This window comes from Pseudomonas sp. CF161, from assembly GCF_000416215.1.
In the GTDB taxonomy this organism is placed as follows: domain Bacteria; phylum Pseudomonadota; class Gammaproteobacteria; order Pseudomonadales; family Pseudomonadaceae; genus Aquipseudomonas.
Genome location: NZ_ATLP01000099.1, coordinates 1 through 42,585 on the forward strand (window position 1 = coordinate 1; position 42,585 = coordinate 42,585).

Sequence of the window (42,585 nt, forward strand, 5' to 3'; positions counted from 1 at the left end):
CGTCAAAAGACTCGTTACCAATGCTGAAGGTAAAACGCAGATCGGCTTGGCTTGGCATGCTGTATTCCCGGCAACCTGAGTGCATGCCCTAAAAAATGGGCGTGCCTGGGTGTAGCCGGCAGAAGCCTGCACCTGTTTCATAGCCCGCAGATATCGGAACTTGCTGAAAAGACACATAGAAAAATCGCTTAAACCACGCGATCTAGAGCCTGGCGCCTTTTGTTGAGTCGAACCTCCCCTACGCCACACCTCCGAGTTCAAGCGCAAGACACCGAGTGCAACCCACCCCGGCGTCCCCTACCATGCTCCGGCAAAGAGCCCTTGGACCCACGATTTTTCAGGTATCACCATGCCCACCGCCGATGACCCTTATGCCGACGCCAGCGCATTTCTGGCGGCGCTGGACCCACAGTGGGCCGCCCATATCCAGCGGGTGGGCCGCTGCCTGCATCAACCCAAACCGACCCGCGACCCGTTCCAGGCGCTGGTGCGGGCGATTGCCTATCAGCAATTGCATGCCCGGGCCGGCGACGCGATCCTCGGGCGGCTGCTGGCGCTGTACCCCGGCCAGGCATTCCCCAGCCCGGCACAGATCATCGCCACCGATCCACACACCCTGCGTGGCTGCGGCTTTTCCGCGAGCAAGCTGGCAACTATCCAGGGCCTGGCCGAAGCGGCGCAAAACGGGATGATCCCCAGCTATGAACAGGCGCTGCAAATGACCGATTCGGCCTTGATCGAGCGCCTGGTCACCTTGCGCGGAGTGGGCCAGTGGACCGTGGAGATGTTGTTGATCTACACCCTGGAACGCCTGGATATCCTGCCCGTCGACGATTTCGGCGTGCGTGAGGGCTACCGGCGCCTGCAAGGCCTGGACGCACCGTTGACCCGCAAGCAGATGGCCGATACCGCCCAGGCCTGGAGCCCCTACCGCACCGTGGCAGCCTGGTATTTATGGCGGGTTCCGGCACGCCCGGCCCAGGGCGCGGACACCCCGGACTGACCGACAATTCAAGCGCAAGACTCGGAGTTTTCCGCGCCGGAAATCGGCCTATGCTGCTTGCAACCTGAGCCACCCCAGAGAGCCGATATGAAGCAACCCACCCTGCCCCACAGCCCTGGTGCCGAGTCTGAAGACGACCGGCGCTGGCGGGCGATTGAGGCCCGCGACCCAGGCGCCGACGGGCAGTTTGTCTACGGGGTGAAAACCACCGGGGTCTACTGCCGCCCCAGCAGCTCAGCGCGCCTGCCACGGCGACACAACGTCGAGTTTTTCGATACTGCCGAGCAGGCCGAGGCCGCCGGTTATCGGCCCAGCAGGCGCGCAGCGGCGGATCAGACCAGTACCGCGCAGCAGCATGCCGCCCTGGTGACCCGCGCCTGCCAGCTCATCGAACAGGCCGAGGCCGCGCCCAGCCTGAATGCCCTGGCGCAGCAGCTGGGCATGAGCGCGTATCACTTCCACCGGGTGTTCAAGGCCATCACCGGCTTGACGCCCAAGGCCTACGCCAGCGCGCACCGGGCCAGGAAGATGCGCCAACACTTGACCCGTGGCGGCTCGGTGACCGAGGCGCTGTATGACGCCGGCTTCAACTCCAACAGCCGCTTCTACGAGTCCTCCAACGACGTACTGGGCATGAAGCCTGGCGAGTACCGCGCCGGTGGCGCCAACACCGAGATTCGCTTCGCCGTCGGCCAATGCTCGCTGGGGGCAATCCTGGTGGCGCAAAGCAACCGCGGGGTCTGCGCCATTTTGCTGGGCGATGACCCCCATGCCCTGGTCACGGAACTGCAAGACACCTTTGCCCAGGCGCGCCTGATCGGTGGCGACCGGCAGTTCGAGCAATTGGTGGCCAAGGTCGTGGGTTTTATCGAGGCCCCGGCCCTCGGCCTCGACCTGCCCCTGGACCTGCGCGGCACCGCGTTTCAGCAACGGGTATGGCAGGCCCTGCGCAGCATCCCGCCGGGCAGCACTGCCAGCTATGCCGAGATCGCCGCGCTGATCGGCGCGCCGAAAGCCTTCCGCGCCGTGGCCCAGGCCTGCGGCGCCAACAGCCTGGCGGTGGCCATTCCCTGCCATCGGGTGGTGCGCAGCGATGGCCAACTGTCGGGTTACCGCTGGGGCGTGGAGCGCAAACGCCAGCTGCTGGAGCGTGAGGCGCAGTGAGCCGGCGGGCGCTCCTGGTCCCCGACAAACACTGGCACGATGGCCGCCGCAACCGTTAAGGTGACCGACCTCGATCGCGCCCCGCCCGGGTCGCCCTGCCGCGTTGCCGCCACCCGGAGCGCACTGACAGACTGCTCAAGGAGCCGCCATGAGCCTGGAAACCGTTAAACATTTTCTCGCCGCAAACGCTTCCGACCTCTCGGTCATCGAACTCGAAGAAAGCACCGCCACCGTCGCCCTCGCCGCCAGCGCGCACAATGTCGAACCGGGGCAGATCGCCAAGACCCTGTCGCTGCGGGTCAACGACCAGGTGATCCTGATCGTGACCCGTGGCGACGCGCGCCTGGATAACAAGAAATTCAAGAGCCACTTCGGGGTCAAGGCCAAGATGCTCGACGCCAGCGAAGTGCAGGCCCATACCAGCCACCCGGTGGGTGGCGTCTGCCCGTTCGGCGTGCCGGACAGCGTCGCGGTGTACTGCGATGTCTCGCTCAAGCAATTCGACGAAGTGCTGCCCGCCGGCGGTGCGACCAACGCGGCGGTACGCATCTGCCCGCTGCGCATGGCGCAACTGGTCAGCGCGCAATGGGTCGACGTGGCCCAGGCCTGATTCCCGCCAACGTCAAGGACCGACAACGGCATGGACAACCTTTAGCTCTGCGGGCTGAACACGCCTTCGATCAAGCCTGGGGCTGCACCACCCCGCGTTCCTCCAGCAAGCGCACGAACATGGTCAGGCTCTGCGAGACCGTGCCCCGGCGCCACACCAGCCAGGTGCGCAAGTAGCGAAAGGCTTCCGACAGCGGCCAGATGCTCACGGTGCTGCACCCGGGCATGCTTTCGAGCATGCTGCGCGGCATCAGCGCCAGGCCGGCCCCGGCGCTGACGCAGGCGAGCATGCCGTGGTAGGACTCCATTTCGAAAATCTTCCCCGGCACCGCCGCGTCCTGGGTGAACCAGCGTTCAAAGTGATGGCGATACGAGCAGTTGGCGCGAAAGGCGTAGATGTTTTCGCCGTTCACCTCACTGGCACGCTGGATCGGCCGGTGGTGCAGCGGCGCGATCAGCACCATTTCCTCTTCGAACGCCGGCACGCCTTCCAGGGCCGGGTGCAGCACCGGGCCGTCGACAAAGGCAGCCGCCAGGCGCCCCGCCAGTACGCCGTCGATCATGGTCCCGGAGGGCCCGGTGGACAGGTCCAGTTCGACTTTGGCGTAACGCTGGTTGTAGGCCGCCAGCAACCCGGGGATCCGCACCGCCGCGGTGCTTTCCAGGGAGCCCAGGGAAAACGAGCCCTGGGGCTCTTCGCCGGCCACCGTGGCCCGGGCCTCTTGCACCAGGTCGAGGATGCGCCGGGCATAGTCGAGAAAACTCCAGCCGGCCGGCGACAGGCGCAGGCGGCTTTTCTCGCGGATAAACAGGTCGACCCCCAGGTCCTGCTCCAGTTGCTTGATGCGCGTGGTCAGGTTCGACGGCACCCGGTGGATCTGCGCCGCAGCGGCGCTGATGCTGCCGTGCTCGGCCACGGCCTTGAAGATTTCCAGCTGTACCAGATCCACGGCATTCTCCGATCGTGAACGAAAGACTCAGTATTATTCAGTTTCCAGAAAACAAACGCCACCGTAACCTGCGCCCATCCCCACCCAGCAGGACGGTGCCATGACTCAGGTTTCCAGCGTCACCCACGCCATCTCGATCAACCCCGCCACCGGCGAACAGATCGGCCACTACCCCTTTGAATCGGCCCAGGCCCAGGAAGCGACACTGGCGCGCGCCGCCTCCGGGTTCAGCCTGTGGCGCAACACCCCGGTGGCACAACGGGCCGCCGCGCTGCTGGCCCTGGCCGCTGAACTGCGCAACGACGCGCAACAGATGGCGAGCATGATCACCCGGGAAATGGGCAAGCCGATCACCCAGGCCCGTGGCGAAATTGAAAAATGCGCCCAGCTCTGCGAGTGGTACGCGGCCCAGGGCCCGGGCATGCTCAGCGCCGAACCGACCCTGGTCGAAGGCGGCAAGGCGCGGATCGAATATCGCCCGCTGGGGCCGATCCTGGCGGTGATGCCGTGGAACTTCCCGATCTGGCAAGTGCTGCGTGGCGCGGTGCCGGCCCTGATCGCCGGCAACACTTACGTGCTCAAGCACGCACCGAATGTCATGGGCAGCGCCTATTTGCTGCGCGATGCCTTCCAGCGCGCGGGCTTCGCCGAGGGTGTGTTTGAAGTGCTCAACGTCACCCCGGACGGCGTCTCCAGCGCCATCACCGACCGCCGCATCGCCGCCGTGACCCTGACCGGCAGCGTCCGCGCCGGCATCGCCATCGGCGCCCAGGCAGGTGCCGCGCTGAAAAAATGCGTGCTGGAACTGGGTGGCTCCGATCCGTTTATCGTGCTCAACGACGCCGACCTCGATGCCGCCGTCAAAGCCGCGGTGATCGGCCGCTACCAGAACACCGGGCAAGTCTGCGCTGCGGCCAAGCGGCTGATCATTGAACAAGGGGTGGTCGAGGCATTCACTCGCAAGTTCGTCGACGCCACTCGCCTGCTGACCGTGGGCGATCCCCTGGCGGCCGACACCTACATCGGCCCCATGGCGCGCTTTGACCTGCGTGACGAACTGGACCAGCAAGTGCGCGCCACCCTCGAAGAAGGCGCGACCCTGTTGCTGGGCGGCGCCAAAGCCGAAGGTGCCGGCAACTTCTACCCCGCCACGGTGCTGGCCGATGTCACCGACCAGATGACCTCGTTCAAGCAGGAGCTGTTCGGCCCGGTGGCCTCGATCATCACCGCCCGGGATGCCGAGCACGCCCTGGCTCTGGCCAACGACAGCGAGTTCGGTCTGGCCTCCACCGTCTACACCGCCAACCTGGAGGTGGCCGAGTACTTTGCCCAGCACCTGGAAACTGGCGGCGTGTTTATCAATGGCTACTGCGCCAGCGATCCACGGGTGACCTTTGGCGGGGTGAAAAGAAGCGGTTTCGGTCGCGAACTGTCGCACTTCGGCGTACGCGAATTTTGCAACGCGCAGACGGTGTGGCTGGACCGCAACTAAGCGCAGCACCCCGCCCACGAGCCTTGGCGGGCGGGCGCTGGCGAAGCAATCCCGGCCGGCGCTCAGCCCCAGGCTTGAGCCGCACCGTTGCTGGGGTCGCCCTCGGCCAGCATCTGCTTGAGACGTTCACGCTCCGCAGGTCCCGGCAGTACCCCACGGGTGGTGGCCTCCAGCACGCTCACGCCCTCGGCGTTGACGATCCGCACCTCGGCCCTGGCGTGCCGCCGCGTGTCGATCGCGGAAATCAGCCAGTGGCAGGTCAACTGCTCGCCCGGATACACCGGGCGCTTGAATTCGAAACTCATCGCCGTCGCCAGCCAGCCGATCTGCCCACCGATTTCGGTGAGCAGGCTGGCGGTCAGCAGGCCATGGGCAATCGGCGCCTTGAACCGACGCAGCTCGGCGTAGGCGGCATCGCAATGCACCGGGTTGTAATCCCGGGACAACCTGGCGAACTGCCGGACGTCCTCCTCGGTAAAACATCGAACCACGGTGAATGCCTGGCCAACCTGCAAGCCATCGGCGGCCAACGCTCTTGGGCTCTTCATAACGCCTCCTGTGGGCTCAAAAACCATGCTCGGGACCGGGAAAGGCGCCTGCCTGCACCTCCTCGGCAAACGCCATGGCCGCGCCACGCAACACCGCACGCAGGTCGGCGTATTGCTTGACGAAACGCGGCAACTGCCCGTCGCGCAACCCGGCCATATCCTGCCAGACCAGCACCTGGGCATCGCAGTGCGGCCCCGCGCCAATGCCCACGGTCGGGATCGCGATCGCCTCGGTGATCGCCCGGCCAACCTCGGCTGGGACCATCTCGATCAGGATGGCGAAGGCCCCGGCAGCCTCCAGGGCTTGGGCACTGTCGATCAGGCGTTGCGCGTCCTCGCCCCGGCCCTGGACCCGGTAGCCCCCCAACTGATGCTCCATCTGCGGCGTAAAACCTATATGGGCCATGACCGGTATGCCCGAGGTGGCGAGTTTCTGCACCTGGGGCACCATCTCGATCCCGCCCTCCAGCTTCACCGCGTGGGCCCCGGCCTCTTTCATGAAACGCACGGCGGTGTGCAGGCACTGTTCGGCGGAGGCCTGGTAGGAGCCAAACGGCAAGTCCGCGATCACCAGCGCGCGCCGCGTCGATCGGCTGACCGCGCGCACCAGCGGCAACAACTCGTCCACCGTCACCGCCAGGGTCGAGGTATTGCCAAAGACATTGTTCGAGGCCGAGTCGCCCACCAGCAGCACCGGGATGCCGGCCTCTTCGAAGATCGCTGCGCTGTACATGTCATAGGCGGTGAGCATGGTCCATTTGTGCCCGGCCGCCTTCATCTGTTGCAGGTGGGGAATCCGGACCCGCACGGGCGCCTGGGCGCTGGCATAGGGTGAAGGGTGTTCGCTCATGATCAGGCTCTCGAATAAGGAATCAGCCCAGACACTGCTCAATCAGCAGCACCAGGGCAATGATGATCATCGCCGCTCCGGAGAGTCGACTGACCCGCCGTGCAGCTGCTGGTCGGGCGCCCAGGACCGCCTGCGAGCCGAACCCCACCAACAGGTAGATCACGCCACAACTGAGGGTATGCACCAACCCCAGGGCCAGCATCTGTAACGGCACCGGCCAGGGCGCCGTGGCATCGGTGAACTGCGGCAGCAACGCCAGGAATAACAGGAATACCTTGGGGTTCAGGCCGCTCACACACAGTCCCTTGAGCGCCCAGCGCCTGGGCGAGCCTGGCGCTTCGGACTGATCGGCATGGGGTGTGGCAGGGTCGCGCAACATGCCAATGCCCAGCCACAGCAAGTACCCCGCGCCGGCCACCGTCAACACTGACAAGGCCAGGGGATGGTTGGCCACCAGGGTCCCGACTCCCGCCGCCACAATCAGCGTCGCCAGCACATGGCCCGACAGCAGTCCGGCCACCGCCGGGGGCACCACCCGACCCTTGAGGCCCGCCGAAATCGCATAGGCCCAATCCGCGCCCGGGGTGATCACAAACAAGACCGACACCGCCCAGAACGCCACAAAAACACTCAAGCTCATGGCGCTGCCCACCGCCACTGCCCCATCACCCTTTGCATTGCATTGCCCCGCTATTGAAGGCCGCCCTTGCCTGCTGCATGGCCCAGTACGGCGATTAATGATGCGAGGAAGAATAAGCAAATCTTGCTAGAATTTACTTTCAAAGATGCTCACTAAAACGCCGTATATGGGGAGATTCTTCTACGTGGATAGAATTGACCGGAAGATTCTTTCTGAACTGCAAAAAGACGGGCGGTTGTCGGTCACCGAACTCGCCGAACGGGTGGGGCTGAGCCTTTCCCCGTGCCATCGCCGGGTACGGGCCCTGGAAGAATCGGGGGTCCTGCTGGGTTATCGGGCACAGTTGGACCCCGGCGCCCTGGGCCTGAACTTTTCCGCCATGGTTTTTGCCACCCTGCGCGAGGGCGACAGGCAGGCCGTGGAGGCCTTTGAAAACGCGCTGATCGAAATCCCCCAGGTGGTGGATGCCCAGCGCCTGTTTGGCGAGCCGGACTACCTGCTGCACGTCGTGACCCAGGACTTGCCGGCCTTCCAGCGGCTGTACGACGAAAGCCTGTCGACCCTGCCCAACGTGCAGCGCCTGACCTCGACCCTGGTGATGAAGCGCGTGATCCAGGACCGACCACTGCCGTTGTAGAGAGGCCCGAGCACGATGCTCAGGCCCCAAAACCCATCAGCTTTGGCAGAAGCGGATGCGGTTACCGAACGGGTCGTAGACTTCCAGCACCTGGCCCCAGCCCTGCTGGACAATTTGCGGACGCCCGTAGCCGTAGCGCTTGGCCAGCAGTTCGTCACGCAGCAGCTCGATATTGTGCATCGGCACAAAGACCGTCGAACCCGGGCTGGCATCGCCGTGGTGCTCGGACAGGTGCAGTTGCAGACCGTCGCGGCTCAGCCCCAGGTACAGCGGCAGATCGGCTTCGAAGCGGTGCTCGAACTCGACGCCGAAACCCAGGAAATCAAGGTAGAACTCCCGGGCCTTGGCTTCATCGAACATGCGCAGGATGGGGATGGGTTTGTCGAAGGTTATGGCAGGTGCTGTGGCGGGCTGGGCGTCGGCGGTTTGCTCGGGCAGCAGCGCGGCCGCGGTGTTCCAGTCCTTGTAGCCCAGTTGCTGCGCCACCAGTTCCAGCGCGGCGCAGTGAGACACCGCCTGATCGCGGGTCTGCAGCGAGGCACGCAGCCGCTTGGCCATCTGTTTGGCTTGATCGATCGAAAACATCGTTGCTCCTGTGATCGAGGCATTTCGGTGCTCGCATTGCCAAACCTCGACTCTCAAGAGTGGCGACAGGATTGGGAACGACAACACATGCTTTCACCTTTCCCGGGGACGGGAGCGAGCGGCAGGCAGCAGCGGCCGGCGACGATCATACCCAAGCCTGCACCCAGTGGCGAGGGCGCAGCAGGAGCCCGTCTGGCCCAGGCAGCCACGCAGAACCGAATGCCCGGCCCAGGGTCATAGAACGAGCCCTTTTCCAGACGGACCCTGCCCCGTGCCTATTCGCCTGCCCCTGGTTGTCGCCGCCACCGCTTTGCTCAGCCTGTCCGGCTGCACCGAATACCGCTATGTCCAGCCCGACACCGCCGAAGGTCGGCAATGCGTCGCCAAGCTCGATGCCGATGTCGCCCAGTGCGAGCAGCGCGCCAGCAAGCAGTTGGAGGCCAATACAGGCATCTACGACGCGATGATGGCCAGCTATCAGAGCTGCCTGCACAACAGCTCAAGAGACGCACCCCAAGGCCAAGTGTGCGGCCCCGCCCCGGTCGACCCGCGCACCGAACAGGCACGAAGCTGCCGCCAGGGTTACAAGCTGTCCTTTACCGGCTGCGGCGGGCGTATCGAAGAAGTTCCCCGTGACTGACCCCTGCCTTTGGCGCCACGGGGCACCACGCCATCAATAGCGAATCGCCATTTTTTTGCACGGCGCCCGGAATTTTTTTTTACTCTTGCGACTCAGATTGTCAGGTGGAACACCAACGTATCCACTTGGCAGGACCGTTGTGCGGCTGGCGCTATTGTCCATTCAGCCCGCTTCCACCCCGCCCCATGGCCATGATGAGGCCCGACCGCTAGAGCTGACTTACATGCAATCAAACGTCCGTAGCGTTGATGTTCCGTTGTTGCTGCAAAACCTGCGCTCAGGAACAGCTCCGTTACACATCGCCCTGGAAAAACGCCTGCCGTTTTTCTCCCCCCTGCTGAGCCACTCTCACTATTTACGCCTGATCAAGGCCTACTACGGCTTCTATCAGCCCCTGGAGCAACGCCTGCTGGACAGCAACGCGGTGCCGGCCGACTTCGGCCTGGAGCAGCGCCTCAAGGCCACGACCCTGCGCAGCGACCTGCTGGCCCTGGGCCTGGATGACGCCGCCATCGACGCCCTGCCCCTGTGCTCGTCGCTGCCTGGCACGCCTTCGACCCAGGCCTGCCTGGGGGTGCTCTATGTGCTGGAGGGCGCCACCCTGGGCGGGCAGATCCTGCGGCGCGAGATTGCCGCGCGCTTGCAACTGGACGCCGACAACGGCGCGGCGTTTCTCGACATCTATGGCGCCGCCACCGGCCGCCGCTGGCGCGAATTCACCGACTACCTGGGGGCCTGGCCCCTGGAGGCCGACGCACGGCAAGAGGCGGTGAACGCCGCCCAGGATACGTTTTCCTCTTTTGAACACTGGCTTGACCGCTCGCAGGTGCTGCTATGAACCCATTGGACAAAAAAGCCTTCGAAAAGCTGCTGGCCAACTGTGATGACGAACCCATCCGCACCCCCGGTGCAATTCAGCCCCACGGCGTGCTCTTGACCCTGGCCGAGCCCGAGCTGCGCATTCTGCAGATCAGCGCCAACGTCGAGCGCCTGCTGGGCCGCACACCGGACGAAAGCGTGGGCGCGCCGTTGCAGCATTTGATCGGCGCCGAGTACGCGCAGCAGGTCGAACTGGCCGCGCAGCACGCCAACCCACTGGACGCCCCCGAACTCTACTTTTCACTGAATGGCGGTGTGTTCGAAGGTTTCGTGCACCGGCATCAGGGCGTGCTGGTGCTGGAGCTGGAGGTTCAGGCCGAGCCGGCCCAGGTCGCCGGCCAGGCCACCAACCTGGGGCGGATGCTGCAACGCCTGCAGGCAGCCAAAAGCCTGCAGGCGCTGTATGAAATCAGCGTGCAGGAAATCCAGGCCATCACCGGTTATGACCGGGTGCTGATCTATCGCTTTGAGGAAGAAGGTCACGGCCAGGTCATCGCCGAAGCCTCGTCGCCGTCCATGGAAGTGTTCCAGGGCCTGTTTTTCCCGGCCTCCGACATCCCCGAACAGGCGCGCGAGCTGTACCGCACCAACTGGCTGCGGATCATCCCCGATGCCGACTACCAGCCGGTGCCGCTGGTGCCCAAGCTGCGCCCGGATACCGCACAGCCGCTGGACCTGAGCTTCGCCAACCTGCGCAGCGTGTCGCCGATTCACTGCCAGTACATGAAGAACATGGGGGTGTTGTCCTCCATGAGCATCTCGCTGCTCAAGGGCGACAAACTATGGGGCCTGATCAGCTGCGGCAATCGCCAGCCACTGCATGTGCCCCACGAATTGCGCAGCGCCTGCCAGACCATCGGCCAGGTGCTGTCGTTGCAGATCAGCGCGATGGAAGCGCTGGAAGTCAGCCGCCAGCGTGAGGCCAAGGTCGAAACCCTGGCCCTGCTCAACCAGGCGATGATCGACTCCACGGAAAACGTGTTCGACGGCCTGGCCCAACAACCGGAGCTGCTGCTGGCCCTGGCGGATGCCGGCGGCGTGGCGATCATCGAAGACAAACAGTTGCACCGCTACGGCAACTGCCCCGAGCCCGATGACATCCGCGCCCTGCACAAATGGCTGCAAGCGTCGTCGCAGAAGGTGTTTTCCAGCCACCAGCTGTCGTTGCTGTACCCGCCTGCCGCCGCCTTTACCCAGGTCGCCAGCGGCGTGCTTGCGATGAGCCTGCCCAAGCCGGTGGACAACGGCGTGCTGTGGTTTCGCCCCGAGGTGAAGGAAAACATCAACTGGAGCGGCGACCCGAACAAGCCGCTCAATCTGGAAGACTCCGAATCGGGCCTGCGCTTGCGTCCACGGACCTCGTTCGAGATCTGGAAAGTGGAAATGGCCGGCATCGCCACCAAATGGAGCCATGGCGACCTGTTCGCCGCCAATGACCTGCGGCGCTCGGCGCTGGAAAGCGACCTGGCGCGCCAGGTGCTGCGCGAGCAGCGCGCGGTACAAGCCCGGGACGATCTGGTGGCGGTGGTTTCCCACGACCTGCGCAACCCCATGACCGTGATTTCGATGCTGTGCGGCATGATGCAAAAGGCCTTCAGCTCCGACGGCCCGCACACCTCGCGGCGCATCTCGACGGCCATCGACACCATGCAACAGGCTGCCGGGCGCATGAACACCCTGCTCGAAGACCTGCTCGACACCTCGAAAATCGATGCCGGGCGCTACACCATCAAGCCGCAAGCGCTGGAAGTCGGGGACATCTTCGAAGAAGCCCAGGCCCTGCTCACGCCGTTGGCGCTGGATAAAGACATCGAAATCTCCTTCCAGGCCGAACCGCAGCTGTCGATCCACGCCGACCCGGAGCGGCTGTTCCAGGTGCTGTCGAACCTGGTGGGCAACGCCATCAAGTTCACCCCACGGCGCGGCAAGATCGGCGTGGTGGCGATGTCCTCCGGGGATGACATCGTGTTCAGCGTGCGCGATACCGGTGAAGGCATTCCCCAGGATCAACTGCCCCATGTCTTCGACCGCTACTGGACCATCAAGGACGGCAACCCGACCGGCACCGGGCTGGGGCTGTACATCACCCAGGGCATAGTCGAGGCCCATGGCGGGCGGATCGAGGCCGAAAGTGAAGTCGGGGCCGGGACCGAGTTTCGCTTTACCGTGCCCAGGAGTGCGCTCACCCGCAGCTGATCAACATCGGTCACGGCGTGTGCAGTAGCCCCCGGTATTTGCCGTGACCGACCAGGCGCAACCGCCTATTGAGCAATGGCCATGCGCCGCTTGGCCTTGTAGCAATCGTTGATGTCCAGCGCCTTCTGATAAAACACCTGGCGTTGCGCGCGGTTGCTGTCCCCCAGCAGGCGGTAGATTTCTGCCTGATAGTCGCGGCTGCTGCCCCACTGCATCGCCAGGCCCTGGGGTTGCTCGCGGCGGCATTCGAGCCTGACCACCGGCTGCGGAAAGTACTGCGCGTAACCCGGCATGGCGTCTTCCACGGCATGCAACGCTGCCTGGTACTGCGGGGTGTCGGTGAATGGCAGGCACCAGGATGAAATTTCCAGCGCCGCCGGCGCAAAACCCTGGGTCAGGCTGTGCTCAAACAAGGGGCAGGCTTTGGCCTTCAGCTCCTCGCCTGGATCAAACACCACGTAGATCAGCGCCAGGCGATATTCAGCCACCGGGTGTTGCAGCGCAGCGGCCTGTTCCAGCAGGCCGATGGCCGGCCGCAGCAAGGCGCCGGCCTCGTCGATCAGCAGCATGCCCCGCTGCTTGTCCTCGGCACTCGCGGTGGGCATGTTGACAGGCACCGCTTCCAGCTTGCTGTTGGCCTGTTGCAGATAAGGCACGGCTTGTTGATAGAGGCTTTCTGCCCGGGGATCGATCGATGCCGCGCCGGCCAGGCACACCTGGGGCACGAGGCACGCCAGCAGCACGTAACGGCTGAGAAAAACAGACATGGAGGCTTCCTTGCAGGACGGGGACGAAGGTCGGGCAGGATACAGAGCGCACGCCGTCGCAGCCACTCCAGCCAGCCCCCGGACTAGGGCTGCACCTGCCCCTTGCGCCGCCATAGCCACGCGAACAGCGCATTGAGCGCGGTGCACAGGCCACCCGCCACCAGGCCCAGGGCCAGGAATAGCAACGCCCCCTGGCCAAATCGCGACGGCCAGGGATAGTCGGCATGCACGGAGGCCCGGGCATAGTCGAGAAAATGGGGCAGCGCGGACATCAGCCAGATCAGGCCACTGCTGATGACCCCGCCGACCAGGTACCGCCAGGACGTATTCAGGCGACGTTCCACCAGCCACAGGACCGGCCAGCACACCAGCATGCCGAGCAGCCCGCCAATCAGGAAGAACAGGCAGAAAGCGCCCAGGCTGTGCTCGATGAATACGCTCGCCGCCAGGCCCAGTGTCAGCCCGCCCGACAGCGGCACGGCGATGACTGAAGCGGGGCTGCGCCTGTGCGCCGGGGTGCGGCCGGGCAAGCGTTCGATGCCCAGCAGCACCAGGCTGGACAACAGCCCCAGGGCCAGACCGCCCGCCAGCGTCGACCACAACAACGTAACCAGGGGCAGGCCCAGCAGCAGGTTGGCCGCCAGGCTCTGGAGCAGCGCGCTGAGCAGGTGCTGCAGCCTGGACCCAGGGCAGCGCCGATCCCCCCACAGCAGCAAGGGGATCCCCAGGACAATGGCAATCACGCTGCCAAACAAAAAACCCGAGAACAGTGCCGCAGCGCTCGGCCCCAGGACCAACGCCTTGGCGCCGGCATACACCAGCCCGCCGCACATCGGCACGGCAAACAGCCGCAATTCGCCGTCAGGCGCCATAGCCTCTCCCCCCGGTTCGACAATTGGGCGCCAATGTACCGGGGCCGTGAGGCCGGAGCCAGGCCTATTGAAACAGGCTGTGCAATCAGTCCGCCTGCACCGTGAGCTGGCGCTGCTCGCCCAGGCCGCTGATGCCCAGGCGCATGATCTGGCCCGGGCGCAGGTACACCGGTTGCGGCTTGATGCCCAGGCCGACCCCGGGCGGGGTGCCGGTGGAAATCACATCCCCGGGTTGCAGGCTCATGCAGCGGCTGAGGTAGGCGATCAGCTGCGGCACGCTGAAGATCAGGGTCCGGGTATTGCCGGTCTGGTAGCGCTGGCCATCGACCTCCAACCACAGGTCCAGGACGTGCGGGTCGGGGATTTCATCGCGGGTCACCAGCCACGGGCCGAGGGGGCCGAAGGTGTCGAAGCCCTTGCCCTTGTCCCAGGTGCCGCCGCGCTCGAGCTGCCATTCGCGCTCGGACACATCGTTGATCACGCAGTAGCCGGCCACGTGCTGCATGGCGTTGGCTTCGTCGATGTTGCGCCCACCGGTGCCGATGATCACGCCCATTTCCACTTCCCAGTCGGTCTTGCGCGAGCCCCGGGGGATCTGCACATCGTCGTTGGGGCCGCAGATGGCGCTGGTCCACTTGTTGAAGATCACCGGCTCCTTGGGCACCTCCATGTTCGACTCGGCAGCATGGTCGGCGTAGTTCAGGCCGATGCAGACAAACTTGCCGACCTGGCCGACGCATGCGCCGATCCGTGGCTGCCCGGTCACCAGCGGCAGGCTGTTGGGGTCAAGCGCGGCCAGGGCTGCCAGGCGCTGCGGGCTCAGGGCCTCGCCTGCGATATCGGGAACATGGGCCGAGAGGTCGCGGATCTGGTGGTTGGCATCCAGCAGGCCCGGTTTCTCCGAGCCCTTTTCGCCATAACGCAATAATTTCATGTGCTGCTCCTGCTTTTTTCTAAAAGGGCTAAGCCCAGGCTCAGATGCTCATGCCGCCATCGATCACGTGCACGCCACCGGTGGTGTAGGCCGATGCGTCGCTGCCCAGGTACAGCGCCAACTGGGCGATTTCGCCGGCAGAGCCGATCCGGCCCATGGGCTGGCGATCCAGAAACTGCTGGTACACCTGGGCCTCGCTGACGCCCTGCTGCGCGGCCTGTTCGGCAATCCGCTGGCGCAGCGATGGCGACTCCACGGTGCCCGGGCAGATGGCGTTGCAGCGGATACCCTGGCCGATAAAATCGGCGGCCACGGCCTTGGTCAGGCCGATCACCGCGGCCTTGCTCGCGGTGTAGGCAAAGCGGTTGGGCACGCCTTTGACGCTGGACACCACCGACGCCATGTTGATGATCGAGCCGCCGCCGCGTTGCAGCATGCCCGGCAAGAAGGCGCGGATCACCCGGTACATGGCGCTGGCATTGATCTCCATCGAGCGCGCCCAGGCCGCTTCGTCGCATTCAAGGATGCTGCCGCTGTGCACATAACCTGCGCAATTGAACAGCACGTCCAGGCCACCGATACGCTGGCAGGCGTCGGCGATGGCGCTGCCTGAGGTCACATCCAGCAGCAGCGGGGTCACACCGTCGATGCCCTGCAGGTTGCCGATATCAATGTCGCTGGCAAACACCTCGGCGCCGGCCTCGGCAAAGGCCAGGGCACTGGCCCGGCCTATGCCCTGCCCGGCCGCCGTGACCAGGACCCGTTTGTCACGCATGTTCATCGGCTTTCCACCTGCGCAGTGGCATCAACAGCCTTGGCCTTGCGCCCCAGCATCGCCGCGGGGATCGCCAGGATCAGCCCGCCGCTGACAAACAGGCACAGGGCCAGGACGTAGGTGCCGTTGTTGATATTGCCGGTGAGGTTTTCCGCCACGGCCGTGATCATCGAGCCGGTAAACCCCGAGAGGTTGCCGATGGCGTTGATCATGCCGATCCCGGCAGCCGCCGCGACCCCGGACAACACAGTGCCCGGCAGGGTCCAGAAAATCGGCATCAGGCTCAGGATCCCGGAGGCGGCGACACTCAGGAACAGCACCGAGAGCAGCAGGTTGTCGGCAAAAAACGCACTGAGGATCAGCCCCACACCGCCGATAAAGGCCGGGATCGCCGCATGCAGCCTGCGCTCGCCGGTACGGTTGGAGTGCCGGGCATTGAGCAGCATCGCCACCGTGGCCACCGCATAGGGAATCGCCGTGAGCAAGCCGATGTGCAGGCTGTTGGTGATGCCGGTGCTTTTGATGATCGACGGCATCCAGAACGCCAGGCCGTAGAAGCCGGTGTTGAAGGTCAACAGGATCAGCACCAGCAACCACACCCGCGGGTTGAAAAACACCTCGCTCAAGCGCGTGGCCTTGCCCTGGTTGTCGCTTTGCAGATTGGCCTTGAGCAAGGCTTTCTCGGCTGCCGACAGCCACTTGGCCTTATCGATGTTATCGGCCAGGCAAACGATGACCACGAACGCCATGATGATCGACGGAATGCCCTCGATGATCAGCATCCACTGCCAGCCGGACAGGCCCTGCACCCCTTGCATGCTGTTCATCAGCCAGCCGGAAAGAATCCCGCCCAGGGTCAGGCTGATGGGCATCGCCATCAGGAACCCGGACATCACCCGGCTTTGGCGATGGGTCGGAAACCAGTAGTTGAGGTACAGGATCACCCCGGGAAAGAAGCCGGCTTCGCAGATCCCCAGCAAAAAGCGCAGCACGTAGAACATGGTGTGGGATTCGATGCCGAACAGCCCCGCCAGCGGCACGGTGTAGGCCACCGCCATGGAGATCACCGCCCAGCTGAGCATGATCCGGGCGATCCAGAAGCGCGCGCCGAAGCGATGCAGCAACAGGTTGCTCGGCACCTCGAACAGGAAGTAGCCCCAGAAGAACATGCTCGCGCCCAGGGCGTAGATGGTGTTGCTGAACTGCAGCTCGTTGAGCATGTCGAGCTTGGCAAAGCCGATATTGACCCGGTCCAGGTAGGCGGCCATGTAGCACAACAACAGCACCGGCAGGATGCGCCAGATGACTTTGCGGTAGGTGCGGTCTTCAAAATCCAGTTCGCGGGCTTGCGCCTGCGCCGGCAGGTGCTCGGAGATGGTTTGCATGGAGATAACCCCTGGGCATGTGGACATGCCTGATTGTTTTTATCGAATGGGTCGCGCCGGCTGAGTCGTTCAGCCGGCGGTGCAGCGGATTACACGGCCTGGGTGGTGTTTTCCCCATTGACCAGGCGCGTCAGGTGCAGCGGGTTGCTGTTCTGCAAGGCTTGGGGGAGCAAGGCGTCCGGGAAGTTCTGGTAGCACACCGGGCGCAGGAAACGCTCGATGGCCAGGGTCCCGACCGAGGTGCCCCGGGCATCGGAGGTGGCCGGCCAGGGACCGCCGTGGACCATGGCGTCACACACTTCGACCCCGGTCGGGTAGCCGTTGACCAGCACCCGGCCGACCTTTCTTTCCAGCAACGTGACCAGTTCGCCCGCTTGCGCAAGCTCGGCCGGCGCGCCGATCAGGGTCGCGGTCAGTTGCCCGTGCAGGCCGTGCAAGGCCGCCAGCAATTCGCCGCGGTCGGCCACTTCCACCAGCACCGTGGCCGGGCCGAAGACTTCTTCCTGCAGCAGTTCGGCGCCGCTCCAGCAGCAGGCTGACATCGGCCTGGAACAACTGCGCCCGGGCGTGCTGGCCCCTGTTGCGCCGCGCCTGCCAGATGGCGGATCTGCGGGTGCGCGCGCAAGGCGTCGCAGCCCTGCACGTAGCTGCGCAGGCCCCCGGCATTGAGCATGGTTTGCCCGGGCTGCTCGCCAATCAGCGTACTCAGGCGCTGGATAAAGGCGCTGAACTGCGGCGAACGGATACCGATCACCAACCCCGGGTTGGTGCAGAACTGCCCGGCCCCCATCACCACCGAAGCGGCGAGTTCGGCGGCGATCTGCTCGCCCCGGGCCGCCAGTGCCTCGGGTAGCAGCAGCACCGGGTTGATGCTGCTCATCTCGGCAAACACCGGGATCGGCTGCGGCCGGGCGGCGGCCATGTCGCACAGCGCGCGGCCGCCCTTGAGTGAACCGGTAAAACCCACGGCCTGGATCAGCGGGTGCTTGACCAGCGCTTCGCCGACCCCGGAACCGAAAATCATATTGAACACCCCGGCCGGCATGCCGGTTTTCTCGGCGGCGCGCACGATCGCTGCAGCCACCCGCTCGGCGGTCGCCATGTGCCCGCTGTGGGCCTTGAACACCACCGGGCAGCCGGCGGCCAGGGCAGCAGCGGTGTCGCCGCCAGCAGTGGAGAACGCCAGGGGAAAGTTGCTGGCGCCGAACACCGCCACCGGGCCCACACCCAGGCGGCATTGCCGCAGGTCGACCCGGGGCAGCGGCTGGCGAGGTCGATGCGCGCGGCGTAAAAGTCACCCCGGCGCAGGGCCTGGGCAAACAGGCGCATCTGGCCGCTGGTGCGTGCCCTTTCGCCCTGGATACGGCCTGCCGGCAGCGCGGTTTCACGGTTCACCAGGGCCACGAAGTCGTCCCCCAGGGCCTCCAGCTCGACGGCGATCGCCTCAAGAAATTCAGCACGGCGCGCGGCCGGCAAGTGGCGGTAGAGCTGATCGGCCTGGGCAGCGGCATTCGCTGCGGCGCCAACTTCGGCCAGGGTGGCCTGGACGAAAGCACCCGGCAGCGCTTCGCCGGTGCTGGCGTCGACGCTGTGCAGCAGCACCGAGCCGGCGGCGCTGCGGCCACCAGCGATAAAGTTGTGACCGGACAATTGGGGCATGACAGTCTCCTGACCCGGATTGAAATCTGGTCCGTACTCTACTGCCCGGTCGCGATTCTTTCCCAATGGCATTTTTGGATTAACCGATAACGATCCGTTATCGGAAGTGCCGGTTTATCGCGGCCATTTCAACCGCCCTGTTCCCGGGTCAGCCGGGCGTTTTCCAGGAGTATTTCGGCAAACTCCAGGGCCGCGCCCACCAGCGGCTCGCCCTTGCGCGTCAGGATCCCGTAGTCCTGGGGCACCAGGTGCAGCGGCGTGTCCAGGGTTCTGAGCTGGCCGCTGTCGAGCAGCGGCTTGACCATGGCATCGGGCAGCATGCCGATCATCGGCCCCCGTTGCAGGACCTGAAGAAAGGTCTGCATGGAAATGGTGTCCACGGTATTGCGCGGCATCTCCACCCCGGCGTCGGCGAACGCCAGCTCCATGCGCCCGCGAATCGGGGTGCCGACCGGGTACAGGATCCACGGCAGGTTCACCAGTTGCTGCAGCGAGATCGGCCCGGCCTCGGCCAGCGGATGACGGCTGTTGACCACGATGCAGAACGGCTCCGGGGCCAGGGGCTGGAAGTCATAGCGCCGACGCTGGCTTTGTTCGGTGAAGCGCGCCACCGCCAGGTCGAGCCTTTTCTCTTCGAGCATCTCCATCAAGTGGTTGCTGGTCTGCTCCACCACTTCGATCGACAGCAACGGCCAGCGCTGCTTGATCTGCAAAATGGCCTCGGGCAGCGCAATTGCGGTCGCGGCAAAAATCCCGCCGACCTTGAGATGGCCGTGGCCGCCTTCGCGCAGGCTGCTGATCTGCCCGACAAAGGCCCGAGCATCATTGAGGGCAATCTGCGCGTACCGCACCACATGCTCGCCCAGGGCGGTGGGTGGCATGCTGCGCGACTGGCGTTCGAACAGGGCGAAGCCCAGCAGGCTCTCGATTTCCTTGAGCATCTTGCTGATGGCCGGCTGGCTGAGGTTCATCTGCTGCGCCGCGAGGTGCATGTTGCGCGTGCGGCCCAGGGTGTCGATCAGCAGCAGATGCCTGAATTTGAGCCAACCGCAGAAGCTTGAAAATGACAGGTCCGACATGACACTCCCCCGCAAAACAATAACCGTACGTTATCGATAATTGAAAATATGTCATTGGAGTTTATCGACCCCCAGCCCTAGCGTGAAGGCTTTACGGACCTGGAATAGTCGTCATGTCGATATCGCTTACCCCACACAACACCCTGCCCGCCGATGGCGTGAGCGGCACCCTGATCGGCCGCGCCTGGGTTCCGGGGGCCATCGCCGGCCCATCGGCCATTGCCCTGCGGGCCGACGGCGTGTTCGATCTGTCGGCACGCTTTGCCACCTTGAGCGAGCTGCTGGAGTCGGACTCGCCGCTGGAGGCGCTGCGCCAGACCCCGGGCAGGTTTATCTGCAGCCTCGACGAACTGCTGGCCAACAGCGGTGCCGGCAGCGACCCGGGCAAGCCGTACCTGTTGCCGCCCCTGGACCTGCAAGTGATCAAGGCCGCCGGCGTGACCTTCGCCGCCAGCATGATCGAGCGCGTCATCGAGGAGCAGGCTGGCGGCGATGCGGCCAAAGCTGAAGCGGTGCGGGCCATCGTCCACGGGGTCATCGGCGACAACCTGCGCTCGATCGTCCCTGGCTCCGAGCAGGCTCAGCGCCTCAAGGCGCTGCTGATCGAGCAAGGCATGTGGTCGCAATACCTGGAAGTCGGGATCGGCCCCGATGCGGAAATTTTCACCAAGGCCCCGGTGCTCGCCGCGGTCGGCAGCGGCAGCCAGATTGGCATCCACCCCGGCTCGCAATGGAACAACCCCGAGCCGGAGGTGGTGCTGGCGGTCAACAGCCGCGGGCAGATCCACGGCGCGACCCTGGGCAACGACGTCAACCTGCGGGACTTCGAAGGGCGCAGTGCGCTGCTGTTGAGCAAGGCCAAGGACAACAACGCGTCCTGCGCGATCGGGCCGTTCATTCGCCTGTTCGATGAAGGCTTCAGCCTGGATGACGTGCGCCGCTGCGTGGTCGACCTTGAGGTGCGGGGCGCAGATGGCTACCGGATCCAGGGTTCCAGCTCCATGGACCAGATCAGCCGCGATCCCCAGGACCTGGTGCAGCAGACCCTGAACGCCAATCACCAATACCCCGACGGTTTCCTGCTGTTTCTCGGTACCCTGTTCGCCCCGACCGAGGACCGTGATCACGTCGGAGGCGGTTTCACCCACAAGCTGGGAGACCAGGTCAGCATCAGCAGCCCGCTGCTGGGCAGCCTGCACAATCAGGTGACCCACAGCAGCGAGGCCGCGCCCTGGACCTTTGGCCTGAGCGCGCTGCTGCGCAACCTGGCCGCGCGTGGCCTGCTGGCCCGCTGAGGCCGCCGCCGGTATCGATTCATCCCAATTACAAGAGAGAACCGCACCATGAGCGACACCCCGAGACGCCCCCTGCGCAGCGAACAATGGTTCAACGACCCTGCCCACGCCGATATGACCGCGCTCTACGTCGAGCGCTACATGAACTACGGCATGACCCGCGAAGAGCTGCAATCGGGGCGGCCGATCATCGGCATCGCCCAGACCGGCAGCGACCTCACCCCGTGCAACCGCCACCACCTGGAGCTGGCCCAGCGGGTCAAGGCCGGGATTCGCGATGCCGGCGGCATCCCCATGGAGTTTCCGGTGCACCCCATCGCCGAGCAGACTCGCCGGCCCACTGCCTCGCTGGACCGCAACCTGGCCTATCTGGGGCTGGTGGAGATCCTCCACGGCTACCCGCTGGACGGCGTGGTGCTGACCACCGGCTGCGACAAGACCACCCCCGCCTGCCTGATGGCGGCGGCCACCACCGACCTGCCGGCCATCGTGCTGTCGGGCGGGCCGATGCTCGACGGCCATCACAAAGGCGAACTGATCGGCTCCGGCACCGTGCTGTGGCATGCACGCAACCTGCTGGCCGCCGGCGACATCGATTACGAAGGTTTTATGGAGATGACCACCGCGGCCTCGCCCTCGGTCGGTCACTGCAACACCATGGGCACCGCCCTGTCGATGAACGCCCTGGCCGAAGCCCTGGGCATGTCGCTGCCAGGCTGCGCGAGCATCCCGGCGCCCTACCGCGAGCGCGGGCAGATGGCCTATGCCACCGGCAAGCGTATCTGCGAGCTGGTGCGCCAGGATGTACGCCCGTCACAGATCATGACCCGCGAGGCCTTCGAAAATGCGATTGCCGTGGCCTCGGCCCTGGGCGCTTCGAGCAACTGCCCGCCGCACCTGATCGCCATCGCCCGGCATATGGGGGTCGAACTGAGCCTGGATGACTGGCAACGCATCGGCGAAGACGTGCCGCTGCTGGTGAACTGCATGCCGGCCGGCAAGTACCTGGGCGAAGGTTTCCACCGCGCCGGCGGCGTACCGGCGGTGATGCACGAGTTGCAAAAGGCCGGGCGCCTGCACGAAGACTGTGCCTCGGTCAGCGGCTTGAGCATCGGCGAGATCGTGCGCAACAGCCTGACCAGCAATGCCGATGTGATTCACGCCTTTGACGCGCCCCTCAAACACCGTGCGGGTTTTATCGTGCTCAGCGGCAATTTCTTCGACAGCGCGATCATGAAAATGTCGGTGGTGGGCGAGGCGTTTCGCAAGACCTACCTCTCCGAGCCCGGCGCGGAAAACAGCTTCGAGGCACGGGCCATCGTGTTTGAAGGCCCGGAGGACTACCACGCGCGGATCAACGACCCGGCGCTGGATATCGACGAACGCTGCATCCTGGTGATCCGTGGCGTGGGCAACGTCGGCTACCCGGGCAGCGCCGAAGTGGTGAACATGGCCCCGCCCGCGGCGCTGATCAAGCGTGGCATCGACTCCCTGCCCTGCCTGGGTGACGGCCGCCAGAGCGGCACCTCGGCCAGCCCGTCGATTCTCAATATGTCGCCGGAAGCGGCCGTGGGCGGTGGTCTGGCGCTGCTGCAAACCAACGACCGGTTGAGCGTCGACCTCAACGCGCGCAAGGTCAATCTGCTGGTGGATGAGGCCGAACTGGAGCGGCGCCGAGCGCTGTGGAAACCCAGCATCCCCGCCTCGCAAACCCCGTGGCAGGAACTCTACCGACAGCTGGTAGGCCAACTCTCCACCGGCGGCTGCCTGGAACCGGCCACCCTGCACCTGCGCATCATCGCCCGCAGCGGCGAACCCCGGCACTCCCACTAACCGTAGCCGCTGCCGAGGCACGCGGCTGCGCTGGCCGGCATGGACGCCGGAGCTACACCAGAAAGAAACGCGGCGTTGCATAGGCCTCGCGCACTCGGCAGCAACGACGGATGCAAAAACGCCACTCGATTGAGTGGCGTTTTTTTGCGCCGGCTTAGCGGCCGGTCATCAGGCTCTGCAAGCGGGCCTGGGCCTGCTGGACGTTTTTCGCCTGGCTGCTCAGCTCTTGCAGCAGGGCATTCAACTCGGCCTGGACTGCCGGGTCCTGGACCTTGACCACCGCCCCGGAAATCTCGATCTGGCCTTTATGGGCGTTCACGTAATCGGCAATCTTCAGGCTGCTGGCGAAGGTGCCATTGATCTGCGGCAGCACCTCGCGAAAGGTGTTGGCCGGCACGCTGACGGTCTTGTCGTAGGCTTTGTCATACACCACCTTCAAGTCCTCGGGCTGCTTGAGCTGGGCGTGCGCCGCATCCGCCTTGGCCTGTTCGCTGGTCAGTTGGGTGGCCATGTTATTGAGCCCGGCCTGGATCGCCTGGATATCGTCACGACGGGCGATGACATCGCCCAGGGAACGCATCGCCCCCTTCTGCATCAGCTCGCCTAAAGGCTTGACCGACGCGTCCATGCCGGCATTGAAATCGCTGATCACCGCGTAGTGACGGCTGTAGTCGCCAAACGCTTTGCTCTCATCCGCGGTCAGTTGCGGTACGCGTACGCCAGGCTTGTCGAGGATGCGGGTCTGCAGAAACTGGCTGAACGCGGTGCGCTGCTCGGGCTCTTTGTCGCCACAAGCGGCCAGTACCAGGGGCAGTGCCAGAACCAGCAGCAAACCGGGACGAAACAGGGACTTCATGTCATGGACCTCCAAAAAAAAGATAAGCGCCTGCCGGGGTCAAGCCCTGAAAAGCGCCGGCGAGCATACGCGCTCGACGGCAGTCAGACCACCGCTTTCATCCGGGGTTCGCCCGATCTACCCTGCCATGCCCGTGGCCCTGGTCTTCAGTAGATATACGCCAGGCGAAATTGCAGCGAATGGTCGGTCATGGGTCCTGAGCGCACCGCCACATCGCGCCAGTACTGGCCCATCACCTGCCACTGCTTGCCGAGCATGGTGGTTGCAGACAGGCCCACGGTGCCGTTGTTGTGGCTGGTGTCCAGGGTCTGCCCGTCAAGGGTCTCGCGCGAGCCCCAGTTATGCCGATATGACAGGGCCACCGAGGTCTGCGGGGTGAAGTTGTAGCGCAAGTGATTGTGCAGCTGGATCAGCGGATCGCGGTGGGCACCGGTGTCGCGCTGCTCCTGGTAGAACTCGGTTTCGCCAATCACGTCCCAGGTCCACTTGTCGTTGAAGCCATGCACATAACCCACCTGGAAATCCGCTGCCCAGCGGTTGTTGCTCAGGGCAAACCCCTGGTTCTTGTGATCGCCGGTGGGCGCGGTGATGAACATCGACCAGCCCAGGTGCCGGTTGCGCTCCATGTCGGCCAGGGTCCAGAGCGTGGCGCCAAAGGTGATGTCACCCAAGCCGGTGTACTTCTGCCCGCTGGCCCCCAGGTCCTGATGGCCGTAGGGGATGACGATCTGTGGGTCCCAGATATAGCCGGTGTTGAAAAACTCGGTGAAGTGCACCAGCCGCAGCACTTCGACGGTCAGGTCGAGGTCGAGGTTGTCGGCGACTTTTTTACCGCCCTGGTACGACTTGTCGATTCGCGGGTTCTGCTGGTACAGCAACAGCAGGTCGGTGCCCGCCGGCAGCGCCGCGTAGTCGCCGGAGTCGGGCTTGACGTCGGCCAGGGCCTGGCCTGCAAGCAAGGCCATTAACAGCGAGCACGGCAAGGCAGCACTTTTGCTGGAAAAAAGCGTTTTCATCAGTTCACCTGTCTAGCGGATATTGTTGTTGGAATGGCTAAGGCACGGCTCGCCCGTGGGCCTGCCCGGCAGATGCCGGGTGGCCCCCGTGACGCTTTACTGGGTGGTGGCGGTGTCGGTCAGCGCACGCAAATCCAGGCTGCGCTTGATGATGTACTGGTGGATCAGCTCCATTTGCGGCATGTCCAGGACCCCGGCAAAGCTCGGCATGCCCTTGTTCATGAAGGCCCCGCTGACGATGCCGACAAAGGCCAGGTGCTTGTCCGGCGTCAGGTAGCGCAGGTCGGGAATCACCCCGCCGCTGGCTGCGTTCAGGCCGTGGCAGGCGCCACACATGCCGTTGAACAAGGTCCGCCCCTGTTTGATCTGCTCCGCCGAGGCGGTCAGTGCCGGCACTTGCGGCGGCAGCACCGGCGCCTGGCGCGGTGGCGGCAGCTGCTCCTTGGCCCCGAGCTTGAATACCAGCACCCGGGATTCGGGCCGGACCTTGCCCTTGTCGGTCAGCGGCCCGGCAATCAGCGGCATGATCCCGCCCCAGCCGGCCATGAAGGCCACGTACTGCTCGCCCTTGATCTGGTAGGTGACCGGCCCGCCCAGCACCCCGGAGTTGGCCCGGTGCTCCCAGAGTGGCTCGCCCTTGTCGGCGCTGAAGGCCATGACCCGGCCATCGGAGGTGCCCTGGAACACCAGGTTGCCGGCGGTGCTCAAGGTGCCGCCATTGCCCGACTCGACGTAGTCGTGGGTCCAGGCGGCCTGCTGCTTGACCGGGTCCCAGGCAATCAGGTGCCCGCGCCAGGCGCTGCGGATCTGGTTCAGGACCTTGGGATCCTCCGGCAGGTCCGGCACGTCGAGGCCGAAATTGACCACCGACTTGCTCGGCAGGAACAGCGGTTTGTCTGCCGCCTTGAGCTCGGCCAGGGTGTCCTGGGCCGGGATATAGACGTAGCCGGTGGCCGGGTTATAGGACATCGGGTGCCAGCTGTGGCCGCCGAGAAAGCTCGGCTGCACCACCTTGGGCTCCTTGGAGTAATCGGCCTGGGCGGTGAGGATCGGGCGCCCGGTCTTGGGATCGAGGCCGCTGGCCCAGTTGACCTGGACAAAGTTGCGCCCGGAAATGAACTGGCCGTTGGTGCGGTCGATGACGTAGAAGAAGCCGTTCTTCGGCGCCTGCATCAGCACCTTGCGCACGGCGCCGTCGATCTTGATATCGGCAAGGATGATCTGCTGGGTCGCGGTGAAGTCCCAGCGGTCCCCCGGGGTCACCTGGAAGTGCCAGACGTATTCGCCGGTATCCGGGCGCAGGGCGACGATGGACGACAGGTACAGGTTGTCGCCCTCGCCCTGGCTGCGGAACTCGTAGTTCCAGGGCGAACCGTTGCCGGTGCCGACATACAGCAGGTCCAGCTGCGGGTCGTAGGACATCGAGTCCCACACCGTGCCGCCTCCGCCCCACTTGACCCAGCCATTGCCCTTCCAGGTCTTCATGGCCTTGGCCATGGCCGGGTTTTCCGGTGGCAGCGCCGGGTCGCCCGGCACGGTGAAGAAGCGCCAGGCCTGTTTGCCGCTCTCGGCGTCATAGGCCGTGATGTAGCCGCGCACGCCGAATTCGGCGCCACCATTGCCGATCAGCACCTTGCCTTTGACCACCCGCGGAGCCCCGGTGATGGTGTAGCTCTTGTTCGGATCGAGGATGGTGTCGACGCTCCAGACCTCTTTGCCGGTGGCCGCGTCGAGGGCAATCAGACGTCCGTCGAAGCTGCCGAGGTAGACCTTGCCCTGCCACACCGCGACGCCACGGTTGACCACGTCGCAGCAGCCCTGGCTGAGTTTCTCCATGGGGATCTTCGGGTCGTACTTCCACAGCGGCTTGCCGCTGGCAGCATCGAAGGCATAGACAATGCTGAAGGCGCCGGTGGTGTACATCACCCCATCGACCACGATCGGCGTGGCTTCGGTGCCACGGTCGATGTCGAGCTTCTGAGTCCAGGCCAGGCCCAGGCCGGCGACGTTCTTGTCGTTGACCTGGTTCAGCGGGCTGAAGCGCTGTTCATCGTAGGTGCGCCCGTGGGCCATCCAGTTCTGGGGTTCCTGGTCAGCGTTGAGCAGGCGTTTCTCGTCGACTGCGCCTGGGGTCGGCGGCGCGGCCAGGGCCAGGGTCGAGAGGCAAATAGCAGCAAGCGGTATCAAGCGTTTCATTATTTTTGTTATCCCGTTCTGGGTGACAGCGTGGCAGGCCCTTGCAGGGTGCCTGTCCGGTGAACGGGATTAGATCAAAGCTGGATCCGCAAAACGTGTCTGTGTATGCCAGTTATTTGCATCTGCGTGCCATATTGATTTTTTGGTCCGGCACCAGCGCCGCGCCCCATGGCCAAAGGCCTGGCGGCAGCGGCGGCAGGCTGAAAATAAAATAATGGTTTTCCACCCCCTGCCAAATTATGCTCCGCGCAAGGAACGCCCGGAGATCGCACATTGATCGTCCGGTTCTACTGGCACGGAGGCTGGGATCAATGTTCAAACTCAGAAGGAAAACATGGGCTTTGCTGCTGGTTTATATCGTCGGGGTGAGTGGCTACATCTATTACCTCTACGTTGAAACCCAGGGAATCCTCACTGAGAACATCAACAACAAACTGCTGTATGCCGCGCTGGGCACCGCCGCGATTCTCGGCGACAACTACCACGACCACCTGGTCGACAAGCAGTCCAAGACCGAAGCCGAAGACCTGGACGCCATCAATCGGCTGTCGCGGTTCAACGAAGCCCTGGGCACGGCGTTCGTCTACACCGTGATCAAACGCGAGGGCGTGGCTTACCTGGCCAGTTCCAGCGCGTCGAAGACCGAGGTCGAGAACCAGAATTTCGTGCGCTTTTTCGACCCTTACCCGGATGCCAGCCAGGCACTGGTCGACAGTTTCGAAAGCACCAAGCCGGTGTGGATCGACTACACCGATCACTGGGGAGATTTTCGAGCGGTGTTCGTGCCCCTGCACTCCAAGGACGGGACTGTCTACGTCGCGGGTGCGGAAATCACCCTGGCCGATTACTACCACCAGCTCCATCGGGACTCCCTGCACCACATCATCCTGGCGATCCTGGTGTTTCTCGCCTTCAGCCTGCTGTTTGTCGTGGACTTGCTGCGCGTGCGCTCGCACCTGCAACAGCTACAGATCAACGAACAGGTGCTGAAGCAGGCCAAGAATGCCGCTGAAGATGCCGACCGCTCCAAAACCCGATTCCTGGCCACCATGAGCCATGAGATCCGTACCCCCATGTATGGCGTGATCGGCGCGACCGAGCTGCTCGCCGACTCGCCCTTGAGCCCGGAACAGCGCGGCCTGGTGAAGACCATCCACAGCAGCGGACGCACCCTGCTGTCGCTGATCGACAACATCCTCGACCTGGCGAAAATCGAAGCCGGCAAGCTTGAACTCAAGCCCCGGGTCTTCGAGTTGCGCACCCTGATTGCCTCCAGCGTCGAGATGATCCGCCAGGGGCTGCAGGACAAACCGGTGGTGCTGGAGGTGCAGATTGCGCCCCAGGTTCCGGCGCTGGTGAAGACCGACGCCGACTGCCTGCACCAGATCCTCATCAACCTGCTGGGCAACGCGGTCAAGTTCACCGAGACCGGCAAGGTGTCGCTGGTGGTGACCACCAACGGCTATGGCCCGCGCGCGCGCCTGGCGTTTTCCATCTACGACACCGGGGTCGGCATACCCAGCGAGCTGCAAGACAGCCTGTTCAAACCCTTTGCCCAGTTCGAGGGGCCGATCAACCAGCGCTTTTCCGGCAGCGGCCTGGGCTTGTCGATCTGCAAGAACCTGGTGGAAGCGCAAAATGGCACCCTGTCCTTCAGCAGCAAGTTTGGCGTCGGCTCGATTTTCTCGTTTTCCCTGCCCATGGAGCCGTTCTCCGGGGCGGAGATCCCCAAGGGCGAGGAGCAGGATGTGGTGGTGGACTTCGACTCGTCGTTCGCCGAGCGCTTCCCCCTCGACGTCCTCCTGGTGGAGAACCACCCGGTGAGCCAGAAAGTGGCGATGGCGATGCTGCAACGGCTCGGCTACGCACCGCAGCTGGCCGACAATGGGCTGGAGGCGATCAAGCACTGCGTGGGCTCGATCCCGGACCTGATCCTGATGGACATCAACATGCCGGTGATGACCGGGCTCGAAGCCATCGAGGAAATCCGTGACCTGCCCTTGAGCGAGAACTGCTACATCGTGGCCTTTACCGCGAGCGCGTTTTCCAGCGAGGTCGAGCGCTTCAGGGCGGCGGGCGCCAATGACATCCTGACCAAGCCCGCCAACCTGCAGGCCTTGACCAGCGTGTTGCAACGCGCATCCAACTACCGGCAGCAGATCCAGGCCAGCGCCCCGCCAGTGGACACGCGTTCCCGTCAATGACCCCTCAAGGCACCAGGGCGGTAACGGCCACGGGCGAGCCCGAACCTTCCTGCAGCCGCAATATCCCGATGACCAGCGTCGCGCCCTTGGCCGGCAACTGGTCAAGGTTGGTCAGGCATTCGAGAATGATGCCGTTTTTCTCCAGCACCTGGCTGTTGGTGGCGTACACCTCATCCTGGCCCGGGTCGGCGCCATGGGTGTCGATGCCCACGCCGGCGATCTGGCGCTTCTCCAGCAGAAACTTGCTGGTCTCGGCACCGACCCCGGGGAAGTGCGGGCCCTTGGCGTCGGCATTGATAAAGGCCTTGGGGTCGTTCCACAGGGCTTGCCAGCCGGTGTAGAAGAGTACCAGCGAGCCCTTGGCGATCTTGCCGTGTTCGCGCTCCCATTTTTCGATGTCCTGCACGCCGATCACGTAGTCGGCGTTGGCCTTGGATTGGCTGCGCACATCGATCACCACCGCCGGCCGGATCAGCGACTCGGGCGCATAGCCGTCGATGCCCATGCCCTTGGCGTGAAAACTGTTGGGCGCATTCATATGGGTCGCGCTGTGCTCACCGATGCTGAAGCGCCGCAGGTAATAGCCGTCCTTGTCCAGCGTGGCCACGACATCGAAGGTCACTGGCGGGTCGTTGGGCCATAACGGTATGGAGGGGCTGATAACGTGGCTGAGGTCGATGACCTTGCGAAACTGGAGGCTGTGCATTCCCTGGACTCCCTTGTCCTCGGCGAAACTGTTGGCCACGCCGACCGCCAGAAACGCGGTCAGTACGCCAATGGATGCCATTTTGAAACGGCTGTTTTTCTGCGTTGATTTAACCATGACGTCTGAGTGCTCCATCAATCAATAAGAGGATCCTGCCCTGGTGCCCGACTCTGTGTGGCTGCCCGAAAGCACCCAGGAAAAGCCCGCACAGTGTGACTAAGTGAGCGGCGCTTTTCATCAGCCCCCAAAAATATCCCATACCCCGTAGCCGCTGCCGAGCCGCGCGAGGCTGCGGCAGCGGCTACATGCGAACCCGGGCCAGTGCCTTCGGCAGCGGCTACCGGCCTGATATGATCGGCGCCCCCTGGCGAGTGCCTGCTGCAAAAAAGGATTTGACGTGCCAACCCTCGATCAACTGCTCAACCTCACCGACCCGGCCCTGCCCTTGATCGAGGCGTGGATCGCCCGCTCCCCCCATCGCTGCGAATGGCTGGCGCCGGCGCCGGATCGCGAGGCCATCCTGCTGGCACTCGGCGTGAGCACGCGCTCGGTGCTCGGGGCCATGGCCTACGAAAGCGGCGGGCTGTTGATCGATGACGGCTGGCTGCGACTGCTGGGGTCGGGGCATGCACGGCTGCCACGCAACCTGCGGGACTGGAATCAGGAGCGCATCCAGGGCGCAATGCTGGTCGCCGACGATGCCGCGGGCGGCTTCTTTGCCATCAACGGCGGCGGCCTCGGCGACGATACCGGGGCCCTGTACTACTGGGCACCGGACACCCTGCGCTGGGAAGCCCTGGAAATCGGCTACTCGGACTTCGTCGAATGGGCCCTGAGCGAACGCCTGGGGCAGTTCTACCAGGAACTGCGCTGGGACGGCTGGCAGCGTGAACTGCCGCAGCTCGGCGCAGACCAGTGCATGAGCTTCTACCCGTTCCTGTGGACCGCCGAAGGCAGCATCAACGGCAGCAGCCGGCGCGCGGTGCCGCTGGACGAACACTACCGACTGAACCTGGAACTGGCGCAAAAGCTCGACGCTCCGGCCTGAAACCAGCGTCAGCCACCGGGGCTCAGCGGGGAATCACGATGTAGTCGTTGCGCTGGACCACCCCGCGATGCTCGCCCTCTACCAGGTGGATATAGCGCCCGTCCACGGCATCGATCGGCAGGCAGTCGTCGACGTCCATCAGCGCATCGGTATGGGCCTTGCTCCAGTGGCTGAGCATCTGCCGCTTGCCCTTGGCCTTGGCTTCAGCCTTGTCGTGGGCCACCACCAGCAGGTAGTGGTGGGCCTCGCCGAAGGCCTGGGCCTCATAACCGCCGAGGTTGATGAAATACAGGCGCGGGGCCCCGGGCAGAGGCGCCAGCGGGCTCAACTGCACCTTCCACCCTTCCACGCCATCGACCTGCATCCACGAATCGATATGCAGCCCCGCCGGGCTGCCAAACCAGCCTTCGCGCAGTTGCGGGTAGGCCGCTTCCAGGCTGTCGGCGATGGCGAACACCACGTCGTGGACCTCAATCTTGGCCCTGGGGTGTTTGCCCCCCAGCATCACTACAAAAAGCATTCTGTTCCTTGGTTACCTGCCGCCGGCGGCAGCGATTTCGGGGCGACGGCCCCGGTCGGGGCTCATCAGGCAAGCGCTATATTCTTCACCATGTTGCGTCTGATTGCTCAGGTTTTACCGCGCCCGGGCCAGCCCCGCGCGGGGTGCAGCGCATTGCCGCTCAAGGCCAATCGCCAGCAGCCGATAGCCACACAGGCCATGCCATTTGCTGGCAAGGATTGCGGCGTGGGGCCCAACGGCCCCGCCATTGGACAACCAGGAGATGGTCTTGAAGCACACATTCAACGCGCTCGCGCTGGCGGCGGCACTGGTCTCGCCGACGCTGCTGGCGGCCCCGGACTTTACCGTGCATGACGTTGCACTCGGCATGCCCTATGACGAAGTCAATCTGCTGCTTCAGGAAACCTGCCCCCGGGGCTGCATGACCTACACCGGCTCCGGCCCGGCGGGCATCCATTCGCTGACGGTGTTCCTGCGCTACCAGACGATCTACTTCAGCAACACCCGGCGCACCGAGGTCAACCGCGACAAGCCCTATGAATCGGCGACCTACACCTTCGGCCCCGATCACAAGGTCATCGCCCTGGAAGCCGAGGTAAAAGGTTCGCTCACCGCCGGCAAGAAGCTCGCCGACCAGGCCCTGGCCCGTTACTCAGGCCCGCTGCAGGCGTTCACCCAGACCACCCAGGTCGCGGTACATGCCCAGGCATCGCTGGACCACCTGTCCTACCTGTATGCGCCGAACATGACCGGCAAGCAGTTCGAGCTGAGCGTGATCGAGCCTGCGCCTTCGCGCATGGCGGTGACCCGGGTCAATTACTGGGACTTCGACGCCGTGCGCGCCCTGGAAGCGGCCAAACCTGCCGATTTCGTGACTGTGCGCGGCCCCGCCGGCATGGGCCTGGTGCCCCGCGAAACCAACGCCGTGGAAGCAGCCAAGGCCCGTCGCTACCCGGCACTGGAGATCAGCACCCAGACCCAGGCCGTCAACGGCAACGACAAGGTGCAGGTGATTGCCGAGCAGCATGACGGCAATAAAAACCCGCCCAGCCAATTGCTGGTCAACGGTGCCCTGATCCGGAAGTCGGCCCTGCTCAGCGACGGCATGTCGTTCGAAGCCGTACAGCACCTGGGCGATGGGCTGTTTCTGGTGAGTGCCGCGTGGTCCGGCAATGGCTGCAGTGCCCAGGAGCAAATGCTGCTCAAGGTGGTCAACGGCAAGGGGCATCTGTCTGAACCCTTTGGCCGCTGCGAACCGCAGATCACCCAGCATGCTGGCACTACCTACTTCAACTTCGCCGAAACCGAATACGAGCCGCCGCAGACCCTGGCCACCCCCTGAAGCGGCTTTGCGCATTGACGAAGAAATTCATCAATGGTCATATGCGCGCCAGTTACAGGTGTCCCATGCCGCCGTGCATGGGATTAAACGGGAAGCCGGTGCGTCACTTCGGTGATCAGTCCGGCGCTGCCCCCGCAACGGTAAGCGAGCGAAGCATTCGACAGACCACTGTGCTCCGGCATGGGAAGGTGAATGCTTCATGACCCTCGCGAGCCCGGAGACCGGCCTGCAACTTCGTTTGGCAACCCCGCGGTGGGCGGGCGCAGTCCGGTTTGCGTGGGCGCGTGCGCCTGCGATTCCCTATGCGTTGTTCCCTCCGGGTTTCATTCTTTCCTGACTCAGTTGGAATAGCATGTCCCGCAATCCCCTGCTCCAAAGCCTCGCAAGCCGATCCCTGCCGATCACTTTTCTACCCTGCATGGCCTTTTCATCCCTGACCTTTGCCGAAACCGACCCGCGTGCGCTGGCCTTGCCGGCGACCCTGGTCAGCGAAGTCGCCAAGGGCGATGACACCTCCCTCAGCACACCGCTGCCCGCCGGTTCACGGCTGAACCTGAGCGCCCTGGAAAACCCCGCCAGCACCAGCAGCCTCGGCCAGGACGCCATCGATAACCGCAACAACCTCACGGTGCAGGACGCCGTGACCCGCTCCCCGGGCATCACCAGCATCGCCGCCCCGGGCAACGGCAACACTGCGCTGGCGGCGCGGGGCTTTACCGGGCACAGCTCGGTCATGACCCTGTTCGACGGCGCGCGCCTGTACACCGGTGCCGGCAGCCTGACGTTTCCGGTCGACCCGTGGATGGTTGAACGCATCGACGTGATCCGTGGCCCGGCCTCGGTGCTCTATGGCGAAGGCGCCACCGGAGCGGTGGTCAATGTGATCTCGAAGCAGCCCTTCGAAGGTGAAGTGCGCAACCGCCTGCGCTTGGGTTATGGCTCCAACGATCGCCAGCAACTGGGCCTGGACAGCGGCGGTTCCCTCAGCGACACCCTGAGCTATCGCCTGACCCTGAACCAGCAGCAAAGCAACGGTTGGGTCGACCACGGCGACTCGCGCAGCCTGGCCCTCAGCGCAGCCCTGCGCTGGCAGGCCAGCGATGACCTGAGCTTCACCTTCGCCCATGAGCGTGGCGACAGCGAGCCGAGCAGCTACTTCGGCACGCCCCTGCTCGACGGGCACTACCGCGACAGCCTGCGCGACAAGAACTACAACCTGCGCAACGCCGTGCAGCGCAACAACGATGAATGGACCCGGCTCAACACCAACTGGAACCTGAGCGACAGCGTCAGCGCCAGCAACCAGCTGTATTACATCAAGAGCCGCCGCCATTGGCGCAACGCCGAAACCTACAGCTGGCAACCCGCAAACGGGCAACTGCTGCGCCAGGACTATCTGGAGATCAAGCACGACCAGGAGCAGATGGGCGACCGCCAGAGCTTCACCTTCAACCATTCACTGTTCGGCCTGGACAGCCGCACGGTGGTCGGCACCGAGGTCAATAAAGTCCGTTTCGGGGTCGACAGCAACTCGCCTTACCAAGACGTCGCGGGCGGCACCATCGACCCCTGGCAGCCGACCCCGGGGTATTTCCAGAGTCAATCCAGGTTTTCCCCGCAAACCGACAGCACCACCCGCACCTTTGCCCTGTTTGCCGAGAACCGCTTGCAGCTGTCCGAGCGCTGGTCCCTGGTGACCGGCGTGCGCCGCGACCAGAACCACATCGAGCGCGACGACCAGCGTGCCGGCAGCCGCAGCGACCGCAGCCTCACGGGTGGCAACTGGCGCGCCGGGCTGGTGTTCGCGGTCACCGACCAACTGTCGCTGTACGGCCAGTATTCGACCAGCGAAGACGGGGTCGACGATCTGATCAGCCTCAATGCCGACGATCAGCAGATGGACCTGACCGAGGCCCGGCAGACCGAGTTCGGCCTCAAGCAACAGTTCTGGGACGGGCGCGGTGAATGGACCCTGGCGGCCTACCATATCGTCAAGAAAAAACTGCTCAGCAGCGACCCGGTCACGCGCCAGGCGCAACAGGTCGGCCAGCAGTCCGCCGACGGCCTGGAGGCGTCCCTGGAGCTGGCCCTGGCCCACGACTGGCAGGTCTCGGCCAATGCCGCGCTGGTGCGGGCCGAATACGACGACTTCGATGAAGTGGTGTCGGGCCAGGTGGTCTCGCGCGCCGGCAATCGCCCGAGTAACGTGCCGCGGCGCAGCGCCAACCTGTGGTTGAACAAGACCCTGAGCCAGGACCTGACAGCCGGCATGGGCCTGCGCTATGTCGACGCGCGTTATGCCAATACGGCCAACACCACCCAGGTTCCGGGCTACACCGTGCTCGACGCCAACCTCGGCTGGCAGCTGCAACGGGATGTGCGCCTGGGCCTGCAACTCAACAACCTGCTCGACCGGCGCTACGCCGTGGCCCAGCAGAACAATGGCCAGCAATGGCTGATGGGTGAACCGCGCTCGTTCTTCGTCACCGCCGACTACAGCTTCTAAGCCGGTCCACGGTCCAGCGAACGACGCTCGGGCACGTTTAACGCCGCCCAAGCTCAGCGCCGGGAGCCCCACAGGTTTCCGGCGCTGGCTGCTGGCAGAGCAGCAGACCATCAGCAACCGGCTGTTGCGCCGGGTGCATCCCTACGCCTGACCCCCCACGCAACGCCGGCCTGGCGGCCTGCAAGCGGGCTGGCATGCTTTCTGCGTTAACGCCGTTGCGCCCGACTTCGGGCCCTGCCGTTCCAACCCAGAGGCCTTGCATGAATCACTCTTTCTCCCGACTCGGCATCAGCGCCGGATTGCTGTTCTCTTCCCTGCTCCACAACACCGCCAGCGCCGCCGTGGTGGATGCCGAGCGCCTGCAGACCCTCGACCAGGATATCCGCCAGGCCACCCCGCAACTGATCGAGCTGCGCCACGATATCCATCAACACCCGGAGCTGGGCAACCGCGAAGTGCGCACCGCCAAGTTGGTGGCCGCGCGCCTGCGTGAGCTGGGCCTGGAGGTGCAGACCGACATCGGCCACACCGGCGTGGTCGGGCTGTTGCGCGGCGGCAAGCCGGGACCGGTGGTGGCCATTCGTTCCGAACTGGACGCGCTGCCGGTCACCGAGCAGACCGGCCTGCCCTATGCCTCGACCGTGACCCAGACCTACAGCGGCAATGACTTCAGCCAGGCGGGAAAGAAAGTCGGGGTCATGCACGCCTGCGGCCACGATGCGCACATCGCCATTGTGCTGGGGGTGGCCCAGGTCCTGGCGGCGCGCAAGGACAGCCTGCCCGGCAGCGTCAAGTTCATTTTCCAGCCGGCCGAAGAAGGCGTGCCGGTGGGAGAAACCGGCGGTGCCCGGCTGATGATCGAGCAAGGGGTGCTGGCCAACCCGGCGCCGCAAGCCATCTTCGGCCTGCACGTGGGGCCGGGGGTGTCCGGCACCCTTTCGGTGAGTCGCCAACGCACCACCGCCGCCTCGGACAACTTCGTCGCCACCATCACCGGCGAGCAGACCCACGGCGCCTTCCCCTGGGCCGGGATCGACCCCTTCCCCCTGGCGGCGCAGATCATCCTCGGCTGGCAGACCATCCCCAGCCGCCAGGTGAACCTGGTGGCCCTGCCCGCCCCGGTGATCTCCATCGGCAAGATCGACGCCGGCGTGCGCAGCAACATCATCCCCGCCGAAGTGCGCATGGAAGGCACCCTGCGCACCCTCACCGACGCCCAGCGCGACGATGTGATCAGCCGCCTGCAACGCACCGCGAGCAAAATTGCCGAAAGCGCCGGGGCCAGCGCCAAAGTCGAGATTCTCCCCGGCAGCTACCCGGCCGGCTACAACAACACCGACCTGGTGGACAAACTCCTGCCCCAGCTTGAAGCCTCGTCCGGCAAGCCCGTCACCCTGGGCTCCGGGGTCTACGCCGCCGATGACTTCGCCGAGTACTCGCGGCGCATTCCGGCGCTGTTTTTCGGCCTCGGCGTCACCCCCGACGGTATCGACCCGGCCAAGGCCTGGCCCAACCACTCACCCAAATTCCTGGTGGACGACCAGGCCCTGCCCGTGGGCGTGCGCGCGCTGTCGCGGGTGACCCTGACCTATCTCGCCAACAACGGCTACCAGTAACGGGCGGCCGGGCCGCGTGGCGCCTGATACAGGGCGGCACGCGGCCCCTGCTCCCGATAAAAAGTAATAACCCTCACACTTTTTATTCTTTTATTTAATCAAGCGCATTCGCCAACATTGCCCATCCGCTTGCTCGTGATTGCCTGCCATGCCTAGTACTTCCCATCATCACTTCACCCACCTGTTCAGCAAAAACTACGGTTGGTTGCGCGCTCGGGTCAGCCGTTTGCTGGGTTGCCAGGACAGTGCCGAGGACATTGCCGCCGAGGCCTTCATGCGCTTGCTGGGGATCGAGGATCTGGCCGCGGTGCGCGAGCCCCGGGCGCTGCTGACCACCATCGCCAAACGGCTGATGATCGATCACTGGCGCCGGGCCGACCTGGAGCGGGCGTACCTGGCGACCCTGGAGGAGCAGCCTCACAGCGAGCTGCCCTCGCCCCAGGAACACGCGATGCTGATCGAAACCCTGTTGCAGTTGGACCGCCTGCTCAAGGGCCTTGGGCATCAGGCGCGGCAGGCGTTTATCCATAGCCTGTTCGACGGCATGACCTACGAACAGATCGGGCGTGAACTGGGGATTTCCAAAAGCCGCGTCCATCAGCATATGGAGCAGGCGTATCTGTGTTGCCTGGAGGCCCTGGCGCAATGAATGCCGATTCGCAGCAGCAGATCCGGATCGAGGCCGCCCGCTGGTTGGCCTTCCTCCATTCCGGCGAAGCCGATGAGGCGCGCCAAGCGGCATTTCTCGACTGGCAGGCGCGCAGCCCGCAACACGCCGAATGCATCGCGCGGATCAATCAGCAGTTGGGGTTTATCCAGGCGTCCAAGCTGCGCGACCTCAACCCCCGGCAGTTGCAGCAAGCCCTGGATGCGCCTTCCAGCCGCCGCCGGTTCCTGCGCACCAGCCTCGGGCTGGTGGGGCTGGCGGTCACCACCGGTGTGCTCAGCCGCCTGGGCAGTACCGGCCTGGCCTGGCCGGGTGACCTGTACACCGGGATCGGCGAGCGCGGCCAGTTCCAGCTGCCCGATGGCAGCCAACTGACCCTTGATGCGGCCTCCCGGATCAGCCCGCATTTCGACGGCGCCAAGCGCGGCCTGAGCTTGCACGCCGGGCAATTGCTGCTGGACGTGCGCCAGCACGGGCAACGGGCGTTTGTCCTGCAGGCCGGCGACCTGCGGGTCGAGGCCCGGCAACAGCGGCTGTTGTTGCGCCAGGAAGCCAGTGCCTGTTACGTCGCCGCCCTGGACGCCGACCTGACCCTGCATGGCGCCAACGCCAGCCGCACCCTGCCCCACGGCCACTGGGCCCGCTTGCGCCGCGACGGTGCCTGGCACACCGGGCCCGCACCCGACAGCGAGACCCTGTGGCTCAAGGGCCTGTTCGAAGCCGATGCCCTGCCCCTGGAGCAGGTGGTGGCAGCCTTGCGCCCGTACCACCCCGGCCTGTTGCACCTGTCGCCGGCGGTGGCCGGGCTGCGGGTCAGCGGCCTGTTCCCGCTGGATAACAGCCACCAGGCCCTGGACATGCTCGCCAGCATCGCGCCGATCCGAGTCACTTGGCGCAGCCGCCTGTGGGCGAATATCGAGCCGGCATAAGCTAGGAACATATCGATCTGAGCCGCGACTGGAAATGACCCGGGTTGCCCCGTCAACCCGGCAGTCACTCTCAACCAGGATCGATAAAAAAATGCCCCATGTCGCGTGCGTGCGCATCCCCCTGAACCGCTTGTCCCTGGCCATTGCCCTGGCCGGGGTGCCGCTGCTGCCGATGCTGGCCGCGCCGCTGCAAGCCGCCGAGCAACGTCAGCACTACGCTATTGCGGCGGGCCCGCTGAACAGCGTGCTGCTGGCGATTTCCCGGCAAAGCGGGCAACTGATCGCCTTTGATCAACAGCTGATGGAAGGCCTGAGCAGCCCGGCGATCACCGGCGACCTGGACCTGCAACAGGCACTCTCACGGGCCCTCCAGGGTTCCGGCCTGCACGTGCAGCGTGAGGCCTCGGGTGCCCTGAGCATCCAGAGCCAACCCACTGCGGCGGCCGCGGCGGTCAGCCCTGCGCCGCGCACTGAAGCCAGCACCCCGCGCCTGGAAAGCGTGCTGGTGACCGCGCAGAAACGCGAGGAAACCCTGCAACGGGTGCCGGTGCCGATGAGCGTGGTCAGCGGGCGCAAGATCGAAGACACCAACGCCGGCGCCAGTGCGACCCAGATCACCCGCTTCATCCCCAACACGTCGTCGGCCACTATCGACAACCAGCGACCGCGCTGGTGGATCCGCGGGATCGGCACCGGAGACCAGCGCGCCAATACCGTCAGCCCGGTGGGCATCTACCTCGATGACGTGTATTTGAACAACGTCGACGCCACCAGTTTTCCGCTGTTCGACCTGGACCGGGTGGAAGTGCTCAAGGGCCCCCAGGGCACCTTGTGGGGCAAGAACACCACCGCTGGCGCGATCAACTTCGTGTCGCGCAAACCCGACTTCAAGGACAACCCCGGCTACCTCAAGCTCGACACCGGCAGCCATGCCAGCCGCACCGTGGAAGGCGCCGCCGGGACCGTGCTGGTGGATGACAAGATCGCCGGCCGGGTGTCGTTTCGCCATAACCAGCGCGACGGCCTGGCCGAGGACAACAGCAGCGGCGGGCGCAGCGGCGATACCCAGGACGACGCCCTGCGCCTGCAATTGGCGGTGAACTTCAACGACAGCCTGGACGGCGTGTTCAACCTGCATTACCGCACCTTCAAAAGCCGTGGCAACGGCCTCGACGGCAGCACCGCCGGGATCCTGGCCCGAGGCGCGAACGGCACCAATGCCTTTGGCTATAGCCCCAGGCTGTCGCGGACCAACGTCGACTACACCATAGGCGGCAAGGATGACCTGGAGCACAAGGGCGGCTCGGCGACCCTTAACTGGCAACTGGGGGACCTGACCCTGACCTCGATCAGCGCCTTCGAGGACGTGACCCGCACCATTCGCGGCGACAGCGACTACACCCCGGCCGACCTGGCCCGTGGTTATCGCGACCTGCACAGCCGCCAGTGGTCCCAGGAACTGCGCCTGGCCTCACCCAAGGAGCAGCCGCTGAGCTGGGTCGCCGGGGTGCACTACTTCCATGAAAAGCTCGACTACACCGAAGCCCGGGCCGCCGTCGACGGCAGCTTCCTCACGCCCTACTTCAACAACACCCAGACCGAGCAAGGCAACACCAGTTACGCCGTATTCGGCAGCACCACCTGGCAGGTGACCGAGCCATTGCGCATCACCACCGGGCTGCGCTGGACCAGCGAACAGAAAGACATCGACCTCAACCGCGTGGCGGCGGTGGGCAGCGCGCAATTCAGTGACCCCAGCCGCTGGTGGTCGCGCAGCAGTGTCAGCAACCCGTTGCAGGTCACGGCGGTCCAGGATGAAAGCCGGACCTGGAACGACTTCACCTGGGACGTGACCCCCGAGTACCAGCTCAACGATCACGCCCGGGTCTACCTGCGCTACGCCAGGGGGTTTCGCTCCGGCGGCTTCAACACCGGCGCCACCAGCCAGGGCAGTGTGGCCACGGTCGACCCCGAGTACCTCTCGGCCTATGAACTGGGGCTCAAGTCCGAGTGGTTCGACGGCCGCCTGAACCTCAACGGCAGCGTCTTCTACTACGACTACAAGGACATCCAGCTCAATGCCGTGGTCGGCACCAGCACCGGGGCCCTGTCGACCCTGACCAACGGTGCCCGCGGCAAGTTGCGCGGCGCCGAGCTGGAAATCGAAGCCCTGCCGGTGGATGGCCTGCACCTGCAGGCCGGGATCGGCCTGCTGCACAGCGAGTTCACCGACTACCAGTCCGGCAGCGATGACTTTTCCGGCAATCGCTTTGTCCGCGCCCCCAGCGTCTCGGCGACCTTTGGCGTGGAGTATCGCTACCCCCTGGGCATTGGCGGCTACCTGATTCCGCAGACCGACTGGAGCTACCGCAGCAAGCAGTACTACTTCGCCAACAACCAGACCGATCCGGCCCTGAGCGAAGACGCCTTCGCCCTCGGCAATGCCAGCCTGGCCTGGCTGTCCCAGGACGAAAAACTGCGCATCTCGCTCTACTCGCAAAACATCACCGACCGCAAATACGTCAATCACTCGTTGCCGGTCTCCTACGGCGGCAACGCCATTTTCTACGGCGAGCCACGCACCCTCGGGCTGTCCGTCACCACGCGCTGGTAATTCATTCGTCATTGATCGAGGAGCAACACATGGAAATCTACTGGTACCTGACCGCCCCCGACGGCCCCCAGCCCTGGACCGCCAGCGGTTCGCGCGCGGTGACCTACCCCTACCTGCAACAAGTGGCGCGGGCCGTCGACCACCTGGGCTTTACCGGGGCCCTGCTGGCCACGGGCGCCCACGATCCCTGGATTCTCGGGGCGTCGCTGATCCCCTTTACCGAAAATTTCCGCTTTCTGATCGCCATCCAGCCGGGGCTGATCTCGCCCACCCTGCTGGCCAAGATGGCCCTGACCTTCAGCCACCTGTCCAAGGGCCGGCTGTTGCTCAACGTGGTCAGCGGTGACGCCAACACCCTGGGCGCCTATGGCCTGAACATGAGCCACGACGGCCGCTACGCCCTGGGCGACGAGTTCCTGAGCGTGCTCAAGCCGCTGCTGGCTGGTGAGACGGTGAACTTCAAGGGTGAGTATTTCGATATCCGCGAAGCACGCCTGGCCCTGCCCGGCGGCCCGCAATATGCGCCGCCGCTGTGGTTTGGCGGCTCGTCCGAGGTGGCCCAGGAAATAGCTGCAAAACACGTCGACACCTACCTGAGCTGGGGCGAAACCCCGCCCCAGGCCGCCGAGAAAATTGCCCAGGTGCGCCAGCGCGCGGCGGCCCATGGGCGCACCCTGCGCTTTGGCATCCGGCTGTATGTGATCCTGCGCGACACCGATGAAAAAGCCTGGGCCGCGGTGGACGAGCTGTACGCCGGGATGGACGACCAGGCCATCGCCAACCGCCAGGCCCTGGCGAAGAACTCCGATTCGGTGGGCCAGGCGCGCATGACCGCGCTGCACGGCGAACGCCGGCCGCAGAACGCCCGCGACCTGGAGATCTACCCCAACCTGTGGGCCGGCATCGGCCTGGTGCGGCCCGGCCCGGGCACCGCGATTGTCGGCAGCCCGGACACCGTGGAGCGGGTCATGAAGGAATACGCCGACGCCGGCATCGAGGTGTTTATCCTCTCCGGCTTCCCCCTGCTCGAAGAGGCCTACCGCTTCGGCGAACAGGTGCTGCCACGGCTCCCGGTCACGCGCCTGCCGAGCCAGGCAGTCGAGGCCGATACCGAGCAACGCTTCACCTGGGGCAACCTCTGGGACAGCCCGGTCGCCAGTGCGGAGCAACCCTCATGAGCCGCGCCCACACCCTGCGCATCGGCAGTCATCCGATGAACCTGTCGCTGTTTATCCTGCGCCAGCGCCGGCACCTGGAGGCACTGGCCGAGGCCCGGGGCTGGGCCGTGCACTGGCTGGATTACGCCGAAGGCCGTGACAGCGGCACGCTCCTGCAACAGGACCAGGTGGACTGGGTCGGCACCGGCTCGACGCCGCCGCTCTATAGCCGGGCCGCCGGGGTCGACCTGGTCTACGTCGGCGCCTCGGCCTCGCGCCAGACCAGCAGCGCCTTGCTGGTGCTGGCCGACAGCCCGCTGCAGCGCATCGACCAGCTGCGGGGCAGCCGTATCGCCAGCACCGTGGGTTCCTACACCGATCACTTCCTGGCCCAGGCCCTGCACAGCCACCACCTG

General features: G+C 64.8%; 37 protein-coding genes, 1 pseudogene and 1 riboswitch. Of the genes and pseudogenes, 21 read left to right on the plus strand and 17 right to left on the minus strand.

Annotation, left to right across the window (positions count from 1 at the left end):
• Positions 1-349 precede the first annotated feature (349 nt).
• The 3 genes from CF161_RS22235 (at position 350) to CF161_RS22245 (ending at position 2,777) form a co-directional block, all read left to right on the plus strand.
• Positions 350-1,003 carry a DNA-3-methyladenine glycosylase gene (locus CF161_RS22235; RefSeq protein ID WP_020298864.1) on the plus strand — a complete coding sequence of 218 codons (654 nt, stop codon included), beginning with the start codon at positions 350-352 and terminating at the stop codon, positions 1,001-1,003.
• 87 nt (positions 1,004-1,090) lie between these two features.
• Entirely contained in the window at positions 1,091-2,167 is a 1,077-nt protein-coding gene (gene ada, locus CF161_RS22240) for a bifunctional DNA-binding transcriptional regulator/O6-methylguanine-DNA methyltransferase Ada (protein ID WP_020298865.1), read from the plus strand.
• Between the two features lie 148 nt (positions 2,168-2,315).
• Complete coding sequence (locus CF161_RS22245) at positions 2,316-2,777, plus strand: YbaK/EbsC family protein (protein ID WP_020298866.1); 462 nt, start codon at positions 2,316-2,318, stop codon at positions 2,775-2,777.
• A gap of 70 nt (positions 2,778-2,847) precedes the next feature.
• Here CF161_RS22245 and CF161_RS22250 read toward each other — a convergent pair whose 3' ends face one another.
• Complete coding sequence (locus tag CF161_RS22250; protein ID WP_020298867.1) at positions 2,848-3,726, minus strand: LysR family transcriptional regulator; 879 nt, start codon at positions 3,724-3,726, stop codon at positions 2,848-2,850.
• Positions 3,727-3,826: 100 nt separating this feature from the next.
• Between CF161_RS22250 and CF161_RS22255 the strand changes: the two genes are divergently transcribed.
• The gene (locus CF161_RS22255) at positions 3,827-5,218 is read left to right on the plus strand and encodes an aldehyde dehydrogenase family protein (RefSeq protein WP_020298868.1); all 1,392 of its coding nucleotides are present in this window, start codon (positions 3,827-3,829) and stop codon (positions 5,216-5,218) included.
• Positions 5,219-5,280: 62 nt separating this feature from the next.
• On the opposite strand, the gene CF161_RS22260 is transcribed toward CF161_RS22255, so the two are convergent.
• From CF161_RS22260 to CF161_RS22270, 3 genes are read right to left on the minus strand one after another with little or no spacing between them, the layout of a single operon-like run.
• The gene (locus CF161_RS22260; protein WP_043230119.1) at positions 5,281-5,766 is read right to left on the minus strand and encodes a MaoC family dehydratase; all 486 of its coding nucleotides are present in this window, start codon (positions 5,764-5,766) and stop codon (positions 5,281-5,283) included.
• Between the two features lie 16 nt (positions 5,767-5,782).
• Positions 5,783-6,616 (minus strand): 3-methyl-2-oxobutanoate hydroxymethyltransferase, encoded by an 834-nt coding sequence (panB, locus tag CF161_RS22265; RefSeq protein ID WP_043230134.1) that lies wholly within the window; start codon positions 6,614-6,616, stop codon positions 5,783-5,785.
• Between the two features lie 22 nt (positions 6,617-6,638).
• On the minus strand, positions 6,639-7,256 hold the full coding sequence (locus CF161_RS22270) for a LysE family translocator (protein ID WP_043230136.1): 618 nt from the start codon (positions 7,254-7,256) through the stop codon (positions 6,639-6,641).
• A 184-nt stretch (positions 7,257-7,440) separates the two neighbouring features.
• On the opposite strand from CF161_RS22270, the gene CF161_RS22275 reads away from it, so the two are divergent.
• Positions 7,441-7,893: an Lrp/AsnC family transcriptional regulator gene (locus tag CF161_RS22275; RefSeq protein ID WP_020298872.1), complete on the plus strand. Its 453-nt coding sequence runs from the start codon at positions 7,441-7,443 to the stop codon at positions 7,891-7,893.
• A gap of 36 nt (positions 7,894-7,929) precedes the next feature.
• Here the strand turns inward: CF161_RS22275 and CF161_RS22280 are convergent, their stop codons facing one another.
• The gene (locus CF161_RS22280) at positions 7,930-8,478 is read right to left on the minus strand and encodes a glyoxalase superfamily protein (protein ID WP_020298873.1); all 549 of its coding nucleotides are present in this window, start codon (positions 8,476-8,478) and stop codon (positions 7,930-7,932) included.
• Positions 8,479-8,749: 271 nt separating this feature from the next.
• Between CF161_RS22280 and CF161_RS22285 the strand changes: the two genes are divergently transcribed.
• The 3 genes from CF161_RS22285 (at position 8,750) to CF161_RS22295 (ending at position 12,193) form a co-directional block, all read left to right on the plus strand.
• Complete coding sequence (locus CF161_RS22285) at positions 8,750-9,118, plus strand: hypothetical protein (protein ID WP_020298874.1); 369 nt, start codon at positions 8,750-8,752, stop codon at positions 9,116-9,118.
• Positions 9,119-9,341: 223 nt separating this feature from the next.
• Positions 9,342-9,956: a biliverdin-producing heme oxygenase gene (locus CF161_RS22290; RefSeq protein ID WP_043230122.1), complete on the plus strand. Its 615-nt coding sequence runs from the start codon at positions 9,342-9,344 to the stop codon at positions 9,954-9,956.
• Positions 9,953-12,193 carry an ATP-binding protein gene (locus CF161_RS22295; protein WP_020298876.1) on the plus strand — a complete coding sequence of 747 codons (2,241 nt, stop codon included), beginning with the start codon at positions 9,953-9,955 and terminating at the stop codon, positions 12,191-12,193. The genes CF161_RS22290 and CF161_RS22295 overlap by 4 nt, the downstream gene beginning before the upstream one ends.
• 65 nt (positions 12,194-12,258) lie before the next feature.
• On the opposite strand, the gene CF161_RS22300 is transcribed toward CF161_RS22295, so the two are convergent.
• The 6 genes and pseudogenes from CF161_RS22300 to CF161_RS22325 all read right to left on the minus strand — a co-directional run bounded on the left by CF161_RS22300 (position 12,259) and on the right by CF161_RS22325 (position 18,522).
• Complete coding sequence (locus tag CF161_RS22300) at positions 12,259-12,960, minus strand: hypothetical protein (protein WP_020298877.1); 702 nt, start codon at positions 12,958-12,960, stop codon at positions 12,259-12,261.
• Between the two features lie 83 nt (positions 12,961-13,043).
• The gene (locus CF161_RS22305) at positions 13,044-13,832 is read right to left on the minus strand and encodes a hypothetical protein (protein ID WP_020298878.1); all 789 of its coding nucleotides are present in this window, start codon (positions 13,830-13,832) and stop codon (positions 13,044-13,046) included.
• Positions 13,833-13,917: 85 nt separating this feature from the next.
• Complete coding sequence (locus CF161_RS22310; RefSeq protein ID WP_020298879.1) at positions 13,918-14,766, minus strand: ureidoglycolate lyase; 849 nt, start codon at positions 14,764-14,766, stop codon at positions 13,918-13,920.
• A gap of 40 nt (positions 14,767-14,806) precedes the next feature.
• A complete protein-coding gene (locus CF161_RS22315; RefSeq protein ID WP_020298880.1) occupies positions 14,807-15,547 on the minus strand; it encodes an SDR family oxidoreductase in 741 nt (246 codons plus the stop codon).
• Entirely contained in the window at positions 15,544-16,926 is a 1,383-nt protein-coding gene (locus CF161_RS22320; protein WP_020298881.1) for an MFS transporter, read from the minus strand. Before CF161_RS22320 ends, CF161_RS22315 begins: the two co-directional genes overlap by 4 nt.
• Before the next feature lie 89 nt (positions 16,927-17,015).
• A pseudogene (locus CF161_RS22325) lies at positions 17,016-18,522 on the minus strand (aldehyde dehydrogenase (NADP(+))).
• Between CF161_RS22325 and CF161_RS33480 the strand changes: the two are divergent.
• Positions 18,403-18,675, plus strand: a complete 273-nt coding sequence (locus CF161_RS33480; RefSeq protein ID WP_020298884.1) for a hypothetical protein — start codon at positions 18,403-18,405, stop codon at positions 18,673-18,675. The pseudogene CF161_RS22325 and the gene CF161_RS33480 sit on opposite strands and share 120 nt — an antisense overlap.
• 38 nt (positions 18,676-18,713) lie before the next feature.
• Here CF161_RS33480 and CF161_RS22330 read toward each other — a convergent pair whose 3' ends face one another.
• Positions 18,714-19,664 carry a LysR family transcriptional regulator gene (locus tag CF161_RS22330; protein WP_020298885.1) on the minus strand — a complete coding sequence of 317 codons (951 nt, stop codon included), beginning with the start codon at positions 19,662-19,664 and terminating at the stop codon, positions 18,714-18,716.
• Positions 19,665-19,777: 113 nt separating this feature from the next.
• Here CF161_RS22330 and CF161_RS22335 point away from each other — a divergent pair, with 113 nt between their 5' ends.
• Positions 19,778-20,959, plus strand: a complete 1,182-nt coding sequence (locus tag CF161_RS22335) for a fumarylacetoacetate hydrolase family protein (protein WP_020298886.1) — start codon at positions 19,778-19,780, stop codon at positions 20,957-20,959.
• Positions 20,960-21,007: 48 nt separating this feature from the next.
• A complete protein-coding gene (locus CF161_RS22340; RefSeq protein ID WP_020298887.1) occupies positions 21,008-22,792 on the plus strand; it encodes an IlvD/Edd family dehydratase in 1,785 nt (594 codons plus the stop codon).
• A gap of 154 nt (positions 22,793-22,946) precedes the next feature.
• Here the strand turns inward: CF161_RS22340 and CF161_RS22345 are convergent, their stop codons facing one another.
• From CF161_RS22345 to CF161_RS22355, 3 genes are all read right to left on the minus strand, one after another.
• Positions 22,947-23,648 carry a DUF3053 domain-containing protein gene (locus CF161_RS22345; RefSeq protein WP_020298888.1) on the minus strand — a complete coding sequence of 234 codons (702 nt, stop codon included), beginning with the start codon at positions 23,646-23,648 and terminating at the stop codon, positions 22,947-22,949.
• Positions 23,649-23,794: 146 nt separating this feature from the next.
• On the minus strand, positions 23,795-24,664 hold the full coding sequence (locus tag CF161_RS22350; RefSeq protein WP_020298889.1) for a transporter: 870 nt from the start codon (positions 24,662-24,664) through the stop codon (positions 23,795-23,797).
• Positions 24,665-24,760: 96 nt separating this feature from the next.
• Positions 24,761-26,860 carry a PQQ-dependent dehydrogenase, methanol/ethanol family gene (locus CF161_RS22355; protein ID WP_020298890.1) on the minus strand — a complete coding sequence of 700 codons (2,100 nt, stop codon included), beginning with the start codon at positions 26,858-26,860 and terminating at the stop codon, positions 24,761-24,763.
• Between the two features lie 311 nt (positions 26,861-27,171).
• Between CF161_RS22355 and CF161_RS22360 the strand changes: the two genes are divergently transcribed.
• Entirely contained in the window at positions 27,172-29,064 is a 1,893-nt protein-coding gene (locus CF161_RS22360; RefSeq protein WP_043230125.1) for an ATP-binding protein, read from the plus strand.
• A 4-nt stretch (positions 29,065-29,068) separates the two neighbouring features.
• Here the strand turns inward: CF161_RS22360 and CF161_RS22365 are convergent, their stop codons facing one another.
• Entirely contained in the window at positions 29,069-29,887 is an 819-nt protein-coding gene (locus CF161_RS22365) for a cyclase family protein (protein WP_020298892.1), read from the minus strand.
• A 280-nt stretch (positions 29,888-30,167) separates the two neighbouring features.
• Between CF161_RS22365 and CF161_RS22370 the strand changes: the two genes are divergently transcribed.
• A complete protein-coding gene (locus tag CF161_RS22370) occupies positions 30,168-30,818 on the plus strand; it encodes a DUF2625 family protein (RefSeq protein WP_020298893.1) in 651 nt (216 codons plus the stop codon).
• A 22-nt stretch (positions 30,819-30,840) separates the two neighbouring features.
• Here the strand turns inward: CF161_RS22370 and CF161_RS22375 are convergent, their stop codons facing one another.
• Positions 30,841-31,338, minus strand: a complete 498-nt coding sequence (locus tag CF161_RS22375) for a DUF1543 domain-containing protein (protein ID WP_020298894.1) — start codon at positions 31,336-31,338, stop codon at positions 30,841-30,843.
• 268 nt (positions 31,339-31,606) lie between these two features.
• On the opposite strand from CF161_RS22375, the gene CF161_RS22380 reads away from it, so the two are divergent.
• From CF161_RS22380 to CF161_RS22415, 8 genes are all read left to right on the plus strand, one after another.
• Entirely contained in the window at positions 31,607-32,680 is a 1,074-nt protein-coding gene (locus CF161_RS22380; protein WP_020298895.1) for a hypothetical protein, read from the plus strand.
• A 39-nt stretch (positions 32,681-32,719) separates the two neighbouring features.
• Positions 32,720-32,925, plus strand: a riboswitch (cobalamin riboswitch).
• A gap of 173 nt (positions 32,926-33,098) precedes the next feature.
• Positions 33,099-35,186, plus strand: coding sequence for a TonB-dependent siderophore receptor (locus CF161_RS22385; protein ID WP_256206471.1), 2,088 nt, complete (start codon positions 33,099-33,101; stop codon positions 35,184-35,186).
• Between the two features lie 260 nt (positions 35,187-35,446).
• Complete coding sequence (locus CF161_RS22390; RefSeq protein ID WP_020298897.1) at positions 35,447-36,802, plus strand: amidohydrolase; 1,356 nt, start codon at positions 35,447-35,449, stop codon at positions 36,800-36,802.
• A gap of 148 nt (positions 36,803-36,950) precedes the next feature.
• Entirely contained in the window at positions 36,951-37,451 is a 501-nt protein-coding gene (locus tag CF161_RS22395; RefSeq protein WP_020298898.1) for a sigma-70 family RNA polymerase sigma factor, read from the plus strand.
• Positions 37,448-38,398, plus strand: coding sequence for a FecR domain-containing protein (locus CF161_RS22400; RefSeq protein ID WP_020298899.1), 951 nt, complete (start codon positions 37,448-37,450; stop codon positions 38,396-38,398). The genes CF161_RS22395 and CF161_RS22400 overlap by 4 nt, the downstream gene beginning before the upstream one ends.
• A 91-nt stretch (positions 38,399-38,489) precedes the next feature.
• The gene (locus CF161_RS22405; protein ID WP_020298900.1) at positions 38,490-41,012 is read left to right on the plus strand and encodes a TonB-dependent receptor domain-containing protein; all 2,523 of its coding nucleotides are present in this window, start codon (positions 38,490-38,492) and stop codon (positions 41,010-41,012) included.
• Between the two features lie 29 nt (positions 41,013-41,041).
• Positions 41,042-42,190, plus strand: coding sequence for an LLM class flavin-dependent oxidoreductase (locus tag CF161_RS22410; protein ID WP_020298901.1), 1,149 nt, complete (start codon positions 41,042-41,044; stop codon positions 42,188-42,190).
• A partial coding sequence (locus CF161_RS22415; RefSeq protein WP_020298902.1) for an ABC transporter substrate-binding protein occupies positions 42,187-42,585 on the plus strand: 399 nt, incomplete at its 3' end. The genes CF161_RS22410 and CF161_RS22415, both read left to right, overlap by 4 nt.

Coding starts and splice junctions, on each gene's coding strand:
- CF161_RS22280 (WP_020298873.1), bottom strand. CDS start 8,478: ATGTTTTCGATCGATCAAGCCAAACAGATGGCCAAGCGGCTGCGTGCC.
- CF161_RS22270 (WP_043230136.1), bottom strand. CDS start 7,256: ATGAGCTTGAGTGTTTTTGTGGCGTTCTGGGCGGTGTCGGTCTTGTTT.
- CF161_RS22340 (WP_020298887.1), top strand. CDS start 21,008: ATGAGCGACACCCCGAGACGCCCCCTGCGCAGCGAACAATGGTTCAAC.
- CF161_RS22330 (WP_020298885.1), bottom strand. CDS start 19,664: ATGTCGGACCTGTCATTTTCAAGCTTCTGCGGTTGGCTCAAATTCAGG.
- CF161_RS22345 (WP_020298888.1), bottom strand. CDS start 23,648: ATGAAGTCCCTGTTTCGTCCCGGTTTGCTGCTGGTTCTGGCACTGCCC.
- CF161_RS22410 (WP_020298901.1), top strand. CDS start 41,042: ATGGAAATCTACTGGTACCTGACCGCCCCCGACGGCCCCCAGCCCTGG.
- CF161_RS22300 (WP_020298877.1), bottom strand. CDS start 12,960: ATGTCTGTTTTTCTCAGCCGTTACGTGCTGCTGGCGTGCCTCGTGCCC.
- CF161_RS22305 (WP_020298878.1), bottom strand. CDS start 13,832: ATGGCGCCTGACGGCGAATTGCGGCTGTTTGCCGTGCCGATGTGCGGC.
- CF161_RS22390 (WP_020298897.1), top strand. CDS start 35,447: ATGAATCACTCTTTCTCCCGACTCGGCATCAGCGCCGGATTGCTGTTC.
- CF161_RS22260 (WP_043230119.1), bottom strand. CDS start 5,766: ATGAAGAGCCCAAGAGCGTTGGCCGCCGATGGCTTGCAGGTTGGCCAG.
- CF161_RS22405 (WP_020298900.1), top strand. CDS start 38,490: ATGCCCCATGTCGCGTGCGTGCGCATCCCCCTGAACCGCTTGTCCCTG.
- CF161_RS22350 (WP_020298889.1), bottom strand. CDS start 24,664: ATGAAAACGCTTTTTTCCAGCAAAAGTGCTGCCTTGCCGTGCTCGCTG.
- CF161_RS22235 (WP_020298864.1), top strand. CDS start 350: ATGCCCACCGCCGATGACCCTTATGCCGACGCCAGCGCATTTCTGGCG.
- CF161_RS22360 (WP_043230125.1), top strand. CDS start 27,172: ATGTTCAAACTCAGAAGGAAAACATGGGCTTTGCTGCTGGTTTATATC.
- CF161_RS22395 (WP_020298898.1), top strand. CDS start 36,951: ATGCCTAGTACTTCCCATCATCACTTCACCCACCTGTTCAGCAAAAAC.
- CF161_RS22290 (WP_043230122.1), top strand. CDS start 9,342: ATGCAATCAAACGTCCGTAGCGTTGATGTTCCGTTGTTGCTGCAAAAC.
- ada (WP_020298865.1), top strand. CDS start 1,091: ATGAAGCAACCCACCCTGCCCCACAGCCCTGGTGCCGAGTCTGAAGAC.
- CF161_RS22295 (WP_020298876.1), top strand. CDS start 9,953: ATGAACCCATTGGACAAAAAAGCCTTCGAAAAGCTGCTGGCCAACTGT.
- CF161_RS22335 (WP_020298886.1), top strand. CDS start 19,778: ATGTCGATATCGCTTACCCCACACAACACCCTGCCCGCCGATGGCGTG.
- CF161_RS22400 (WP_020298899.1), top strand. CDS start 37,448: ATGAATGCCGATTCGCAGCAGCAGATCCGGATCGAGGCCGCCCGCTGG.
- CF161_RS22310 (WP_020298879.1), bottom strand. CDS start 14,766: ATGAAATTATTGCGTTATGGCGAAAAGGGCTCGGAGAAACCGGGCCTG.
- CF161_RS22355 (WP_020298890.1), bottom strand. CDS start 26,860: ATGAAACGCTTGATACCGCTTGCTGCTATTTGCCTCTCGACCCTGGCC.
- CF161_RS22385 (WP_256206471.1), top strand. CDS start 33,099: ATGGCCTTTTCATCCCTGACCTTTGCCGAAACCGACCCGCGTGCGCTG.
- CF161_RS22365 (WP_020298892.1), bottom strand. CDS start 29,887: ATGGTTAAATCAACGCAGAAAAACAGCCGTTTCAAAATGGCATCCATT.
- CF161_RS22245 (WP_020298866.1), top strand. CDS start 2,316: ATGAGCCTGGAAACCGTTAAACATTTTCTCGCCGCAAACGCTTCCGAC.
- CF161_RS22255 (WP_020298868.1), top strand. CDS start 3,827: ATGACTCAGGTTTCCAGCGTCACCCACGCCATCTCGATCAACCCCGCC.
- CF161_RS22315 (WP_020298880.1), bottom strand. CDS start 15,547: ATGAACATGCGTGACAAACGGGTCCTGGTCACGGCGGCCGGGCAGGGC.
- CF161_RS22375 (WP_020298894.1), bottom strand. CDS start 31,338: ATGCTTTTTGTAGTGATGCTGGGGGGCAAACACCCCAGGGCCAAGATT.
- panB (WP_043230134.1), bottom strand. CDS start 6,616: ATGAGCGAACACCCTTCACCCTATGCCAGCGCCCAGGCGCCCGTGCGG.
- CF161_RS22320 (WP_020298881.1), bottom strand. CDS start 16,926: ATGCAAACCATCTCCGAGCACCTGCCGGCGCAGGCGCAAGCCCGCGAA.